Origin of the sequence: Paenibacillus thiaminolyticus (assembly GCF_003591545.1) — a bacterium.
GTDB classification, from domain to species: Bacteria; Bacillota; Bacilli; order Paenibacillales; family Paenibacillaceae; genus Paenibacillus_B; species Paenibacillus_B thiaminolyticus_A.
Genome location: NZ_QYZD01000040.1, coordinates 1 through 48277 on the forward strand (window position 1 = coordinate 1; position 48277 = coordinate 48277).

Below are 48277 nucleotides of genomic sequence, written 5' to 3' on the forward strand. Positions count from 1 at the left end.
TACAAAAATAGGCCAACCAGAAATTCCGGTTGACCTAATAATACGAAAAGCCGCTCTCCAGACGGAGAACAGCCCTTCTTGCTTGCTATACGGTTCAAACTTCCTACCAAACTTTCAGCACTTTCCCGGTCTGAGCATCCACTTCTAGACTAACACCTTGTGCTGATCCACCAACAGGATCACTTGATGCTTCTTCATCATCCTTCATGATCGCTTGATGAGGCTTTATGCTCTTTCATAAGGCTTCATGATCCTTCATAAGGCTTTACGTTCCTTCATGAGGCTTTACGATCCTTCATAAGGCCTCATAATCCTATCCTTCATAAGGCTTATGCTCCTACATGGGGACTTTATGGTCATTTATAATCATTTCTTAATCGCTTCACAATCACTTTATAATCACTTCATAACGCATCTTCCGGGTAGCGGACTCCAGAGCAACATGAAGAGCTCTTCCCTTTCCCTGCTGAAGAGCAAGCGACTTCACGTCTTGTCGCCAATCACTCGTTGGGACCAGATGGCAAGCCTCGGTTAGCATCATAGAGGGTATCATGCGCTTAGTACGCCGCAGTGGGCAGCGATGGCCGACGTGGCCGTCCATCTGCGGGTGAACATTTGCCAGAGTTAGGACACCAAGCCCCGTTTTTTCACACTCGGCACGATTCTATGTACTGGTCCTGATTATCCTTAATGCTATGTTCTGTACAAGAAGCTGCAATTATTCGTCCAAAAAATAGTTCCAAATAAAACAAAAAAAGCCTTATGTCCAAGGCTTCTTCATTAGCTCTGTTATGGTGCGGTAGAGAGGACTCGAACCTCCACGGGCGTACGCCCACTACCCCCTCAAGATAGCGTGTCTGCCATTCCACCACTACCGCACATTGAATTCCTTAACAAGAGGACAACAACAGTTACTATACCATCATTTGAGCCGGATGTAAAGTGGAATTATTATCCATACGAATCCCTTACTTGAACCAGCCCTTCTCCTTGAAGCGCGTAATCGCTTCAATTCGGTTGCTCACATTGAGTTTATCCAGAATAACGGAGATGTAGTTGCGTACGGTCCCCGTCGTAATAAATAACTGTTCGGCGATTTGCTTCGTATTTTTACCGTCAGCGATAAGCACCAGCACTTCCTTTTCCCGCTCGGTCAATGGATTCTCTTCGCCATACGCCTCGTCCACCAGCTCAGAGGCATAGATGCGCCGCCCGGCCATAATGATGCGAATCGAGTCCGCCAGCTCTTCACTGGGACTGTCCTTCAACAAATAGCCGTGCGCCCCTGCCTTCACCGCTCGTTCGAAATATCCGGCTCTGGCGAATGTGGTCAAAATGATGACCTTGCACTCCCAGCCCTTCATCTCTTCGGCCGCATCCAAGCCGCTTTTCCCCGGCATTTCAATGTCCATGATGCAAATATCCGGCTTATGCTGATGAACCAATTGCACGGCTTCCTCCCCGTTGGAGGCCCGCCCGACGACACTCATATCCTCTTCCAGATCAAGCAGGGACGCGAGTGCGCCCAGCAGCATTCGCTGGTCCTCTGCGATTACGATTCGAATCATAGCCCCGCCTCCTATTCTGACTGCTTGCACACGTTCGGCACTGTAATGATGACCGTTGTTCCATTATTAGGTACGATGTCCATACTTCCATTCACGAACTCAAGCCGCTCCTTCATGCCTCGCAGCCCGTTGCCCCGTAGAACCGCTGAATCCGCCGCGAAGCCGATTCCATTATCCTTCACCTTCACGCACAGCTCGGTATCCATTGGCTCCATGATGATCGAACAGGCGGAAGCATGGCTGTGCTTAACGATGTTGGTCACCGCTTCCTTCAGGCACATACTGAGCACATTTTCGTTCAGTAGGGAGGTGTTGGATAGCTTCTGATCGGCTTCCAGGGTGAACTCGATCTCGGCCGCCTTCAAAATCTGTTTGATGCGAAACAGCTCATCCTCTAACCTCGTCCCCCGCATTTGAGTAACCATTTCCCGCACTTCCTTCAAGGCGCTTCTGGCCGTTTGCCGGACATCCTTGAGTTCGAGTTGGGCTTGAGCAGGGTTCTTGCTTATTAATTTATTGGCCAGATCGCTCTTCAAACCTATTAGCGACAGCTTCTGCCCAAGCGTATCGTGGAGATCGCGCGCAATCCGTTGGCGTTCTTCCAGCTTGACCAGCTCGGAGATCCGCTTATTCGCATCCTCCAATTGCCCCTCCAGCTTCTCCCGTTTATTGCGGTTATACGTAGTGACGGGAAGGAGAATTACGCCGATGAGACTGATAAGCACGAACGGAAGCTGTGAGATCAGCACCGGATTTTTCGTGACGAATCCGAAGTTGAGCGTTGCGATCGTACTGACGAGATGAATCGAGTATAGCGTAATAAATCCGATCCGGTGTTGAATATTGCCAATGAAAAACGCTAAAAACAGGGCGAAATAGACATAACCAAACAGCAAAGTCATCGTAATGGAAATCAATATTTGCAAAGAGGTCCAAAAGTACACTTGCCAACCTTTCACAACAAAAGAAAGCACGTAGCAGACGAAAAACATCAAAATCATGACGATGCCAATGACGACTTCGTATGTCGAAGAGGAACGAAATATGAAATAAAACGGGAGGATGTAAAAGACGACCCATACATACGGACTAAGACCCGTGCTTTTGTAAAAAATCTGATACCACTTCTGCATGGCCGTCCTCCCTGAAGTTCGATGTAATTGTATAGTAACACAAATGCTGCTGAAAGCGATTATTTCCCCTGCATGCTTGGGGCGCTTCCCGAACTGCGATCGGCCGCACGGTTGGGCTTGCTAAGCACATGCTTCACATCCTTGAACCCAACAAATGTTTTGTTCTGTTCATCCCACAGCCGGAACCGCAGCGACTTCAGGCTGGTCCCGAGCGTAATCGTCGTCGCCATTTGGAGCGGAGGGGTTGCCTCATGAGCCTTCTCCAGATAATAGTTAGGCACCTTGGGACTCAAATGGTGGACGTGATGGAACCCGATATTTCCGGTTATCCACTGCAACACCTTGGGCAATTTATAATAAGAGCTTCCCTCCACGGCAGCCTTCACATAGCTCCAATCGTCCTCGTGCTCGAAGTAAGATTCCTCGAATTGATGCTGAACATAGAACAGCCAGATGCCGAGCATGCCAGATACGTAGAAAACCGGCCCCTGAATAAGCACAAACGCCTGCCAGCCAATAGCCCAGCACAGAAGCGCATACAGAGCTGCGATGGACACATTGATTACGTAAGTGTTGATGCGCTCCTTCCGTCTCGCCCCTCTGCGGTTAAAGCGGTAGGATATCAGGAAAATAAAAATCGGCCCCAGTCCCAGCATAACGAATGGATTGCGGTAGATGCGGTAGGCAATTCGCTTCGAGAGCGGAGCCGCGGCATATTCATCTACGGTGAGCACCCACATGTCCCCGGTTCCCCGCTTGTCTAGATTGCTGCTTGTCGCATGATGGATCGAATGGCTGTGCTTCCACTGCTGGTAGGGCACAAGTGTCAGGATCCCCGTAATGGTGCCAAGGATATCATTGGCCCTGCGGCTCTTGAAGAACGATTGATGACAGCAGTCATGGAAAATAATAAACGTCCGGATAACAAATCCAGAAGTAATTACGACAAGGGGAAGCGTAAGCCAGTACGAGACAGAAAGACTTGCGTATGCGGCATACCAGAGCAGCAGTAAAGGCCCCAAAGTGTTAACCAACTGCCGAAGGCTGGACTTCGTATCGTTTTTTTCATACGGAGCGACGCTTTTCTTTAGATGGGCTAGCTTGGAATGAATCATACTCATCTTATGTTTTCCTCCTAGGTATAACGCATGGGGAACGTATCCCTTCATTAACGGCAGATTCCTATCTACAGTATAGAAAAGACAACCCGCCGCTTGTAGTCATAAACGTCAACTCAAGAGTATGATAAATGTCATACAAGGAGGATAAATATGTCATCCGCACTGCTTTTTATCGCCAAAAAGAGCCATAGGCCCCGCCTATGACTCTCTCCTTTTTCTACTTACCCCATGGCTTGTCCCTCCACCGCATCGCCCGGAATAATGCTTAGCCGTTCCCAGCCGCGCTTGCTCCACCTGCGCAGCATGACGAGCGCCCTCACCCACTCATCGATGGCGAAGGCCAGCCAGATTCCCGCCAGTCCCAAGCCGAAAACAATCCCGAACAAGCAGGCTAAGGGCACGCTGATTCCCCACATCGATACGAGACCGATCAGCACCGGGAATCTGACGTCCCCCGCCGCGTTCAAGGAGCTGATAAGCACCATGTTACAGGCGCGGGCCGGCTCCAGCAGCACCGACAACAGCATCAGCTGCCGTCCGAGCTGTATAATCTGCGGATCGGAGGTGAACAGTCCGATCAGCGGCCCGGATACGGCGAACAGGAGAAGAGAGACGACCAGCGTCACGCCGGCCCCAAGCTTCAGATGGCGGATGCCGGAATGATAGGCTTCCTTCTTGCGCGCCGCCCCGATGAAGTGGCCCACGATGATTTGCGTGCCTTGGCCGATCGCCATCGAGAAGACGAAGACGAAGGACGTGATGTTCTGCGTATAAATTTTGGTCGTCAATGCCGCCGCCCCCAGTATGGCGACCAAATACGTAATGACGACTTGGGACAAATTATAGGAAACATGCTCCCCGGCGGACGGAATGCCCAGCTTGAAAATAAGGCGAAGATCGGCTCGCCGCATGCGCAGCGGGTGCATCAAGCGGATCGGCTGGCCAAGCCGCCGGCTGCATACCGCCCAGTACGCGATCATCGCGGCAGCCCGGCTGATCCAGGTCGACACGGCCACGCCTTCCACTTCAAATGAAGGCAGGCCGAACGGCTCCATCAGCGCGAAATAGTTGCCCGCGATATGCAGCACGTTGACGCCGAACGAGATAATCATCATCTCCTTCACCATGCCCCGGCACCGCAGCATCGTTCCGAGCGTCATGCTTAGGGCGATAAGGAAGACCGAACTGCCGGTGATGGTCAAGTAAGCCCCGCCTTCCGCCAGCAGCTCGGGAGGCAGCTTGAACAGGAGCAGGAAGGCGTCGGCGCAGGTGCATAAAATGACGCTGAACAGAAGGCCGAAGATGAGATTCAACGTGAGCGCCGTCCTCCCGATATCCCCCGCCTCCCTCAGCTTGCCCGCGCCAAGCCATTGATTCAGAATGACGCTTGTGCCAACCGTGACGAAGCCGAACATGAGGCCGGCCACCGTCAAGATTTGATTGGCGACGCCCACGGCCGCTACGGCGCCGTCGGAATGGCTGCTGAGCATCATCGTATCGGCCATGCCGAGCAGCATCCCGAACAAGGACTCCATGAAGATGGGCCAGGTCAAGGAGAGAATGCCGGTGGGGCGGTTATTCGCGAGACTCATGGCTTACCTTACTCCCGTCGTCCAGCCGGATCCACGTCTGGAACCGGCGCCGCCCTTCTACCAGGCGGATAATCCGGGCTCCCCGCTGGAGACGGCCGTAACCTCCGTATCCGGTCACTCGCCCATACCCGAGGCGGATGCCGTGCACGCTGCCTACATAATCATTATCATGATCATGGCCGGCGAAGGCGCCGATCATATCGCCGCTCTCCAGCATCGCGGCGAACAGCCCGCTGTTCAGGCGGGGGCAGCATTCGGCTTCTTGCCGAATGCCCGCGGCCCGCCCGGATTCCCAGGCCTCCTTGAACTCCGGGACCGGAATGTGGAAGAAGGCCAGGCTAGGCAATGCGCCATGACGATGCCGAAGCCGATTCGACTCCCGGCGGTACCAGTCCACTTGATCCGGGCGGATCCAAGCGTAGCCGCCTACTGACACCGGAGCCATATCGCCGGAGTCGAATAGATACAAGAGAGCGGCTGGCCCCTCCTGGGAGGACGCCTTCACCGCGATGACATAGTTGCCAACCCCGTGGATATCCGCGGGGCCGGCTTCCGCCAACGACATCCGGCAGGACGCAATGCCCTCCAGCAGCTCCTCGCGGGTGGCGCCGCCCTCCGCATCATGATTGCCGAAAATGACGGCGAACGGCACCTCCCTCCGTTCCGCGGCCTCGACAATGCGGCGAAGCGTGGCGACGGGCTCAGCCGTCTCCTTCCCGTACAGCATGTCCCCGGAGTAGACGGCCAGATCGGGCCGCTCTGTCTCGATGATGCACTCGGTCAAGGCCAAGGTGCGGGCGTCCAGCTCCGTCTTCCCGCCTCCAACATGCAGATCGGTGAATTGCGCGATCGTGAACGTGCCGTCCGGACGAAATTGCAGCGGTATGCTCATTCCGCTCCTTCCCCCTTGCTCAGGAATAGCGGCTGCGAGAACGCGCCGAAGCCCCCTTCCAAATAAACAGCCAGACGCACATACTGCTCGTTCCCTGTGCACTCGTACACGATTTGCTTGAATCGGCCTGTCTGCTCGTGAAGCACCCGGCCGTCCTTGCCGATAACCGACGCGTACTTGTACATGCCGTCCAGATGGACGTCGGACAATAAGTCGGCGACAATGGCCGCCCCTTCGACGCGGATCGAATCGAAGCCGTATCCGGTCGAGACATAGAAGCTGCCTTGCCGGATGGCGCTCAGCACCGCCTCCCGGCTGTTCTCGCGGGCATATACCATATTCCACGCCCGCCGTTCCTGGCCGTACGCGTGGAAGTCGTCATTGCCGAAGCCCCATACTTGTCGTCCGGAAGACAACAGCGCGTCCCATTTGTCGAAGGCGATGTCATACTGCGGATGTCCGTCGCCATTAATCACCTCAATGCCAGTGTACTCGGGCAGCCGCAGCATATCGCCGAATTTCCAATATTGGGAGAAATACCGGTTCGGATGAACGAGCACCGATATGCCGCCATTCTCCAGACAGAGGGACGATAGACGCCCGTAATTCTCGATCGTAAATTCATTTGAATAGTGTTCCATCAGCGTCTCCGGAGGCTGCACCAGCAGCATATGCGCCTGCGGGCTGCTCACCTCGATCGCCTCGAACAGCGTCGGGATGGGACTGCCCTCCGCATGCGGCGTAATCTGATCATGATCGGAGATGCCCAGGAAGTCATAATCATGATACATCCGGTATACCGTCGCCAACGGGTGGTGCCCGTCGCTGTTCGTCGTATGGTTGTGGAAGCTCCCCCGCAGCCATACCCCTTCTTGTGCATATGGATTTCGAATATTCATCCTGCCGGCCTCCTGTCTGTCCTAAGCATTGCAGCGGGTGAAGCGATGTATTTCTGCCGGCCACGCCGGCATCGCCGCCCTTCGACCATCGGCCTATCAGTCCGCGAGCCTATCGGTCCGCCGATCCATCGGTCCATCGGCTATTCCTTCATGGAGCCAATCATGACGCCCTTGGCGAAATATTTTTGCAAAAAAGGATAGACAAGCACGATCGGCGTAATGACGATAATAATCGTGGCCATCTTCAGAGACGTACCGGTCACCTGCATCTTGTCCAGCATATCCATTTGCAGCGAGCCCGCCGTATTCATCAGCGTCTCCGTCAATGCCTGCTGCTTCGTGAGCATCTCCTGCAGCACCGTCGACAATGGCTTCAAGTTCGGATCACGCACATAGAAGGTGCCTGTGAACCAGTCATTCCAATGCCCGACCGCATTGAACAGTGAAATGGCCGCAATGACAGGCTTGCTTGTCGGCAGAATGATGCGGAAGAAAATCCCGAGATCGCTGCAGCCGTCAATCCGCGCCGCCTCCTCCAGCCCTTCCGGAACCTGCTGGAAGAAGGAGCGCATAATCATCATGTTCCAGACGCTGTACAGCGCAGGCACAATATATACCCAGATGCTGTTCGTCAGATGAAGCTCCTTCAGCACGATATAGTAAGGAATGAGTCCGCCGCTGAACAGCATCGTGAAGAACACGAAGAAGGTAATCTGCTTCTGCCCCGGCAGGGTCTTGCTCTTGAGCGCGTAGGCGGCCATCGCCGTCAGCAGCACGCTGAGGAAGGTGCCGACGATCGTGCGAAATATCGAGATGAAGAAGCCGTTCACAATGTTGGATTGGCTGAACACTTCCTTGAAATTATCGAGCGTGAATTGGCGCGGCCAAAAATAGATCCCGCCCTTCGCCGCATCCGTCCCCACGTTCAACGCCAGCGCCAGCACGTTCAAGGTCGGCAATATAATGGACAGGCACAGCAATAGGAGCAGAGCGTAATTCAGCCCCGTCAGAAGCCGTCCGAACGCAGCCGTCTTTCTCATCCTCGTTCCTCCCCTTTATCCATGGATGGAGAGCCCCTCCGCTCTGGCGGAAAGGCCCTTTCATCCCTCCTCCGTTCGCTTAGAACAGGAGCTTCGTCTTCGAATCCTTGTCCTTCTCTTCCAGCAGCTTGATGTAATCTTCCAACCCCGCCGTCTTGAGCAGCGCTGCCGCGCTATCGAGAATCGCCTGCGCTTCGGTCATGTCTTTGGCATAGTAGGCGCGGATAAGGCTCTCTTTGTATTTATCGAGCGCCATCGTCAGCTGCGTGCCTTTGTTGAACTCGCCGATGAACGCCAACGCCGCATAGCCGTCCTTAATATTCGCCTGCTGCTTTTTCTCGTCGTAGTGCCAATAGTCCGCCATCTCCAGCGGGCCCTTATTCATGTCCGGCTTGGCGGCTTCGCCATAGCTCGCCTCGCCGAAATCAGCCAGGTCATTCAAATCCGTGCCGCCGAGGTACCAGCCCCAGTCATTGCCTACGCCAGCAAAGCCAAGCTCCTTCGCCTTGACCGGATCCTTGTCGAGCAGATCAAGCACCTCCTGCTTCGGCACCGGGTTGCCCTTCGCGTCGAGCTCATAGTCCCGTCCTTCCAGGCCGTACTTCCACAACAGCTTGCCTTCGCGGCTCGCCAGGAAGTCAGCCAGCTTCACGATATCTTCCGGATTGTCCGTCGTCTTCGGAATCGACCAGGCGCCATAACCGCCCTTATAGGTCAAGTTCATCTGATATGGGCCATTGACCGAATTCAACGGTCCGAGCGGAATATAGCGGTTGTCCTTGTTCTCGATGACATAATTATGCATATCTCCGATGATGGCGAACGAATCGTTGAGCACGCCTTCTTTGGCGCGATTTTCTTCCATTGAATAATATTCGGGATGCATCAGCTTCTCGCGGAGGAGCTTCTGGACGAATTCCACGCGCTTCTTGCCATATTCAGTCTGGCTCTCATGCAGAATGTTGCCGTTCTTGTCCCGATTGAACCCTTCACCATTGAATCCTGTCCATACTAGGTCGTTATACAACACATCGCGATCGATGCCTCCCCATACCGTCGGCCCGATCGGGTACACTTCTTTGCCGTTCTTGTCCTTGAAGTGACCGTCCTTAATCTTCTTGGCCAGCTCATAGAGCTGCTCCGAGGTCGTAATCGTGCGCGGATCGACGCCAAGGGCATCGGCAATATCTTGGCGGATGTAAGGGCCCGATACATATTTGCGCACCTCATAACCGCCCTCGCGCGGAATGTTCAGGTGCATCGTATAGGCGGCGCCGTTGAATTCCGGCCGGAACACCACGCCATACTGCGTATCGAGCGGCAAATAGCCTTCTTCCGTATACTTTTTATAGATCTTCGTATTTTGCAAAAAAGGGGTCAGATCGTGGAACATCTCCTCGCGCGCCGCCTTGTTGATCATCTCCATCTCCGGGCGTCCGCTATGGTTGAGGTAATAGCCGATGAAGTCCGGCAGATCGCCTGCGGCCAGACCCGCCGCGAGCGCCTTCTGCGATCCGTCATGCCCGACGGCCTGCAGCTCCAGCTCAATTCCGGTCATTTCCTTCAGCTTCTTCGCAATCTCCGGATTCATGGCCTCGGTGACGTCGCTGCCCATGAAAATCAGGCCTTTGATCTTGCGATCGGCAATCCAGGTCGATGGCTTGCCGGCGGCAGCGTTATCCGCATCCGTTCCCGCCTCCTGGCTGTTTTTCGTATCGCTTCCCCCGCCGCCGCATGCGGTCAACAGAATGGAAAATACAAGCGTCAATGCCGTCAATTTGGACCAGAGCTGCATTCGATTCACTGTCATGTTGTTCTTCTCTCCTCTGCATTGAATATGTGAACGGCTGCGGGCAGGATCTCCATCCCTGCGGCCTACCACAACGATGATTGGAACCATTTCTTGGCTACCCGGTTCACGGTCAGGACGAGAATCAAGCCGACGACGCCCTGCATCATGCCGATGGCGGTGCCGAAGCCGAATTGGCCGCTCTCAAGCCCCATATAGATGATGTACGTGTCCAAGATTTCCGAGACATTCATATTGCCCGGCGTCTTGAGCAGATAGATCTGATCGAACCCGGCGGACAAAATATTGCCTAACGATAAGATGAACAGGACGATAATCGTCGGCCGGATGCCCGGCAGCGTAATATGCCAGATCTGGTGCCACTTGTTCGCCCCGTCCATCTTGGCCGCTTCATACAGCGAAGGGCTGATGCCCACGATGGCCGCATAATAGATAATCGAGCTCCAGCCGACATCCTTCCATATATAGCTCCAAAACATCGTCGGATAAAACGCCTTCTCCTCCATCAGAAAAAAGGTGCTGCCATCGCCGCCGAACCAGGAGATGATCTGGTTGACGAGCCCGGTATCCGGCGCAAGAATGCGCTGCAGCATGCCGATAACGATGACCCAGGAGAAGAAATGGGGCAAGTACGCGATTCCTTGAAACAGATTGCGCAGCCTCGAGTTCTTCACTTCATTGAACATCAGCGCGAGCACAATCGGGAACGGCATCGCCAGGAAGACCTTCATCGCGCTAATAATGAGCGTATTCCGGATTAACTGGAGGCTCTGCGGATCCTGGAAGAACATTTCGAAATAAGTGAAACCAATCCAGGGACTGCCGAAGATTCCTTTGTTGAATTGATACTCCTTGAACGCGAGCACCAGCCCGGCCATCGGGATATAGGAAAAAATAATGAAGAACGCGATGCAGGGCAGCAGCAGCAAATACAGCTGGTAATGGCGGCTTACCCGCTGCCATAACCGCGAGCGTTCGCCGGTTCCGGACCGATGCCGCCGGCTCCATCCCGCCTTCACCGCAGACGCTTCCTGTGACATCCAACTCCCCCTCCTTTCACATCGATGCACTTACGCTTCATGCCGCTCATCCACCTTCCTCAGCCGGAGCAGCTGTTCTGGCCGCTTCGTCGTTATGCTGTCCACCTTCATCTCCATCAAGCTCCGCATCGCATCAGCGTCATCGACCGTGTAGACCGAGACGATAAGCCCGAGCGCATGCGCGCAGGCGACGAAGTCGGGGCTGCACCGTTCATAGGGCACATTGACACCCCGGTAGCCTTGCCGCTTGGCCCGCTGGCAGACAGAGCGGATGAATGCATCTTCGGCCGCCGTATTTACAGCCGCATTTTGAGCCGCATCTACAGCCCCAGTCGCACCCTTATTCGAAGCCGCATCGGCGCTCTCCGGCACATTCAGCAGCAGCGACATCCCTTCCGTATCGACCTCGATTCCCTCCGTACAGCCCGTAACGAATACGAGCCGTTCCGCTTGGAGCTCCTTCACGAGCCGCAAGGTCGGATTGACGCTCTCCCCGTTTTTGATATCGAGGTTCAGCATCAGGCCGCGGCGCTTCGCCTCTTCCAGCACATCGGCCAGCAGGACCAGCCCATGCTCGCGGTGCGGCGGCCCGAGTCTCGCTCTGGCCGCCATCCGGTTCAGTTCTCTCGCATCGTACAATTCAAGCAGGAGCGAATGATCATGGAGCAGCACGGGCTCGTCCTTGCAGGTGACGCGGATATCCAGCTCGGCGACATCCGCTCCCGTCGCCGCCGCTTCCATCAATGACGCCCACGTATTGGCAGGCGCTTCGCCACAGCCGGTATGGGCGGTGACGAGCAGGCGTGTCTCTCTCGTTGGCATGGGATTCCCCTCTCTCTCATTCACAGCGTGAACAGGCGATCGGCCGATTCGCGCCGGATGCGGTGACTGACTTCAACGCTTGCTGCAGGTTTCTTTTGATTCCTTCTGATGTTGTGATATGTACACTATAAGGATTGAATGTTTTCGTGAGATGAACGGGATATTAACGTTTTTTGAAGCTCGTTCTTATCCGGTGCCCCGCCAGTCCAGTCACTACAGTCGAGGTTCAGCGCGCGGAGCGAGAGTGATATGTGGTTTGTTGTGGCATTTTCCAGCGCAAAAAAAGAACCGGACTCATGTCCGGTTCCCTGTCTCCATACCGCCATCCGCCACGATCCAGGTGATGGCTTTGATCTCCAGCTCCTGCGTCCATGACGCCGGATGCTCCTGATCGCATACGATGACATCGATCTGCTCCAGCGGCGCGATATGGCAGAAGGCCTGAATGCCGAGCTTGCTGTAGTCGGCCAGCACGATGACCTCCTTCGCGTTCGCGGTCACCATCCGGGAGATCACGGAATCATTCATATCATAGTCGCTGATTCCGGTCATCACCGACATCCCGCCCACGGAGATGAACGCTTTGTCTACATAGAAATTGCGCAGCATCTCCTGGCAGAGATGCCCGCTTACCGACTGCTGCTCCGGCGAAATCTCCCCGCCAAGAATGATGACCCGGCCGCTGAACAAGCCCTGCGTCAACGACTCGCGGATCAGACTGGCCACCGTCAACGAGTTGGTGATGACTGTCACCCGCTTTTTGCCCTTCACGGCCCGGGCCAGCTCATGAATCGTCGTGCCCGTATCCATATAGACGGTATTCCCGTCCTGAATCAACTCGGCGGCGCGGCGGCCAATCGCCTGCTTCGCTTCATGGTTGAGGACTTGCCGCTGCTGGTACGGAGGCTCGCCTTCCTCATACTGCACCTTGACCGCCCCGCCGTATACCCGCCGCAGCCGCCCTTCCTCCTCCAGCACCGCCAGATCGCGCCGGATCGTCTCGTTCGAGACATGAAGCCGTTCAGCGAGCGAGACGACCCGCACCTTGCCGACCGCATCGAGCTGCTCGATAATATAACCTTTGCGTTCTTCCGCCAAAAGCGACATCGGCATCGCCCCTCCCCTTTTTCCCATGAAATCGCCTTCCACCTTAAATCATCTGCCTTAAATCATCTGCCTTAAATCATCTATTCCCGCAGCGCGAAGCGCTCTTCGAATGACAGCGGAATGGAGAAGCACTCATAAGGTCCCGTCAATAAGCGGTAATCCGGGTAAGCCAGCTTCTCGCAACCATTCAAGATCGCCAAATGGTCCACCCACGGTGAGAACGTGCGGAACGTGATGCGGTTCGCCCGCTCATCGAATTCCGCCAGCCTTAGCCAGCCGTTGCCGCCGCGATAGCTGTCCTGATAGTTGATGAGCAGTTGGATAACGTCTTGCCCACTCGCATTATGCCGAATCCGATGCGCCGTGCCATCATAATGCCCGTTCACCGTCATAAAAACTTGCGGAAAAGGCCAGACCAGCTCCTCCCAGATGAGCGTCCCGTTCTCAGAATCGCGGGCCGTCCGCCGCCCTGCTTCATCCCGTTCCGCATACAGGATATCATGCGAGACGAGAACGGTCGGCAGCGTCCGGTGCTGCTCCAGCATCTCCTTGCACCAAGCCATATCCTGCCGCAGATGCTTCATATCCGCCATCAGCCAGCCGTAATGGTAGCTCCCCGCTTCGATGATGCCATACGAGCTGTACCCGGAAGGGGAGCAGCCCCGGACATAACGCTTGGGGAGGAACCGTTCCGGCCCGAAATGCCGTAAATAGGTCCCGGCCGCATCATAGTCATGGTTGCCCGCGGTCATCATGTACGGGACATTCGCATCATCCAGGATGGCGACCGCCCGTGACGCCCGCTCCCATTCCTCTTCCGCTTCGCTATGGTCAACGACATCGCCCAGCAAGGCCGTCATGGCGATACGGCCCCGAGCCTGATGCTTCGCCAGCCATTCCGTCTGCGCCTCGAACATCTCGGGATTCAGATAGACCAGCTTCTGCGGATCCGGGACAAAAGCGAATTGATAGTTCTCTGCCCGTTCTAGCGCAGGGAAGGGGTCATTGTTGCCTTCTAGCAGCCGCATCGGCTCGATCTCCACTAACCAATCCTTCCGCTCCAGAGGCTCGCCTGCAATGCGGATCTCCCGAATCGTTCCGGTGAACAGCTTGTCCAGACGACCTCCCCATTCGGATGCGCCGACATTCCAACCCTTGCCTTCGATGGCGGCGATGCCGATGATGCTCCGCGCCGGACTGTTGAAGTCGCAAATGCCGTTCACGTACAGCAGCGTCCGATCTCCATCGTTGACGATGACGACATGGTGCCACTCGTCTTCCTTCAAATAACGCGACCAGCTTGTCCCCGGCATATCCCGGCTCCAGGAATGGCTGACCCATTGAAATTCCATGCAGTTCGACACGGATAAGGTGGCGAGCAATTCATTCTCCCCTTGCCTGCCGATATCCGCTCCGCGCCCCTGCCTTGTGAGCACTCCCATCCAGCTGTGCTTCTCTTCCCGGAAGGGACGGGGAAGATGGACGATGGCTTCGATCGTATAGCCCCGCTCGAAGCGTTCCTGGTTAATGGACGCGTCCCCTGCCGTCCGGAAATAACAGCCGGAGGGAGCGTCATCGTTCCGGAAGACGAGGCCGACGTCTATCCACGACAACGGCAGGCTTGTCTGCGCCTCCGGCTCCTGCGGCATGGAGTCCGGCCCCTGCCTCACCGCAACCGATTCCAGCCGGTTCCCGTTGCCGCTCCGATCAGCGAGCACAAGCGCGCCCGCTTCAATGGAGCCCGACACGACCTGTCCAGGTTCGAACCGCCAATGCGCCAGCACGGACAAGGGCTGGCATCGTTCCGCTAACGGCATCATGCGTTCATGCTGCATCGCAAGTCTCCCTCCGCAGCCGCTTCATCTGTAGCCCGCAGCTTTGCCATCAACCACGCCCCGGCTTCCAGCCATGAATCCACCCGCACGAACCCCTGCTCCCCCGCATTGTGCGGTGCGGAGAAAAGAATGCCCTGACCCTGGAAGCGCCGGAGCTGGTTCACATTGTCGTCGATCATATAATCAGCGCGAATGATGCTCTTGTCCCCGCAGAAGACGAAGTTCATATCCGACAAAAAGCCAAAATGCTCCTGCAGCCACTCGTACTTGGCGCGGAACGAGGCCGGAACCTCCATCGCCGCCGTCGTGATAAAAATCTCATAATGACGGCTGAGCTCGCAGATAACCTCCTGGCTATGTTCCATCACCTTCAACTGCCGGAAGAAATCTTCGCGCCTGAAGTAGCTGTCAATCTCCCGCTTCCGATCAGGCCTCACCTGCGCCAAGGTTCTGCCCTGCAGCTCGGCGGCCGTAACCGTGTCGCCGTAATCCCGGTTGTACCATTCCCGGTGCGTGCCGGCCGTATCGGCCATCACCTCGTCCATATCAATTGCAATGCGTTCCATCGTGATTCCTCCCCTTTCCGTCCTGACTCTTTCAACCACGCAACAATAAAGACAAAACACAATCAAACAAACCGGATACCACAATCATAGAAGGATTATGTTTTCATCCGGTCAAACTATTATAAATGTATTGTAAAAAGTATCATTTTTCCAACAACTTGTTCCTTTATATTGATGCATGGCGATTAAAATCCATTCATCAAGTATGCAGATCATGCATTCGATGCCCTGCCTAGTAAATTAAAAATAAACTGTTTTATACATTTATGCATAAAAAACCTGCATAAAAGCTTGCCGTTCCGGTTTCAAAATGCTTAATTTTTAAGCTTTTTCCCCGAAAACCGCCGAATCCCAACCGCAACTTCCTTCCGAAGCTTCCGTAATATATAGAGCTTCATCCTGATTGTTCCATTACATCCTGAATCCTCCTTCCTATAATTGTGAACGCTTACATTCTCAAGAGAGGAGTATTACCATGGACCGTAATCTGATTGCATTGCTGCGCGTTCCTTACGGCAAGGGAGGCGCAAGGCGGGGAGCGGAGCAAGGACCGGATGCGCTAGTGGAGGCCGGGCTCGTCCGGCATTTGTCGCAGCTGGGCTTGCAGACGACAGACGAAGGGGCCGTCCTTCCTCCCGGCGCGCAAGACAGCGCTCAAGCCTCCGGGACGAAGCTGAAGCATCTGGAGGAAATCGCCGCTCTCAACAGCGATCTGGCCGACCGTGTCGCAGAAGTAGCCGCCAGCGGGCGGTTTCCGCTTATTCTCGGCGGCGATCACAGCATCGCCATCGGCACGATCGCCGGATTGACGAGACATTACCGCAATCTCGGCGTTATCTGGTTCGACGCCCACGGCGATCTGAATACCGAGGACACGAGCCCGAGCGGCAATATTCACGGCATGTCGCTCGCCGTCAATCTTGATCAGGGGCATCCGCTGCTCACCCGGATCAGGCGGGAATCGTCCCGCATCGATCCGTCGAAGGTGATCATTATCGGAGCGAGATCGCTTGATGAAGGCGAGCGTGCGTACATCCGCCAAGCCGGCATTACCTGCTTCACGATGCATGATATCGACCGCAAGGGCATGCCTTATGTGATGGAGCAAGCCTTGCGCATTCTCGGCGACGGAACCGATGGCGTCCATCTCAGCTTCGACATCGACAGCCTCGATCCAGCCGAGGCTCCCGGCACAGGGACGCCTATTCCGGGCGGGGTCAGCTACCGGGAAGCGCATCTGGCACTCGAAATGATGTATGAATCCGGCCTGATCACATCCGCCGAATTCGTGGAGGTCAGCCCGCAGCTGGACAGCCAGAAGCGGACGGTCCGTTTGGCCATCGGACTCATCGGCTCGCTGCTGGGCGAACAGATTTTATAACGGCAGGCGGGAGGCCATCCGAGACCATGCTCAGTTATCGTATTGGTGCGAGTAAAGGAGCAGACCAAGCGGCTTTTCCGCTCAGACCTGATTACATTTTTCCGTATTTTGAAAAAAGGAGGAGACAAGAGTGAATCAATCGATGCGAATTATCGACCAGACGGAGCAATACGGGGCGCGGAACTATCATCCGCTGCCGATCGTCATTTCGAAGGCGGAGGGCGTATGGGTCGAGGATCCCGAAGGGCACCGCTATATGGATATGCTGAGCGCCTATTCCGCCCTGAACCATGGCCATCGTCATCCGGCCATCATCCAAGCGCTCAAGGACCAGGCTGATAAGGTGACGCTCACCTCAAGGGCGTTCCATAATGATCAGCTCGGCCCCTTCTACGAGCGCCTCTCCGACCTGACCCGCAAGGCGATGATCCTGCCGATGAATACGGGCGCCGAGGCGGTGGAGACGGCCATCAAGGCCGTGCGCCGCTGGGGCTACGAGCGCAAGGGCATCCCGGACAACCAGGCCGAGATCATCGTCTGCGACGGCAACTTCCACGGCCGGACGGTCACGATTACGTCCTTCTCGTCGGAAGAGGAGTACAAGTCAGGCTTCGGCCCGTTCACACCCGGGTTCAAGCTCATCCCGTACGGCGATATCGGCGCGCTCGAGCGGGCCATCACGCCGCATACTGCCGCCTTCCTGGTGGAGCCGATTCAAGGCGAAGCCGGCATCATCGTGCCGGAGCCGGGCTTCCTGAAGGCGGCACGCGCGTTGTGCAGCCAGCACAACGTCCTGTTCGTCGCCGACGAAATCCAGACCGGGCTCGGCCGCACCGGCAAAATGTTCGCCTGCGACTGGGAAGAGGTCGTGCCGGATATGTACATCCTCGGCAAGGCGCTCGGCGGCGGCGTCATTCCGGTATCCGCCGTCGCGGCCGATGCCGAGGTGCTCGGCACGTTCACGCCCGGGTCGCACGGCTCCACCTTCGGCGGCAATCCGCTCGGCTGCGCCGTCGCCAACGCCGCGCTGGAGACGCTGGTCCGCGAGCGGCTCGCCGACCGGGCGCGGGAGCTTGGCGATTACTTCATGGACGGACTTGCCAAGCTCCAATCGCCGCGCATCAAGGAATTGCGCGGCCGCGGCCTGCTGATCGGGCTCGAGCTGACCGAGCCCGCCCGCCCTTACTGTGAGCAGCTCCAGAAGGTGGGCCTGCTCGCCAAGGAGACCCACGACCATACGATCCGCTTCGCCCCGCCGCTCGTCATTACGAAGGAAGAGCTGGACTGGGCATTGGAGCGGATTCGGGAAGTGCTGCCGGCGTAAGTCCGCTTCAAGCCAGGCCGCGACCCGATGGAATGATCATCGCCTCGAGACCGAACACAAAAAAAAGGGGCCGTCCCATAAGCAGTATTTAGCTTACAGTGAGACGGCCCCTCCTGATTCTCAAAGCTCGACTTGCCGAAAAGCTGCAAGAATGCAGTTTTTCGGTCTGACGTTTATTCCGTTACATCAATTCCTGTAAAACCGCATCAATTTCAGCCTATGCATATAGATAGATAGAAAGCAAAGATCAGCGGAAATAATGCACTTCTCAGGCTGTTGAGAAAGTCCAAGGGATTTTGTGGCACTTCATTTTTTATGTGGTGGATCTCGTCTCTCCGTAGAAAAAATCGATTTAAAACGCTATGGGTGCCAAGTTTTGAGTAGGAAAATGAACAATCTCCAACCCTTCTTAAAAAACAGGGGTTTTCTAACGGCCTGAAAACTGCACCATTTCCCTAGACACGTCTATCCGGTAGGCGAAATCCGCAAAACGGCACGATTTCTCCAGACACGCCTCTTCGGTAAGCGAAATCTGCAAAGCGGCACGATTTCACGCCTATTCGGTAAACTTGAAATCCTGCGCAAATACAGCAATTCGATATGGACGACTTCCCCAGAAAGGGATTCCTGCAAAACTGCAGGAATTTCACCCGTTTCGCTTCGGCTTGAAGCAAAAGGGCCTAAAATGATGTAGATTTGCAGCAATTCCTCGGGATGTGGACTCATTGAGCCGAAATTCCTGTAAAATAGCAGCAATTCCCTCCACACGTTCAAGCCCCAGGAGGCAACGATGCCTCCAGAAGGCAATGATACTTCCTGATGGCGATGATGCCCCCAGGATCCGACGCGGTCTCTTGGATCCCAAAAATCCGGCCGTCGAGAATTATATGGGGATTTTCGCCACTTTTTTATATAGTGGAGCTCGTCTCTCAGTAGAAAATATTCTGAGTGCCAAGTTTTGATTGTGTAAATGGACATCTCCGCCCATTCGTAAAAAACAGGGGTTTTCCAACGGCCTGACTTCTGCAGCAATTTAATAAAATATCGGCTCAAATAGTGTAAATTCCTGCATTAACGCAGGATTCATTTCCTCATCCATCTTCCGCAACCTTCCGCAGCCTTCCGCAGCCTTCCACCGCTTTTTCCGACGCCGTCTTCCGCCTCTATATTCTCTGCTGTCCTGTCTTGCCCGCATCCTTGTGCACTGAATGGGACAGCCTCGTTTTTCAGTAATTTAATCCTGCTGTGTCAAAATGAGCGGTCCGTCGGCCGTAATCGCGAGCGTATGCTCATACTGCGCGGACAAGCCGCCATCCTTCGTTCTCGCCGTCCAGCCGTCCGGATCGCGCTTGCTCTGCCAGACCCCGGTATTCAGCATCGGCTCGATCGTGATGACCATGCCTTCCTTCAGGCGCATGCCTTTGCCGGCAGGCCCGTAATGGAGCACCTGCGGCTCCTCGTGCATATCCTGCCCGATCCCGTGGCCGACGAATTCACGCACGACCGAGAAGCCTTCGGCCTCGGCCAACGTCTGAATCGCATGGGCGATATCGCCGAGGCGGTTGCCGATGACCGCTTGCTCGATGCCCTTGTACAGCGACTCTTCCGTCGTGTTGAGCAGATGGGCGGCCTCGTCCGAGATGTTGCCCACCGCGTAAGACCAAGCGGAGTCAGCCAGCCAGCCGTTCAGATTCACGACCATATCGATGGTGACGATATCCCCGTCCTTCAGCTCGGTCTCGCTCGGAAACCCGTGGCAGATGACATCGTTGACGGAAGCGCATGTCGCATAAGGATAGCCCATATAGCCTTTTTGCTCCGGTGTTGCGTGATGCTCCTTCAAAAACCGCTCCACAAAGCGATCGATTTCCATCGTCGTGATGCCCGGGCGGATCATTTTCGCAATCTCTTTGTGGCAGGCCGCCAATATTTTGCCCGCTTCGTGCATGTTGGCAATTTGTTCTTTCGTCTTGATAATAATCATATTCAACACCTCTTGGTTCGCTGCCGGGTCAGATTCGGAACGCTCCTTCGCTCCGCCCGGCGCTTGGAAATGGAAACGAGGTTCAAGTTCAATGCGAACTCCCAGTAAAAACAAAAAAAGCCTTGTATGCCAAGACTTCGCTCATTCGTCGTAAAAGTTATGGTGCGGTAGAGAGGACTCGAACCTCCACGGGCGTACGCCCACTACCCCCTCAAGATAGCGTGTCTGCCATTCCACCACTACCGCACGTATGTTGGGAACGATGCTTCCGCATTGCAACCATAAAAAGAAAACTGGTGAGCCATGAAGGACTCGAACCTTCGACACCCTGATTAAAAGTCAGGTGCTCTACCAACTGAGCTAATGGCTCGTGCTGACTGAACACTGCTGTCCGCCATATCATCCATAAAAAAAGATGGTGACCCGTACGGGATTCGAACCCGTGTTACCGCCGTGAAAGGGCGGTGTCTTAACCGCTTGACCAACGGGCCATGCCTTCAAAATTTCATCACCTCGCGGCGACAATTAAGAGTATAACAAACGACATGGCCGTTGACAAGCTTTTTTTTCGGTCTTTTTTCAATGTACTTTTCAGGGTCTTTTCCCGGGGGATTCGTGCAGGCCCGACCATCCGCAGCATCATTCTGCATCGATCTGCAAGAATCTAAAAATTGGGAACCATATCCCCTTCATGTCCACCTTCGCATGGACTTTTTTCGGATTTGTTCACCGGCAGAGTACGATCATCGCGATAGTTCCTATCAGCCGGTATCGTGAATCTAATCTCCTGCCCAACTCGTCCGGCGCGGTTCCCGCAACGCAACTGAACACAATTCAACTTCAGGAAAGCATGGCCGCAGCAGCACGCTTCTCACAGAATATAGGACAAGAACAGAGTCGCCGTCCCGAAATAGACCGTGAGCGAGAAGATATCGTTCAGCGTCGTAATGAGCGGGCCGGACGCTACCGCCGGATCGGCATTCATCCGGTACAGAATAAGCGGAATGACGGTCCCTGCCATCGTTCCGATAATGACCGTCAGGAACAAGGAGCTGCCGACGACAAGTCCGAGCGGAAGGCTGGACTGCCAGAAGCCCGCGACGAGCGCGACCGCGAGGCCGCATACGGTGCCGATGATGAGTCCGACAACCAGCTCGCGTCCGATCAGCTTGTGGATGGAGCCTTTGTCCAGCTTCTCCGAGGCCAGGCCGCGGATGACGACCGCCAGCGATTGCGTGCCTGTATTCCCCGTCATCCCGGCGATCATCGGCATGAAGAAGGTCAAGGCGACAACCTGCTGCAGCGTCTCTTCGAAGCGGCTGATAATGCTGCCCGACACCAAGCCAAGGAACAGCAGCATAATCAGCCAGGGCAGACGCCGCCGCGCCGCCGTGAACGGATTCGTGCGGAAATCGATCGTCTTGTCCGTAGCCGAGTATTTATTGAAATCCTCATGCGCCTCTTCCCGCAGGACGTCGATGACGTCATCGACCGTCACGATCCCGATCAGCCGGTTATTCTCATCCACGACCGGCATCGAGAGGAAGTCATACTGCTCGAACAGGCGGGCGACTTCTTCCTGATCCGTGTCGGCCGTAACCGAGATGACCTTCTCATTCATCAAGGATTGAATCGTCTCCGTCTCCTGGGCCAGCACCAGTTCGCGGTACGCGAGCGTGCCGACAAGACGCTTTTCTTCATTTACAACATAAAAATAATGCACATGCTTCGTCAATTCGGCGAATGCCTTCACCTTCTCGACGGCTTCACGCACCGTATAGCGCTGATAGAACCAGACGTAGCGGTTCGTCATCAGACCGCCGGCCGTCTCCGGCTCATAGGTCAAGAGCTGGCGGACCGTATCGCGCTCTTCCCGCTTCATCAGCGATAACAGGAATTCCTTCGCTTCCACGCTGACGGCCGCCATCGTATCGGCCAAGTCGTCGTTATCCATGCGGTTCAGTACTTCCGCAGCGCGCTCGTGCCCGAGCATCTGAAAAGACTCCAACTGCAGCGCCGGATCCAGCTCGCGCATGATGCCTGTAAGCTGATCGACGTCGAGCACCTCAAGCAAGCGGGAGCGCTGCGTTATCATCGCGTCCCGGTAGACGAGAGCGAGGTCATACGGGTGCCAGTACCGGAAGGCATGCCGGATCGATTCCTCGTCTCCCTCTAGAATCTGAATCGCCTCCGCCATAATATCTTCCGGCTCTCTGCCTCCACTGACCGCTTCGTTCGGGTCATTGGTCTGTTGTCTGCTCACGCCGTCACCTCCTTCATGATGTTCTGCCGGCTTGCTTCCCCCATTGGCCATCCGCCCGCTAAGGCCCATCTCTTCATGATATGATTAACACAATCTTTCGGTACCGACACATCGCACGGCCGTCGGGCAGCCGTGAACTTTACCTATTAAATCTTTCATATTATATGAAAAAAAGCAAGGATTAACCGCATTCCTTCCACTGCGGTCCATCCTTGCCGTTACTGCTACGCATGCCAATCCACTTCCGCCTTATTCGCCGGCCGAATAGGCGGCCAAGCTGCGAATATGCGGCTCTGCCGCCTCCTCTGTGACGCGGAGCCGAATGCGGGATGTCCGCGCCGGCTCGATGCGGTCGATTTTCTTGTGGCCGATGGCGCTTCCCGCTGCAACCGGCTTCCACTCCCCGCCGACCTCCGCTTCAATCGTGTAGGCACGCACCCGTTCCCCGTAGGCAATGTCCTCCATCGACACCACATGATCGATAAGCGCTTCCTCGTCCAGCACCAGCTCAAGCTCAGACCCCATCCCGGAGGCGGAGCCCAGCGGCCGCCCGAACCGGCGGCGGATCGCCGCCCCGAATTCGAGCACGCGCTCCGTGTCGGGATCCGGCAGCAGGCCGCGGATATCCGGAGACACATTCAGCAGCAGCGTCGTCCCATGCCCGACCGAGCGGTAGTACAAATCCATTAAATGATCGAGGGTGTGCAGGCTGTGCTCATCGTTGGGATGCCAGAACCAATGCCGCTTCCGGATCGGCACGTCGCATTCCGCCGGCACCCAGTCCGGCGTCTCTTCCATCCATGTATTCATGTCGCTCGTGAACATGCTGACCCGGGCGCTCTCCGCCGTGTTCCAGCACGGATACGGCGCAACTCCGTCCTCATTCCCGACCCAGCGGATCGTCGGAGCGCCCATATTGAAGATCATCGCATCCGGCTGATGCTGCTTCACGAGGCCGATAATACGCTTCCAATCGTATTCGCGCCCTTCGGAGCCTGCCCCGTCGAACCACACCTCGACGAGAGGCCCGTATCCGGTCAGCAGCTCGGTCAATTGCTCCGCATAAAAATCGTCATATGCAGCCGGATCGGCATAGCAGAGCGCATTGCGATCCCACGGCGACACATATACGCCGAACTTCATCCCTTCTTCCCGGCAGCCGTCCGCGACCTCGCGCACGACATCGCCCTGGCCGTTCTTCCACGGGCTCGATCGGACTGAATATTCGGTCGTCTTGGTCGGCCATAGACAGAAGCCGTCATGATGCTTCGCCGTCAAAATGACATACTTGAAGCCGGCTTCCTTCGCGGTCCGGATCCATTGGCGCGCATCCAGCTCCACCGGGTTGAACAATTCCGGGGAATCCGTCCCGTCTCCCCATTCCTGATCGCAATACGTATTGATGCCGAAGTGAAAAAACATCCCCAACTCCAAGTCCTGCCACGCCATTTGCTGCGGCGTGGGCACCGCCACCCTCTGATTCATCCTGCCGCTGCTCCTCTCTACCGATAGATTGGTTGTCGCTGCTCTCCAGATGACGGGGAGGCTGCCGTCCGGAATCCGCACCGCAGCGCTTCGTTCGGCAGCCTGCCCCTTATTTTTTCAACGCCTTCCTATAAATTTCAAGATATTTCGCTAATTGCAGCCCGTCAAACCCTTTTACATAAGCGTCCCAATCCTTGTCCACATCCTTGCTGCCGGTTATGAATTGGGCCATATTCGATTCGACGTAATCATTGATCGAGGTCTGCAGCTGCGCGGCCAAGGAAGCATCCTCCGCCGCAATGAAGATATCGGACGGGAAAGCGATCTCCGGCTTCGCGAACGGCTCGTATTTCTTGGATTCGGTGCGCAGACGCAGCCCATAGCCGTCTTCCGAATACATATCCTCCGGCACGGCGAAGGAGTCGCGCAGCTCGTTGGTCATTTTCATGATGCCAAGCTCTTGCCATGTTCCGTTCTGCACCTGGGCCACATTCGGCTTCGGCGTCTGCTTGAAGCGCGCCGGCGTTCCGTCCGCCGTCTTCTCGTCCGCCTCGGCCTTGCGGTATCCATCCCCTTCTCTGCCCATGCTGCTGAACAGGGTCGCTTCCTCCGAGTAGAGATAGTCCGCGAACCGGATCGCCGCAATCTGCTGTTCGGCCGTCGCCTTGTTCGTAATCGCGAACTGACCGTTGCCGGCGCCGACGAAATAGCCTGCAAGCTGCACGCCTTCCGGCCCCTTCAGCGGCGGAACCGTGACATAGTCCTTGTGGCGCGGGGTCAGCTCATTCGGCGAATACACATAGCTGATCAGCGCGGTTGCTACCGCTCCCATCACATTGTCCGGCCGGTTGCCAACCTGCTTCACGGCATCCGCGTTTTGGGTGAAGGACGCTTTGTCAATCAGCCCTTCCGCATACAGCTTATGAATGTAGCGCAGCCCTTCCCGCCATGGCTCCTGATTCGGCGAGAACTTCAATTCCCCGTTGTCCAGATACATATAGGTCGTGGCATCATTATAGATGAACGCATTCATCAAATACGCGTCCAGGCCTCCGCCCCACATGTCCTTTTTCCCGGCGGTCGTGAGCGGTATCTCATCCTGCTTGCCATTCCCGTTCGGGTCTTTCTCTTTGAATGCCTTCAAGGTTTCATAGAACTCATCCGTCGTCGTCGGCATCTTCAGCCCGAGCTGATCAAGCCACGTTTGGTTGATCCACATTTTCGAGGCATAGGTGCAGTGATAGCACTCGTTCACTTTAGGTATGGCGTAAATATTGCCGTCCGGCGTCGTTATCGCATCCTTCAAGTAGGGAATGTCCGCCATCGCCTGCTTAATGTTCGGCGCATACTTCTCAATCAGATCGTTCAGCGGAATGAAGACGCTCTGCTGGCCGTACTTCATTTGATCCGCCTTGCTGAAGGAGCCTGCCAGAATCACTTCCGGATAGTCGCCGCTCGCCATCATGAGCTGCTTTTTCTCCTCCAGCGCGCCTTCCGGCACGACATCCCATTTAATCTGGATATTGGTCTTCTCCTCCAGGAACTTCGTGAACTCGTTCGTCTCCAGATTCTCGATCGTCGCCGATTGGGGAGCGAACATTTTCAGCGTCATCGGCTCCTTCGCAATCGGGAATTCCCCGACCGGGCTGAACAGCTCCTCCGCCTTGGCCCCATCGGCCGGATCGGTTGCCGCGGCTCCCTGCTTCGCGCCCCCTCCTCCAGAGCATGCCGCCAGCAGCAGCGAGATGCTCAACAGCATGGCGAGCAAGACAGATCCTTTTCGTCTCATCATTAGACCCTCCTTGAAAATGTCATCTCATATCGAAATGCATGAGGCATGCAGTGTTACCCTTTTAACGATCCGATTAAGACGCCCTTCACAAAATGCTTCTGCACAAATGGATAGATCATCAGCACGGGCGCGCTGGCCACCACGATCAGCGAATATTTGAGCAGTTCGGCGATGCCCTGAAGCTGCAGCATGTCATCAACATTAGCCATCATGGTCGGGTCCACGGAATTGAGAATCAAAATGTTGCGCAGCACGATTTGCAGCGGGAACATGTCAGGCGATTTCAAATAAATGAGCGCCCCGAAATAGGAATTCCAATGCCCGACCGCATACATCAGCGTCATGACAGCCAGAATCGGCTTGGACAGCGGCAGCACGACGCTCGTAATGAAGCGGATATCGCTGCAGCCGTCAATCTCCGCCGCCTCCGACAGCTCCTCCGGGATGGACGACTGGAAGAAGGTGCGGGCGATAATGACCTGGAACACCGCCAAGGCGCCCGGAATGATCATCGCCCAGCGCGTATCAATCAGACCGAGCGACTTCACGACCATATAGTTCGGGATGAGGCCGCCGTCGAACAGCATCGTGAACACGATCAGCATCATGAGCAGATGCCGTCCATAGAACGTCGTTCGCGACAGCGGGTAGGCGATGAGCACCGTCATGACGACATTGACCAACGTGCCGAAGACGGCGTAGAAGATCGAATTCGCATAGCCAATCAATATATTGGAATTCGCGAAGACGGCCTTGTAGCCGGCAAGCGTGAACTCAACGGGAAAGATCCAGACCTGTCCCGAATTCACCGCCTGCGGCGAGCTGAACGAAGCGCTCACAATATGAAGCAGCGGGAATAAAATAATAACCAGGATCAATGTTAAAAACACGTACACGCCAGCGAGGAACAAGCGGTCGGGCAGTGATTCCCGAATCGTCGTGTTGCTCATGAACGAGAGCCCCCTTTACCACAGACTCGACTCGGACAGCCGGCGCGCAATCGCGTTAACCGTCACGATCAAGATCAGATTGATGACTGAGTTGAAGAGCCCGATCGCCGTGGAGAAGCTGAAGTTCGCATTCAGCAGCCCCACCTTGTACACATAGGTCGAAATAATTTCAGACGACTCCAGATTGAGCGGGTTCTGCATCAGATACATTTTCTCGAAGCCGACGCTCATCATGCTGCCGACATTCAATATAAGCAAAATAACCATCACCGGGAAAATGCTCGGCAAATCGATGTTCCATATTTTCTGGAACCGCGTCGCGCCATCGACCTTGGCCGCTTCATACAGCTCCGGGTTGACCCCAGCCAGCGCAGCAATATAAATAATCGCGCCGTAGCCCGTAAATTGCCATACATCGGACCAGACATAAATCGATTTGAACAGCTCCGGCCGTCCCATGAAGTCGATCCCTTCGAACCCGAAGAGCCGCAGGACATTGTTCACCATGCCGACATTCGGCGACAGAGCAACGATAACGATAGACACCATAATGACGGTCGAGATGAAATAGGGCGCATACGTCACCATTTGCACGGTTTTTTTGAACCAGCCGTTGCGAATCTCATTCAGGAGCAGGGCCAACAGGATGGGAGCCGGGAACCCGACCGCCAGTCCGTACAGGCTGACGACAATCGTATTGCGGATGTAATTCCAGAAGTAGGGGGACTCGAGGAACTGCTCAAAATATTTCAGTCCGACCCACGGGCTGTCCCAGATGCCCTGCACGACGTTATATTCTTTGAACGCGATCAGCACGCCGCCCATAGGCACATATTTGAAAATAATGAGGTAGGCGACGGGCAGCAGAACCAGCAGGTAGAACTGCCAATGCTTCTTGATTCGCTTGCCGGTGCCTGGGGCAAACGCGAAGCGCGATGTCAGGCGGCGGGATGCAGATCCGGGCGTGACGTTTGCCATGGGGCATTCCTCCTTTGTGAGCAACATAATAAGATGCATAAATGCAGAATGGTACCGCTTTCAAATTTCCGTGGCCCGTGGCAGGCTCTCGTCTCCGATCGAAGCGCATGAAGCGCATGTCGAAGTGCACGGCGAAGTCATGGCGAAGTGCATGGCCAAGTGCATGGCGCAAAGCGAAGTGATAGCTTCCGGCTTCCGGATTTCGACTTCCAGAACACTGGTCCGAATGCCTCCCGGGTTGAGTCTGATTATAGGCGACGGAATTCCGCCGGCACAATCAACCATTTTCCTGGCGAAGAACCATTTTCTCCCGTCGAGCTTCTCCTTGCGGCAAGCGGTCAATTGACCGTTTTCTCTTCGCTTGATAACTTTCGCCCGCCGCTTCCGGGCGGGATTGTCCCGCGCCTTCAGGTACCCTTAGCAGAACGTACCCGCCTGATCCGGAGCACACGATTTTCGGATTCCCGCACGTGTACCCCGAAAAAAACTGTAAAAGTACATCTTTTTCAGCAGCACTGGGGCGTGGGATAGTGAAACCTGCAAATATACAGGAATTCTCTCCGTTAGCGCTCGGATCGGGACCGTTTCGGGCAAAAAACTGCACTGCTGCAGCTTTCTAGCCCGTTCTCGTTCCGCCAGCGATCAATTCCTGCACTTTTGCAGGTCTCGCACTCCCCAATGATCACCAAAAAGGCGCCGTGCACGCACGTCGCCCTAATTTATTGCGCCACATCCGCCGAAGCGGCGGCGCTATAGCTGCTCCGGTATTCCCCCGGAGAGATGCCTTCCATTCGTTTGAAAACCCGGCTGAAGGAGACGGCCCCTCCATATCCGATCTGCTCCGCTATCGTCTGCACCGGCAGATCGGTCTGCCGCAGCAGCCGCTTCGCTTCTTCCAGCCGCAGCCCGATCAGGACATCGATGAATTTTTCGCCCGTTACTTCCTTGAAGCTTTTGCTCAGCAGCTTCGGCGCGATGTCGAACATCTCGCCCAGCAGATTCAGCGACATTTGCGGATTCGCGAAATGCTCCTGCACATAGGCCTGCACACGGCCGATAAGCTGGGCATTTCGTTCCTGATCAGCGGAGGCCAGGCGCTCCGCAGCCCGCTCCAGCCCGTCCCGCAGCGTCCGCTCCAGCTCCTCCAACGTCAGGCACGCATCCAGACGATCCAGCCAGGCCGCTTCCGGCGCTTCTTCCCCCGCACTCTTCAAGCGGCGTGCCACATCCGGCACCCATTGGCGGCAGGCATGGCGAACCTCCTCCCGGGTCAGACACCCGGCTCGGAGCAGCCCCACCCATTCCGACAGGCGGGCCTCGCGTTCCGCCGCCGTTCCCGTCAGGCTGTGGGCGAGGAAGCGCGCCAACGGCTGCAAATCCGGCGGCTCCCGGCGCAGCTCCTCCTCGATCAAGACCTGATTCGAGCCGCAGGTCATCTTCCGGTTCAAGGCGCGCAGCGCTTGATCCAGCGCATGCGGAATCGCCCGGATCGACGGTGCCGTGCCGCCGATGCCTGCCGTTGCCGTCCACTTCAGATAGCCGTTAATCCACACCAGCATATCCTGCACAATCGCCGTCAGCCGGCGTTCGGCTTCAGCCAGCGGAACCAGCTCCCCATCGCACTCCTCCGGGGGCTGCCACAGCATCGCCAACCGCTCTCCGGTCAGCCAGTCCGACCACAAGGACCAGCCATGCTGAGCGGCGGTCTCCTGGCATGCGGACTTGGCCGCATACTGCAGCAGGAACCGGTCCCGCTTCGAATACTCCTCGACGAAGGCGGCGTAATTGTCGATCTCCAGCACCGCGATGAGACATGGCCGTTCGGACGAGAGCGGCACATCAATATGCTGCGCCGTTCCGAGCGGATGATCCTCATATGTTCCATCCAGCCATTGACGGAACGTGTAATTGCGCAGGAAGAGCGCATCCTTCTTTCCCCGCTCGACAGACTGGTCCCGCTCCGCGAACATGCGATCCAGCGCCGATTCGATGACGGCGAATTCATCCCAGCGGACCGTGTCCGACCGCTTCGATGCCGGGGTCGCGGCAATCTCGTTCACGCGGTTCACCAGCTTCGCGATCGGCTGATAATGCCGATGAGTCACATAGACGATCCAGGCCACCGCAGCGAGCAGAAGCGCCATTCCCCCGATAATCCACACATTGAACCACCGTTCGGCGGACAGCACCGCCTTGTCTTGGCGGAACCCGCTCTCATATACCCAACCGGTATAGGGAGACATGTAATTCGAGACGACCTTGAAGCTTTTAGCAGTAGGGTTATCGGTATCATCAAACAGCAGATCATTCTCATCCTCATCCATGATGCGGATGCTGTTCAATTCGGTTCCGTACCAATCCTTCACCATCGATGTCACCGATGCGGCGGCGACATTGACAACGACCATCCCGCCGCTTCCGTCCAAATTCGGCATGCTGCGCACAAGCGAGATGACGCGCTTCGGTTCCTGGAAGTCGAATTCCTTGAATGGCCGGGCTCCAGTCCAGGGATAATCGGTGCTCTTCAGATTCCGGTGCTTCGCGATGAATTCCCGGTCAAGATACTGCTCCAGGCTCCATTCCTTGCTGCTGCTGAACACTTTGCCGTCCTGGAAGCGAACGAGGTAAATCGAGTCGATAAGCGGGTAGCTGGCACTCATTCGCCGCATCAGCTTCATGATTCCCATATGAAGCGGAACATCGTCATCCGTCGTTACTTGAAAAAAATGGGCAAGTTCCGGAGAGTTCACCACTTCGGAGACCAACGTCTGATCGATGGCTTTCAGCGAGGCATCGGTCGCGCGCAGCGTCTGCAGCAGAAGCGAGGCATTGGTGCGCATGGCGTCATTCCGGCTCTGTTCGCTCAGCGTCTGGAAAAAGACGAAGAACAAGAAGCTGACGACGATGATGAACACGGGCATATACGAGAACAGCAGACGGTAGAACCATCGCTTGGCATTCATCATGTGGCCTCCCTTACTTGAACCGCCATAAAGTAAACGCTTACATTTTGATAACAAAAAAATCCCTTGCGGGACTTATTGTTGAAATCGTAAGTGGCGGAGAGAGAGGGATTCGAACCCTCGCGGCTGTTACACCCTAACGCTTTAGCAAAGCGCCCCCTTCGGCCTCTTGGGTACCTCTCCGTATAAAAATGGCTCCCCGAACAGGACTCGAACCTGTGACAACTCGGTTAACAGCCGAGTGCTCTACCAACTGAGCTATCGGGGAATGACAAGTATTAATGTATCACAGGATAGAACAGATGTCAAGCTGGGGGAGATGAATTTGTTGCCCCTGTCATCTCCCCTCCATGCCTACTCTGCCGTCCCGCTCTCCTTCTCGAAATGCTTGGACAGCTCCACGATAAGCGCGCCCATCCGCTCCTCCTCGGGGATCATGATCCGCTGCACCCCTGCCTCAGTGATGGCAGCTGCCGTTACCTTGCCGACCGCGGCCATCCATGTCCGGTTGGCGAACACCTCCAGGAGCCGCTCGGTCAATCCGTTCCGATTCGCGTAATCGAACAGGAAGCGTGCCTGCGGAGCGCTTGTCATCGCGACGGCATCCACTTCCCCGGCGAGCAGTTCGCCCGTAAGCTGACGCAGCCCATCCTCTGGCGGCGGCGTATGGCGGTAAGGCATCAGCTCCATTGTATCGGCGCCGGCTTGCTTGAAGTACTGCACAAGCGCTGGCGCCGGATCGCCGTGCAGCTGGAGCGAGACGAGCCGCCCGGCCAAGCCGGTCCCGCTGGCGTCCAGCGAGCGCAGCAGGCCAGCTGTCGAGCCGTCATCATCCCGGACGGCAGGCAGGATGCCGATTCGCTTCAGCGCATTCACCGTCTTGTATCCGCGGGCCGCGTGCTTCATCTCCGTCAACTTGCGGAGGAACGCCTCCTCCTTGCCTGCTTCGCGGGCCGCTTCCAGCAGCCTGTCCAAGCCCATGCCCGTCGTCCAGACAGCCAGCGACACCGGCGCCTCCAGCAGCCTGTCGACTTCCGCCTCCAGCCGCTCGAAGCCCTCGAGCATCGTTCCTTGCGTTGGTCTCACCCAAGGCGTCCCGCCCTGCTTGCGCACGAGCGCGGACATTTCTTCCGCCTTGCGAGGCCCCGTGATGACAATCGTCTTCCCTTCCAGCTTAGCCATTATCCTTCCTCCCCGTCTCTGTGCGGACCGGAACGAGCCGGAGCTTGCCGCGGCAGCGCCCGCACACATATTTCGTCACATCCACTCTCCGCTTGCGGAGATAGGTGTGGCGGCACTCGACGCACTCCAGGCGGTAGCGGTAAGGCAGCCTGCGCTTGCCCTCCGCGCCGGGCAAGGAACGGCAGTAGCGCGAGCCTCCCACGGCCTGGAGCAGCTCCTTGAATTCGCGGTCGCGGTGCCGGTAGCCTCTTCCTTCCAAATGAAGATGGTAATGACACAGCTCATGCTTGATGATCCGTTCGACTTCCTCCTCGCCGAAGGCCTCCAGCTGCTTCGGATTGATCTCGATATGATGCGAAGCCAGCAGATAGCGGCCTCCCGTCGACTTCAGCCGCCCGTTATAGCGTGCCTGATGCCGGAAAGGCTTGCCGAAGTCCCGCAAGGACACCGTCTCCACCCATTGCTGCAGTGACTGATTCGTATAGGTCATCTGTATCACCCTGCTTCCCTACTTGAATTTGTACTGGAAGTCCAGTACACTGTCAAGAGTAGAATTGCGGATGAAGAGAGGGATTGCCGGATGGCGAAAATGCGCTATATTCTGTTTCAACTCGGGAGCGACTGGGAATTCGTCGAGATGCCTGCCGAATACGCCTACCAACTGAGTGCGCTGAATCTGCGCTTGCATAAGGAAATCAGTAAGCTGACAGCGGAACGGGTGCCGAAGCTGCCCGTGGCGATCGCGGAATGCGAGCGGCTGGAGCTGCTCCAGGAAGAGGCGGGCGCGGTCAATGGACTCGAATACATGAACCGGCTGGAACAGGCCTTCGCCGGGATTCAAGAGGAGCATTATCCCCTCATCGCGCTGCTGACGGAGATTCGGGCCCTGCAGGCCCAGATGGAGCAATGGTACGAAGCGGAGGCCGAAGCGGCCGGCATCCAGTAAGTGTAATGTCAGCCTAACAAGCCGCCAGCAATGAACCGAATAAGCAACGACCGATCATAACCGGAACGAAGCCCGCCGCTTCGTTCCGGTTTTTTGCGTCGGACCTGCACCAAATGCGACGGCGGCCCATAAGATAGCGTTACAACAAGGAATCTGCGTCCCCGGGCTGAAGGAGGGATACTCATGCCGCAATGGTTATGCAACCAGCTGATGCGGGCCTTTCACAAGAAAGACCGCCGCCAGATTAAGCTGTTGAACGAGTGCTGGTTTTTTTATCGTTCGAAGCAGCGCGTTCATCCGTAAATGCAAGCGCTATTTCCACAAATCCAAGGCGCCTAAGGACATGTCCGGACGGCAGCCGTAACCCCGATCGAATGAAGCCCCACGAGGCGCCCGTCTATGCGACGGACGGCAGCGGGGGCTTATTAGCGTTCGCGTGCAGGCGAACGCGGTATCCTTATTGCAGGTTATCGACGCTGGATCGCTTCATCGTCAAGCCGACGCGGCCCTTTTTCACATCGACGGACAGTACCCATACCGTGACATTGTCCCCTACGGAGACGACATCGAGCGGATGCTTCACATACCGATCGCTCAGCTGCGAGATATGCACGAGACCGTCGTTTTTGATGCCGATATCGACGAAGGCGCCGAAGTCAATCACGTTGCGGACCGTCCCCTTCAGCTCCATGCCCGGCTTCAAGTCTTCAATCTGAAGCACGTCCGTGCGGAATACGACTGGAGGCAGTTCCTCCCGCGGGTCACGGCCCGGACGGAGCAAGCTGTCGATAATATCCTTCAGGGTCGGCACGCCCACTTCCAGCCGTTCCGCATAGCCGTTCACGTCCACCTTCCGCAGACTCTCAGCCAGCTCTGGCGAGCCGATCTTGTCGGGACGGACCCCAAGCTCGGCGAATAGCCGGTCGACTACCAGATACGATTCCGGGTGAATCGGCGTATTGTCCAGCGGATGCGTACCGTCCGGAATGCGAAGGAATCCGACGCATTGCTGGAACGCCTTCGGTCCGAGGCGGGCGACCTTGGACAACTGCTTGCGCTCGGTGAATTTGCCATTCTCCTCGCGATGCTTGACAATATTTTTGGCCAGTGTCGCATTGATGCCCGATACATAGGACAATAGCGACGGGGAAGCCGTATTCACGTCGACCCCGACGTGGTTGACCGCAGACTCCACGACGGCGCCCAGACTCTCCTCCAGACGCTTTTGCGCGACATCGTGCTGGTACTGTCCGACGCCGATCGCCTTCGGATCGATTTTCACTAGCTCGGCGAGCGGATCCTGAATCCGGCGGGCAATCGAGACGGCGCTCCGCTCCGCTACATCGAGGCTCGGGAACTCCTCGGCCGCCAGCTTCGAAGCCGAATAGACGCTCGCCCCCGCCTCGCTGACAATCGCGTAATGAAGCTTCAAGTCCGGACGGGATTGAATCCAGTCGGCCACGAACTGCTCGGTCTCGCGCGAAGCCGTGCCGTTGCCGATGACGACCAGTCCGACGCGGTAAGAATCCGCGAGCCGGTTGAACGTCTTAACGGCTTCCGCCGTCTTATGATGCGGGGCGGTCGGATACGTGACGGCCACCTCCAGCAGCTTGCCCGTGTCGTCGACCACCGCCAGCTTGCAGCCGGTCCGGAAGGCAGGGTCGACGCCAAGCACGGTTTGCCCCCGCACCGGCGGCTGCAGCAGCAGGCTGCGCAGATTTTGGGCGAAAACTTGAATAGCCTGTTCCTCCGCCTTCTCCGTCAGTTCCCCGCGCACTTCCCGCTCAATCGAAGGCGCGATCAGGCGCTTATAGGCATCCTCGATCGTCGCTTGCAGCAGATCGTTCACGACCGAAGCGCCCCGGATCGTGCGCTTGCTCATATACGCTACGATCTTGTCCACGGGAATATCGAGAGCAACCTTCAGGATGTCCTCTCTCTCCCCCCGGTTAATCGCCAGAATCCGGTGGGACGGCAGCCGCTTGACCGGCTCCGAATATTCATAGTACATCTCATAGACCGATTCCTGCTCTTTATCCTTCGCTTCGGTGCGAATGACGCCCTGATCCATCGTATACCGGCGTACCCAAGCGCGTATATCCGGATCGTCACCCAGCATCTCCGCGATAATATCCTGGGCGCCCTGCAGCGCATCCTCCGCGGCCGGAACGCCCTTCTCTTCATTTACATACGCGGACGCCTCCTGCAGCGGATCGCCCTGCTTCGGCAAGGAGAGAATCCACTGGGCCAACGGCTCGAGCCCGCGTTCCTTCGCCACGCTGGCGCGCGTCTTGCGCTTCTGCCGGTATGGGCGGTACAGATCCTCCACTTCCTGCAGCTTCGCGGCATGGACAATCGACTCCAGCAGCGGCTCTGTCAGCTTGCCCTGCTCGTTGATGAGCCGGAGCACCTCGCCCTTCCGTTCCTCCAGGCCCCGCAAATAACCGAGCCGCTCCTCCAGCGTCCGAAGCTGCGTCTCATCCAGCTCGCCGGTCATCTCCTTGCGGTACCGGGCAATGAAAGGAATCGTGTTCCCTTCGTCCAACAGCTCGATCGTCCGTTGGACTTGTCCGCGTCCGAGAGACAATTCCGAGGTAAGCTGATGAAGGAGACGTTCCGGTTCGCTTGTCTTCATCTGTTCAATTGCCGCGTCTAATGCTTGGACTTCCATCGTTTCGTCACGTACGGTCATGTATGACTTCCTTTCCATACCTGTTCTGCAACCCTTTACAACCTACTCATTATTGTCGCAAAAACAAGCCGCAAAATCCACACTCTTCTTCATTGCGCCCTTTATGCCTGTATGAAGGAAGACGATCCGATGCGTTGGAGAACTCCGCGCTGGGCGTGATTCGACTTTTCGCAGTTCCTGGCAGCCCTCGGCGGCTCGCGTCGAATTGAGGGGAATAGGAAGCCTTCCCGGCAGAGTCAGGGCTTTTCGGACTAGGCGCTTTTTCGGATAGGCGCTATGACGTTAGGAGCATTTTAGGCGAATCATGCTCCACCTGATTGTCAAGATTATTGCGCTTATGTACAATTTAGTACACAATTAGAGCACTATAATGAACAGCATGCATCATATACGATATGAAAGGAGGCCCGTAATGTCTCGCGGACAACGGTGTGTTGTCCCGCCGCTACCGCGCACGAGAACATAAAGGCAACATCGCCCACTATGAAGAACCGGCTATGCAAAAACAAGGTTTATTATGGCAGTGAACCTATCGGCAATCCTTTTCACCAAACTTATTAGAGATAAGGAGTGTTCGAATGTTGAACAATAAGCTATCCGGTATCAGCGCAATCTGCTCAATGGCTCTCGCTTTATCCCTGCTGCAGCCTGCCCTCCAAATCCATGCCGAGCCTGCCTCATCTGCACAGCAGTTCTCTTCTTCCATAATTGCAACTGCCCCATCCTACTCCCAGCATGATCTCGATATGCTCAGCCGCGATCTCGCCGGCATTCCTCTGGACGGCAATTCCTATAACAGCGGCGCGGCCGCATTCGGGGAGCATGCCTTCGCCGTTGCTGCCGATCCGCGCTCAACCTCGCTTATGGCCGCGGCCCGTTACGGCCAAGGCCGCATCGCCGCAATTGGCGGGGAGGCATACTTCAAGCTTACCGAGCCCGATACGAGCCGCAATGCGATCGTCGCCCGCAACATATTGAACTGGCTTACGGAAGATTTACCGCTGAACTATGAACAAGCCCGTGCGGGACAAGGCCGTATTGCCATCATTACGAAGACTTCCGATTTCGCTGCACGTCCGGATCTGCCTATCGATATTACCCATGTCGACCGATGGACGGCCACAGATGCACACGGCAAGACTCTGCTTAATCACGATGCCTTTCCGGTTGCCTTTATCGACTATACCTATGTGGAGGAAGAGGAAGTGCAGCCGCTGCTGGACTACATACAGGAAGGCGGCCGCCTCGTCTTCAGCGCCAAGGGCTGGGTATTCGAGCAGTATCCATCCGTCTCGAAGGGCACCAATCAAGCCACTGCATGACAAGCTCGTCGGCACGGCGCCGAACCGAAGCTTGCCTCATCGAAGCATCTCCCTGCCTTACCGCTATGTAGGAGACATCCAGATCAGCGCCGGCTTCATGCATGCCGGATACCCGATCATGTTCTTCAATGATCCGTCCGCCATCGATGCGGTTACCGTGGATGGCATCACAACCCTGGACGGATGGGGCTGGTGGCATGAGACGGGCCATGAATATCAGCAAAATGCCTGGACCTGGGGCAAGGTGACGGAAGTAACCGCCAACATTTTCTCCCTGTACATTCAGGATCACTTCGGCAATCCGTCGCGCCTGCTGCAGAAGCGGTCCGACGGCATAACCATCTATGACACAGCCTTCAAATATATCGAGACGACAAATGCGGACAAAAACTTCAATGATGACAATCAGGCAGATGTGTGGACGCGTCTTGTCATGTTCCGCCAGCTTCAGCTCGCTTACGGCTGGGATCTGTACACGAAGCTGAACCACGACGCTCGCGAGATGCCTGCCGATCTGCTGCCGAAGACTGATCAAGAAAGAATCGATTTGTTCGTGACGAAGGCATCGCAGCTGAGCGAAAACAACTTGATGGAGTTTTTCGACAAATGGGGCCTAAAATATTCCGCTTCCGCCAAGAGCAAGGTGGAGGCTATGAAATTGCCGAAGCCGGAAACCCCGATCTGGACATTGAAGGACAAGGAAAAATGATTAGCAGCATAAGCAGGCAGATATCCGCATACGCACAATAGCGGCAAGGGGATGGCGCGTTGCCGCCGTTCCCTTCTTTTATGTTCAGGTACTCGCTTGGGGATACCTTTCAGACTCCTTTAGTCCAATATCCCTACCGCTCAGAATGGAAGTCCTTGAGAGCTTGTTCGTATTTGGGTTGTTCGCTTGTTCGTATTTGGATCCCACCTCGTTTTGAATCCTTGTGATTATTCTCCCTGTCGAACAGGTAAAATATCCTCCAACGTCCCTTATGAGGAATCTCCCCTCCGCTCAGGATCCCTTATTTTCTGAGGTGTTGGGATGCGGATATCAGTTAAAGTGAAACAAATGGCTGCAACAGCTGACCCTTAACTGCTCTGAGCCACGGGATATTGAACATAAGAGGGACAAATGACTCATATAGTTGACCTTGGCCACCCTGAGGCACGGGGATAGTGAATGTAAGAGGGACAAATGAGTCGCTTAGCTTGCCTTAACTGCTCTGAATAAGCGAGTATGCAAAAGAAATGTGCTGCCTCTAGAGGGATCCATGGGGATATTGAACATAGGAGGCACAAATGACTCGTTTAGCTTGCCTTAACTGCTCTGAGTCACGGGGATATTGAACATAAGAGGCACAAATGACTCGTTTAGCTGGCCTTGGCTGCTCTGAGCCACGGGGATATTGAACATAAGAGGCACATATATACCGCCAGCCCATTCAAGCAGGCAGCAAAAAAAGGCAGGGGCCCGCCCCCGCCCAAAGATACAGGTATTTCAAACGCGGTAACAAAAAAACGAGGCAGGCCTCGTTCAGTCGGTCGTAATCGGTTTTAAAAATCAATCAATCCGAGGCTGATAAGCAGCCCGTCATCGACCTTGTGCATCGTCTCTTCATCTAAGTGCGTTATTTTGTCGGTGAGCCGTTGTTTGTCGATGGTGCGGATCTGTTCCAGCAAAATGACGGAGTCGCGGTCGAAGCCATGCGTCTTCGCGTCAATTTCAACATGGGTCGGCAATTTGGCCTTCTGAATCTGCGCCGTAATTGCCGCCACGATGACGGTTGGGCTGAACCGGTTCCCGATATCATTCTGAATGACGAGAACGGGACGCACCCCTCCCTGCTCTGAACCTACGACGGGCGATAAATCCGCAAAAAAAACGTCGCCGCGCTTTACAATCAATGTCTACACCCCGCTAACCAGGCGGTCGAGCGTGCCATCCGCTTCGACTTCTGCGTAAAAAGCCTCGGATGCCATCGTCAAGTTAATTTTGGCCATTTCCATATAGCCGCGCTGCATCGATTCACGGATGTGACGCTTCTTGCGCTCTTGCAAATACAACTTCATCGCTTGGCGAATGAACTCGCTTCGATTCGATTTTTCCATAGCAACGATACCGTCCACTTCTTGCAATAGTTGGTCGGGCAAGCTGATCATAATTCGTTTGGTGTTCTGAATATTAGCCACCTGTCCTCGCACCCCCAAAGCCTTTGCTGCCTAGTACCCATTATGTCGATTCTGTAGAAAAATTATACAACAGCATATATATGCTACATCCATATCGAGTATGTTGCAGACCTTCTGCCTACAGACAATCCCTGATACATATTCTCTCTTCAACGTGAAAATCCTGCCGAAAATGTAAAAATGATTTCGGTAAAAGGTGCCATTTCCCTAAATTCCGTCAATTTATGGCAGATTCGGCGTATGCCCCGTCTTACAGCAACGGGTTAATCACTTTGACGGGCTTCCCGCTCTCGATATAGAGGCGCGGCATACGATGGGCAACCATGCAGACGACTTCATAATGGATCGTCCCGAGATGCTCGGCAATCTCCTCCGCCGTAATGCGCTCTTCTCCCTGCTCGCCAAGGAGCACCACTTCTTCTCCCGGTTCCGGCAAGGGCCCATCATGACCGAGCGGCTCCAGCGAGACCATGCATTGATCCATACAGATGCGCCCCAGCACCGGGACGCGCTGACCGCGGATCAGCATATGCGCTTTCCCGCTTAGCATGCGGGAATACCCATCCGCATATCCGACGGGAATGGTCGCAATGCACTCCTCTGCGCTCGTATAGTAATGCATGCCGTAGCTGATTGCCTCGCCGGAGGCAACCTTCTTCGCATGGACGATGGCCGTCTTGAGGCTAAGCACTGGCCGCAATTGAATTCGCTGCCGGTTCACATCGGCTGAAGGGTATAACCCGTAGGCGCTAATGCCCACCCTTACCATATCATATGCGGATTCAGGCAATTCCATGGCCGCCGCGCTGTTGCTCGCATGTATCAACGGAACGGTCAGTTCCTGTCTTCTTAGCTCATCGATGACGGCCTGGAACCGCTCCTGCTGCAGGCGGCTGTATGCTTGATCCTTTTCATCCGCACCCGCGAAATGGGTAAACATCCCTTCGACAAGCACACCCGGTATCGCCTGCAAGCGGCGCACGCAGCCGGCCGTATCCTCCGGCGTACGAAGACCCAGTCGTCCCATCCCGGTATCCGTCTTGACATGCACCTTGAGCAGGCGCCCGCCGTACCGGGCCGACAGCCCAGGTGCCTCTTCCTCCAGCTTGCGGATACACTCCTCGGTAAATACCGTCACGGAGATATCATGCTCAAAGGCGGCTTCAATCCCGGCAGACGGCGTATAGCCCAGTACCAGTATCGGCATCTGTACGCCGGCCCGGCGCAATTGCACGGCTTCATCCAGGAACGCCACGTTCACATAATCCGCTCCGAACCGTTCCGCGGCACGCGCGATCTCCACGGCGCCATGTCCGTAAGCGTTCGCCTTCACACAGACGCTCAGCTTCGTGGCAGACGGAAGCGCGGCACGAAAAGCTTCCATATTGTGATGTAGCGCATCCAGCGAAATCTCCGCTCGCGTCGGACGGTAATACGCCTCCATGGTCAGTCACCTTCTTCATGTCTGTTCATCCCGTTCCATGTAACAAACCTATGTTAATGCCCATGGCGGAGACTGTCAACCAAAGAGAGATGGAAATAACCAACCATTACTGAGGAAAATTCCGCTAGTCGCGGTCGGTCGTTTGCCTGAGATGCAATGATTCGCGCGGCGCACCGATCACGAGAAGGTCCGCATCCGTGGAGTGCCACGGATTACGGACCGGAGAACTGTGCTGCAGCCGTTATTTCCCAGGCTGATCCACGAGCGATTGTGCAATTTTCACCATTTCTTGCTCCGGCAGGTCGTTGCTGAGCATCCGATACTTGACTCCCTCATAGGTCCAAGTCAGCGTCTTCTGTTCCTCGCCGGTCATTTGTCCATAGGTGAAGCCCAGATCCACCGCCTTCGACCCGCCGACCTGAAGCCCGACTTCCATATCCTTCGGCCGGGATTCGATCAGCGTGAACGAATATGTGCCCGTATACCGCATCATTACCGGATGATCTCCGTTGTTCGGAAGCTCCTTCTCATCGAGCTTCGCCACGCCTTCCGGCAGATAGGACGGTTCAATCAAACCGAACGGCCCCATATCCTCTTCCACGTTCGCGCTCTCAGACTGCTGCTCTGCCGCATCTGTGCCTTCAGCTCCGTCCGCAGGGGCGAGCGTCTCCTGCGATGGTGGCTGTCCGTTCTCTTCCAGTTCGCCGTTCGGGATCATCGCATGAGTCATGCCTGTCATATTGCGCTGCATGTCGAAGGAATCTTTATCGAATTTTTTGCCGAATTCGAATTGATTGAACTTCATCTCGACGACAACCTGCGCCTCCGAGTCGGTGACCTGCACCTGCTTCGGCGTGTAATCGCTCTTGTGCAGCCAGATCTTCTGGCGGACGAGCGAGTCGGTCTGATAATCGGCTGCCACATCGAATACATAGCTGTCGCCATCCTCGGTGAACTGGCGGCCCTCATCCGAGAGAATGCTGCGGACCAAGGTCTGATAGAGGTATACCTGTCCTTGATTCTCCGGCCATTCGCTCTGGAAGCGAAATATCTTCTTGAGACTCGGCGTCAGCACGAACACGCCCTCTTCATTGCGAAGAACGATCTGCTTGATGTCCTTCTTCTCGTTCGTCAGCTCAATCCGATAATAGGTCGGATCCAGATACCACACCTCCACGCGATACTGCAGCGGCTGAGTACCGGAATGCAGCGTCATCGTGCCGATGCCGGCATAACTTTCCAACTTGCTCATTACTTGATCCAGGTCATGGACCACATCGGTCGCGTCCTTCTTCCCGCATCCGGCAACTAGGATCGCCACACTCATCACGATGGCCAACATCCACGTGAGTCGACGCATGTAATCATCCCCTCTGACATGAGTATTCTTCGATTCGGTGTACTCCGCATCACTGATAACATGTCTATGAGGCAACTTGGCCGATTATGCGGACTAGTTTGACGAGCATTCGCCGGCCTTCGATCGCAATGTCTCAACAAAAAAAGCTCTCCGAAGAGAGCTTTTAACGCGAGAAATCCGGCTTATTATTTCACATACATCCCATCGACGTATGCGGTCTTCCCATTGATGGCAATTTGAATCCAGCCGTCTTTTTTACCCGTCACTTCAAGAATGGTTCCTTTCTTGACTACGGCTACAATTTTGCTGTTCGGGGACGCTTGGTTGCGCACGTTTAAGTAGTAGGCTGTAACCGTTACCTGGGAAGCTGGCTTCGCCGGTGTGACCGACTGTACCGGTTTGCCTGTGTCCGGTTTACTGGTGTTCGGTTTGCTGGTGTTCGGTTTGCCGGTGTCCGTCTTGTCAGATTCAGGCTTCGCCGCTTTGTCCGGCTGGGCCGGCACCTCCGTTGTAGGCGTTGTGTTCTGTTGGGCCGCTTGATACGCAGCGTTTAATCGGGAATAGAGTTCACCTTTGTTCTTGGCCCCGGCAACCAATTTCACGTCCACATTGGCTTTCTCGGCAAGCGCCTTAGCTTCATCCGCCGATACGTCATCCAAAATGTTAATGGAAGCCACATTCGTATATTTGCCGTCTTCCGTCGCCGGAACCTTCAGAATGCCCGCATTGACTAGCTCGATGACATCTTTGCGCTCTGGGGCGTCCGTCTCGACGCCGACAATCTTCCAGCGATTTTGCGCCTTTTGCTCCAGCACGCCATTCTTCTCTTCCTTAATATATTTGATCGCCAGGTTGCGGATCGTGCCGCCCATTTCACCGAACGCGCTGTTGTCCTTGGAAGACCAGAGCTGCTCGAACGTTCTTCCTTCCAGAGCCCCGCCCTGGGCTACAAGCGCATCCATTCGATACGCATTCATTCCGAGCACCAGCGAATCGGTTGCCTGAATCGGGGAATCATCCATACGGCGTAAGTTAGTAATCCGCTGGCCATAAGGCTTGCTCAGATCGATATCATATTTGATGTTCCCGAAAAAATCATTGGTGCTGTACTTGGAGGAGCGGCGCTTCAGATCAAAGCTAACCGTCACATCTCCCGGACGAGTGGAGTTAAAATACCCTACAGCCCACTCCATATAATCTTTCAGATCTTGGCCTGTTACTTGATAATTCGTTACTTCGCCAAAGGTAAATTGATAGTTATAGGCGATATCCTTCTTCTTGATGTCGCCGACATCTAGCCGCGCCTTATCGTTATCAATCTGAAAAGCGACGACATCCGCTTGACTGTAATGATGCATAATATCCGCAAAGAAATCCGACAGCAGCGTTTGTTGGATCTGAACCTGTGGAATGCCCTCGATTTCGTTGGTCGGAACCAGGTTCTCGCCAACGAGCCGGCCGACAACGGTATTGGCATCTTGACGCGCAAATTCATGGAATGGCTTCAGGATCTCCTCAAGCCCCGGATCGGAGGCAAGAACGTTGCCGTCCGCGTCTATGACCGGGATCGTATTGGCATCCTTGGACGTCAGCACCATCTTCCCGTCTTCTTGGCTAAAATGCAAATCAATGCGGGAAAGATGCGTTCCATATCTATTCGGTTCTGTAATCAATACCCCATTTACTTCTTCTTTGTTGACCAGTGCATGCATATGCCCGGCAAAGATCGCTGCAAGCTCCGGGTTCCCGTTGGCAATATCCCGCACGCCGGAATGAGGGATGTTGTTCTCATTGTCCAGCCCCATGTGCATAACCCCGATCATGACATCCACTTGTCCTGTTAATTCTTCAATGACTTTCTTGGTTTCTTCCACCGGATCGGTAAAGACCAAGCCTTTCACATGATCCGTTCCCTTTTCGAAGTCGGGGATCAACGGTGTCGTCATGCCGATTAAACCGATTTTGACGCCTTCCTTCTCTATAATCGTATAGGCAGGAAGAAAGCGTTCCCCATTGTCCTTGTATACATTGCCCGCTAATCTTACGCCTTCAAATTGGCTGCTCACCTTGTCCAATACATCCAGCCCGAAGTTGAACTCATGATTGCCATACGTCCATGCATCATAGCCCATCGCATTCATCGCCACCATCATCGGCGATTGAGGCTCGCTATTGAACAGCTCCGCAGAGTTGTCTTGAATCATGTCCCCGACGTCCACCAAGATCGTATTCGGATTCTCCTGACGAATCTGCTTAATGGCGGTGAATAACTGCGTCAGGCTTCCGCTCGGGTTGGGCGCATCCGAGGCATAATCCCAAGGCATAGAACGCCCATGGATATCCGAAGTCCCTAACAAGGTAATATGTACATCTTTCTTAGCCAAGCCTTCATTGGCAACGCTTTCAGAAGCGGCCGCGGAAGTGACGACAAGACTTGTTACCATCGTAACCGCCATCAACGCGCTCAGCCATTTTTTCCAACTGGATCTGTTCTGTTTCATCATGCTGCTCCCCTCATATCAATTCATCATCGTTGACGAGCGCCGCTCTCCCTTCGGCTGCGAAGCCAGACTAGCACACGGTTGTCAACACTTTCAATAAAATACTATACTCCTTCTTGCCGCATCATAGCTATGAATGGATTAACATGCATTTCGTGAAATCCGCCCATTTTCGAGATGCCTAAAGATGCAATGTGTCGCGCAGTTATTCTTCCAGCTTGCCATATGAGAACGGTTGCTTGCGGCGAGGTGAAAGAAGGGCCGCGAATTAAGGCGGGACTTCACGGATACACTACTCGAAAAAGGAAGGCAGGTGCTCCCAGTGATAGATCCATCGGATCACGAGATCGAACATAACCATACCGATGTGTCAACGGTGCAATCGCAGCGCAATGACTTGACAGCGGAGGAGTTCCCGGAAGGGCCGTACGGCGCGAGCATCGAATCGGAATCGCTTGGCAAAAGCACGGCATGGCGCAAGGGGCAGCATGGCCCGCGCCCGTACGGCAATGAAAATCTGAAATTGCATCAAGGGTTGAAACGGAACTATCCCGATGAAGACCTGATGACAGAGGACTCGCAACGGGAACGGATTGAAGACGAATAGTCCCGCCGGGTAAACGGTACCGCATTATCCTTTTATCGATCCGGCCAGCAAGCCGCGAATGAAATACCTCCCCAGGAAAATATAGACGAGCAGCGTCGGCAAGGCCGCGAGCAGCGCCCCGGCCATCTGGACGTTCCACTGCACAATCTGGCTGCCGGACAAATTTTGCAGCGCGACCATAATCGGCTGCTGCTTCTGTGTTGTCATCGTCACTGCGAACAGAAATTCATTCCAGATGTTCGTGAATTGCCAGATGCCGACGACGATGAAGCCCGTTACGGAGAGCGGCACGATCATGTTCTTGTAGATGCTGAAGAAGCCGCAGCCGTCGATTTTGGCCGCTTCCAGCATTTCATTCGGTATCGCCACGTAGAAATTCCGGAACATGAGCGTGCAGACCGGCAAGCCATATACGACATGAATGAGGATGAGCCCCGGAATCGAATTATACAGTTGGATGCGCTGCATGAACTGAATCAATGGAATCAAGATACTCTGATAGGGGATGAACATCCCAAACAGCATCAGCGAGAACAGCGCGTTCGAGCCTTTGAACTGCCACTTGGACAACACATAGCCGTTCATCGACCCGAACAGGGCCGATATTAAGGTGGCGGGAACCGCGAGCAGGAAGCTGTTGCTCAAATGCGGATACAGCTTGGATACAGCTTCGCGGTACCCGGACCAATCGAGGCTCTTCGGCAGCGCCCACATCCGCTCCAGCGTGATCTCATCCAGACCTTTGAAGCTCGTGACAAGAAGCACATACACCGGCACGAGAAAGAGCAAGGCCAAGCACGTCAAACCGGCGTATAGCGCTATCCGTTGCACCCGCTGTTTCGTCATCTATGCCTCCTCCTTCCTCATGCTTGACAGAAGATACGGGACGATTAGCAGCGAGATAAGCACGAGCATAACCATCGAGATCGCGGCGCCCTGCGCGTAATGATTGCCCCGGAACGTCGTCTCGAACATGTAGACTCCGGGCATATCCGTGACGAACATCGCTCCCGGACCGGTCATCGCGTAGATAAGATCGAATATTTTCAATGAAATATGAGTCAGCATAATGATGAGACTGACCGTAATCGGGCGCAGCTGCGGCAGCAGAATACGCCGGAATATCGTCCATTCGCCGGCTCCGTCCACCCGGGCCGCTTCCTTCTATTCCTCGGGGATGCCGCGCAATCCGGCAAGATACATGGCCATCGCGAAGCCCGACAGCTGCCAGACGGTGGCGATGACCACCGCAATCAGAGCGACGGGAAGCCCGAGCTCAATCTGCCCGAAGCGGAAGCCCGGGATAATGTCGGTGCTGACATACCATTTGGGCACATCCGTCAGCCCGATGGCCTTCAGGATCAAGTTCACCCCTGTCGACGGGTTCAGGATCCACTGCCAGACGACGCCGGTAACGATGAAGGACAGCGCCATCGGGAAAATAAAAACGTTGCGGAACAGCGACTCGGCGCGAATCTTCCGATCGACCAGTACGGCCAACAGCAGGCCGAAGCTGATCGTCACGGCAATGAATAGCAGCGTGAACACGAAGGTATTGCGCAAATCCGATTGGAACCGGAAATCTTGAAATAGAAACAGATAGTTCTTCCAGCCGGCATAGTCCAAATTGCGGGCCAGCGTGTTCCAATTGGTGAAGGACACATATCCGCTCCACCCGATAAAGACGTACACAAATATCGCAATCGCGACAAAAGAGGGCAGCACCATCAATATCGGCACGATGTTGCCCCTTCTCCGCCGCCGCGCCTTCCGCTCAGGCGGAACAGCTCGGCGCAGCGTCTCTCCTCCTATGCCTGCGGCATTCATATCCATCCCTCCTGAACACGGCAGCCGGCAGCGGAATCCCGCCGCCGGCCCCGCTTCCAATGTCGTTCAGAGCCGACCGAGGACCGCCCCGGTCAGCCGCCTACTTGGCGATGCCGCTGGATAGCTGAGCGTCGCGAAGCGAGCGGGCCGCTTGCTCTACGTCCCCGTTCGTCACGAAGATGGTCATCACTTGATTGACCTGAGTCACGAAGCCTTCGGGAGCCGCGGAGCCATGCGCCAGACTCGGCACGAGACTGCTTTTCTTGAAATCTTCAATTGTAGCTTGACCATAAGCGTCGTATTTGCTCGCATCCGCATCGATGCGCGCCGGAATCGATCCTTTGAGCGGATTGAACACATCCTGTCCTTCGACAGAGCCGAGCACCTTCAGCCATTCCTTCACCGAATCGGCGTCCTTGACGTTCTGAGGCAGGCCGAACGTATCCGTAATGACCATAAAGCTGTCCCCTGAATTCGGAGTCGCAATCCAGCCGAAATCGACATTTGCCTGCATTTTCAACTCGGTCGTAAAGTAGCCTTTGGCCCAGTCGCCCATAATGTTCATCGCCGCCTGGCCGTTAGCGACGAGTTGCGCAGCGTCCTGCCAGTTGCGCGCCGCATGATCGTCGTTACTATAGCTGAACATGTGCTTCGTCTTCTCCAGCGCGTCCTTCACTCTCGCATCGTCGAACGCGATCTCACCCGTGTACAGCTTTTTGAAGTCTTCCGGGCCGAGCACGCCAAGAAGCACCGCTTCGAATACCATCGTGGCGGTCCAAGGCTCCTTGTCTCCAAGCGACAGCGGAGTGATGCCTTTCTCCCTCAGCGCTTCGGCCGCTTGGAAGAAGTCGTCGAAGGTAGCCGGAGGAGTCAATCCATTATCGTCAAAGACCTTCTTATTGTAGAAAATGACATTGCCGCGATGGATATTGACGGGGACAGAGTAGATCGTCCCGCCCTCGCTCACCATCTCGATTAAATCTTGCGGGAACTTATCCATCCAGCCTTCGCTCTCGAACAGATCATTCAAGCCCTCCATCTTGCCGGCCGCGACCCAGCCCGTGTTCAGCTCGGCCCCGCCATGCACCTGGAAGGTTCCCGGCGGATCTCCGCCCTGCATCCGGCTGGCGAGCACCGCCTTGGCGTTCGTGCCCGCGCCTCCGGCCACGGCGGCATTGATGACTTCGATATCCGGATGCTTCTCGTTGAAAAGCTTCATCAGGCCTAATAGCCCTGCCTCTTCCCCCGCTCCCGTCCACCAGCTGAAAATCTCAACCGACTTCTTCTCGCCGGAAGACGGCTTGTCTGCATCTGTCCGTTGTCCTTCCTCCTGCCCGGCCGCCTCCGGCGGCTTCGCATCCGAACCGGAGCCGCAGGCTGCCAGGAACAGGCTCATCATACAGATTAGAGACAGCATCACCAGCATGTTTTTCCTCATGTCATATCCCCCTTTACGCTTGGAGTTTCGATTGCGGATTTCATTATCTCTACCATGCAATCGCTTACATTCAAAGTAACACAACTCTCTCCCCTGCCGGGGCGCGAAGACCTGCACTCCTTTGTCATTCAACTGGATTGATTTAAGGAGGGAAAAAAATACGGAGGCGATAGCTGATGAACTAGAGCGTGTCTTCAAACCTAATTTAACCATAACAAAATAGAAGCCAACGATA

The 48277-nt window shown here is 55.4% G+C and carries 38 protein-coding genes, 6 tRNA genes and 1 pseudogene; 8 read left to right on the forward strand and 37 right to left on the reverse strand.

Going from position 1 to position 48277, the window contains the following annotated elements; translation table 11 throughout:
* Window positions 1-792: 792 nt before the first annotated feature.
* The 14 genes from DQX05_RS26230 to DQX05_RS26295 all read right to left on the reverse strand — a co-directional run bounded on the left by DQX05_RS26230 (window position 793) and on the right by DQX05_RS26295 (window position 15425).
* Window positions 793-878 (reverse strand) — tRNA-Leu (locus DQX05_RS26230).
* A 90-nt stretch (window positions 879-968) separates the two neighbouring features.
* Window positions 969-1568 carry a response regulator transcription factor gene (locus tag DQX05_RS26235; protein WP_119796261.1) on the reverse strand — a complete coding sequence of 200 codons (600 nt, stop codon included), beginning with the start codon at window positions 1566-1568 and terminating at the stop codon, window positions 969-971.
* A gap of 11 nt (window positions 1569-1579) precedes the next feature.
* Entirely contained in the window at window positions 1580-2701 is a 1122-nt protein-coding gene (locus DQX05_RS26240; RefSeq protein ID WP_119796262.1) for a sensor histidine kinase, read from the reverse strand.
* A gap of 59 nt (window positions 2702-2760) precedes the next feature.
* On the reverse strand, window positions 2761-3816 hold the full coding sequence (gene desA / locus DQX05_RS26245; RefSeq protein WP_119796291.1) for a Delta(5) desaturase DesA: 1056 nt from the start codon (window positions 3814-3816) through the stop codon (window positions 2761-2763).
* A 227-nt stretch (window positions 3817-4043) separates the two neighbouring features.
* Window positions 4044-5414, reverse strand: a complete 1371-nt coding sequence (locus tag DQX05_RS26250; protein ID WP_119796263.1) for an MATE family efflux transporter — start codon at window positions 5412-5414, stop codon at window positions 4044-4046.
* Entirely contained in the window at window positions 5398-6306 is a 909-nt protein-coding gene (locus tag DQX05_RS26255) for a metallophosphoesterase family protein (RefSeq protein ID WP_119796264.1), read from the reverse strand. The genes DQX05_RS26250 and DQX05_RS26255 overlap by 17 nt, the downstream gene beginning before the upstream one ends.
* Window positions 6303-7205, reverse strand: coding sequence for a CehA/McbA family metallohydrolase (locus tag DQX05_RS26260; protein ID WP_119796265.1), 903 nt, complete (start codon window positions 7203-7205; stop codon window positions 6303-6305). The genes DQX05_RS26255 and DQX05_RS26260 overlap by 4 nt, the downstream gene beginning before the upstream one ends.
* Before the next feature lie 140 nt (window positions 7206-7345).
* Window positions 7346-8245: a carbohydrate ABC transporter permease gene (locus DQX05_RS26265; protein WP_119796266.1), complete on the reverse strand. Its 900-nt coding sequence runs from the start codon at window positions 8243-8245 to the stop codon at window positions 7346-7348.
* A gap of 79 nt (window positions 8246-8324) precedes the next feature.
* Window positions 8325-10055, reverse strand: a complete 1731-nt coding sequence (locus DQX05_RS26270; RefSeq protein ID WP_119796267.1) for an extracellular solute-binding protein — start codon at window positions 10053-10055, stop codon at window positions 8325-8327.
* Between the two features lie 65 nt (window positions 10056-10120).
* Entirely contained in the window at window positions 10121-11095 is a 975-nt protein-coding gene (locus DQX05_RS26275) for an ABC transporter permease (protein ID WP_119796268.1), read from the reverse strand.
* A gap of 30 nt (window positions 11096-11125) precedes the next feature.
* Window positions 11126-11917 carry a glycerophosphodiester phosphodiesterase gene (locus DQX05_RS26280; RefSeq protein WP_119796269.1) on the reverse strand — a complete coding sequence of 264 codons (792 nt, stop codon included), beginning with the start codon at window positions 11915-11917 and terminating at the stop codon, window positions 11126-11128.
* Window positions 11918-12211: 294 nt separating this feature from the next.
* Complete coding sequence (locus DQX05_RS26285) at window positions 12212-13024, reverse strand: DeoR/GlpR family DNA-binding transcription regulator (protein ID WP_119796270.1); 813 nt, start codon at window positions 13022-13024, stop codon at window positions 12212-12214.
* An 80-nt stretch (window positions 13025-13104) separates the two neighbouring features.
* A complete protein-coding gene (locus DQX05_RS26290; protein WP_119796271.1) occupies window positions 13105-14859 on the reverse strand; it encodes a LamG-like jellyroll fold domain-containing protein in 1755 nt (584 codons plus the stop codon).
* Window positions 14841-15425, reverse strand: coding sequence for a 5' nucleotidase, NT5C type (locus DQX05_RS26295; protein ID WP_119796272.1), 585 nt, complete (start codon window positions 15423-15425; stop codon window positions 14841-14843). Before DQX05_RS26295 ends, DQX05_RS26290 begins: the two co-directional genes overlap by 19 nt.
* 475 nt (window positions 15426-15900) lie before the next feature.
* On the opposite strand from DQX05_RS26295, the gene rocF reads away from it, so the two are divergent.
* Both rocF and DQX05_RS26305 read left to right on the forward strand, forming a co-directional pair.
* Window positions 15901-16806, forward strand: a complete 906-nt coding sequence (gene rocF / locus DQX05_RS26300) for an arginase (protein WP_119796273.1) — start codon at window positions 15901-15903, stop codon at window positions 16804-16806.
* A 142-nt stretch (window positions 16807-16948) separates the two neighbouring features.
* Complete coding sequence (locus tag DQX05_RS26305) at window positions 16949-18130, forward strand: ornithine--oxo-acid transaminase (protein ID WP_397336094.1); 1182 nt, start codon at window positions 16949-16951, stop codon at window positions 18128-18130.
* A gap of 1234 nt (window positions 18131-19364) precedes the next feature.
* Here the strand turns inward: DQX05_RS26305 and map are convergent.
* The 9 genes from map to DQX05_RS26350 form a co-directional block, all read right to left on the reverse strand.
* Window positions 19365-20114 (reverse strand): type I methionyl aminopeptidase, encoded by a 750-nt coding sequence (gene map / locus DQX05_RS26310; RefSeq protein ID WP_119796275.1) that lies wholly within the window; start codon window positions 20112-20114, stop codon window positions 19365-19367.
* A 160-nt stretch (window positions 20115-20274) separates the two neighbouring features.
* Window positions 20275-20360: transfer RNA gene (locus DQX05_RS26315), tRNA-Leu, on the reverse strand.
* 48 nt (window positions 20361-20408) lie between these two features.
* Window positions 20409-20484 (reverse strand) — tRNA-Lys (locus tag DQX05_RS26320).
* A 46-nt stretch (window positions 20485-20530) separates the two neighbouring features.
* Window positions 20531-20605 (reverse strand) — tRNA-Glu (locus DQX05_RS26325).
* A gap of 380 nt (window positions 20606-20985) precedes the next feature.
* On the reverse strand, window positions 20986-22377 hold the full coding sequence (mgtE, locus tag DQX05_RS26330; RefSeq protein WP_119796276.1) for a magnesium transporter: 1392 nt from the start codon (window positions 22375-22377) through the stop codon (window positions 20986-20988).
* 249 nt (window positions 22378-22626) lie between these two features.
* Window positions 22627-23862 carry an alpha-L-fucosidase gene (locus tag DQX05_RS26335; RefSeq protein WP_119796277.1) on the reverse strand — a complete coding sequence of 412 codons (1236 nt, stop codon included), beginning with the start codon at window positions 23860-23862 and terminating at the stop codon, window positions 22627-22629.
* A 109-nt stretch (window positions 23863-23971) separates the two neighbouring features.
* A complete protein-coding gene (locus DQX05_RS26340) occupies window positions 23972-25651 on the reverse strand; it encodes an ABC transporter substrate-binding protein (protein WP_119796278.1) in 1680 nt (559 codons plus the stop codon).
* Between the two features lie 56 nt (window positions 25652-25707).
* Window positions 25708-26604, reverse strand: a complete 897-nt coding sequence (locus tag DQX05_RS26345; protein ID WP_119796279.1) for a carbohydrate ABC transporter permease — start codon at window positions 26602-26604, stop codon at window positions 25708-25710.
* A gap of 15 nt (window positions 26605-26619) precedes the next feature.
* Window positions 26620-27582, reverse strand: coding sequence for an ABC transporter permease (locus DQX05_RS26350; RefSeq protein ID WP_006680052.1), 963 nt, complete (start codon window positions 27580-27582; stop codon window positions 26620-26622).
* A gap of 16 nt (window positions 27583-27598) precedes the next feature.
* Between DQX05_RS26350 and DQX05_RS26355 the strand changes: the two genes are divergently transcribed.
* A complete protein-coding gene (locus tag DQX05_RS26355) occupies window positions 27599-27928 on the forward strand; it encodes a hypothetical protein (protein WP_147385232.1) in 330 nt (109 codons plus the stop codon).
* Between the two features lie 373 nt (window positions 27929-28301).
* Here DQX05_RS26355 and DQX05_RS26360 read toward each other — a convergent pair whose 3' ends face one another.
* The 5 genes from DQX05_RS26360 to DQX05_RS26380 form a co-directional block, all read right to left on the reverse strand.
* The gene (locus DQX05_RS26360; RefSeq protein ID WP_119796281.1) at window positions 28302-30545 is read right to left on the reverse strand and encodes a helix-turn-helix domain-containing protein; all 2244 of its coding nucleotides are present in this window, start codon (window positions 30543-30545) and stop codon (window positions 28302-28304) included.
* Between the two features lie 94 nt (window positions 30546-30639).
* A tRNA-Ser gene (locus tag DQX05_RS26365) sits at window positions 30640-30728 on the reverse strand.
* Window positions 30729-30737: 9 nt separating this feature from the next.
* A tRNA-Asn gene (locus DQX05_RS26370) sits at window positions 30738-30813 on the reverse strand.
* Window positions 30814-30899: 86 nt separating this feature from the next.
* Window positions 30900-31727 carry a uroporphyrinogen-III synthase gene (locus tag DQX05_RS26375; RefSeq protein WP_119796282.1) on the reverse strand — a complete coding sequence of 276 codons (828 nt, stop codon included), beginning with the start codon at window positions 31725-31727 and terminating at the stop codon, window positions 30900-30902.
* On the reverse strand, window positions 31720-32217 hold the full coding sequence (locus tag DQX05_RS26380) for a SprT family protein (RefSeq protein WP_119796283.1): 498 nt from the start codon (window positions 32215-32217) through the stop codon (window positions 31720-31722). Before DQX05_RS26380 ends, DQX05_RS26375 begins: the two co-directional genes overlap by 8 nt.
* A 90-nt stretch (window positions 32218-32307) precedes the next feature.
* Between DQX05_RS26380 and DQX05_RS26385 the strand changes: the two genes are divergently transcribed.
* Together DQX05_RS26385 and cmpA are read left to right on the forward strand one after the other, a co-directional pair.
* Window positions 32308-32673: a hydrolase/acyltransferase gene (locus tag DQX05_RS26385; protein ID WP_119796284.1), complete on the forward strand. Its 366-nt coding sequence runs from the start codon at window positions 32308-32310 to the stop codon at window positions 32671-32673.
* Between the two features lie 183 nt (window positions 32674-32856).
* Window positions 32857-32976 carry a cortex morphogenetic protein CmpA gene (gene cmpA, locus DQX05_RS26390; RefSeq protein ID WP_006677697.1) on the forward strand — a complete coding sequence of 40 codons (120 nt, stop codon included), beginning with the start codon at window positions 32857-32859 and terminating at the stop codon, window positions 32974-32976.
* Window positions 32977-33130: 154 nt separating this feature from the next.
* Here cmpA and DQX05_RS26395 read toward each other — a convergent pair whose 3' ends face one another.
* On the reverse strand, window positions 33131-35365 hold the full coding sequence (locus tag DQX05_RS26395; RefSeq protein ID WP_119796285.1) for a Tex family protein: 2235 nt from the start codon (window positions 35363-35365) through the stop codon (window positions 33131-33133).
* A gap of 578 nt (window positions 35366-35943) precedes the next feature.
* Between DQX05_RS26395 and DQX05_RS32580 the strand changes: the two genes are divergently transcribed.
* Window positions 35944-36687, forward strand: coding sequence for a hypothetical protein (locus DQX05_RS32580; RefSeq protein ID WP_259392243.1), 744 nt, complete (start codon window positions 35944-35946; stop codon window positions 36685-36687).
* 31 nt (window positions 36688-36718) lie between these two features.
* Window positions 36719-37396 carry a M60 family metallopeptidase gene (locus DQX05_RS32585; protein WP_259392244.1) on the forward strand — a complete coding sequence of 226 codons (678 nt, stop codon included), beginning with the start codon at window positions 36719-36721 and terminating at the stop codon, window positions 37394-37396.
* 833 nt (window positions 37397-38229) lie between these two features.
* Here DQX05_RS32585 and DQX05_RS26405 read toward each other — a convergent pair.
* The 5 genes from DQX05_RS26405 to DQX05_RS26425 all read right to left on the reverse strand — a co-directional run bounded on the left by DQX05_RS26405 (window position 38230) and on the right by DQX05_RS26425 (window position 44173).
* The gene (locus DQX05_RS26405) at window positions 38230-38580 is read right to left on the reverse strand and encodes a type II toxin-antitoxin system PemK/MazF family toxin (RefSeq protein WP_006677694.1); all 351 of its coding nucleotides are present in this window, start codon (window positions 38578-38580) and stop codon (window positions 38230-38232) included.
* Between the two features lie 3 nt (window positions 38581-38583).
* Window positions 38584-38865, reverse strand: coding sequence for a CopG family ribbon-helix-helix protein (locus tag DQX05_RS26410; protein ID WP_040731899.1), 282 nt, complete (start codon window positions 38863-38865; stop codon window positions 38584-38586).
* 250 nt (window positions 38866-39115) lie between these two features.
* Window positions 39116-40309 carry an alanine racemase gene (alr, locus tag DQX05_RS26415; protein WP_119796286.1) on the reverse strand — a complete coding sequence of 398 codons (1194 nt, stop codon included), beginning with the start codon at window positions 40307-40309 and terminating at the stop codon, window positions 39116-39118.
* Between the two features lie 241 nt (window positions 40310-40550).
* Complete coding sequence (locus DQX05_RS26420; protein WP_119796287.1) at window positions 40551-41669, reverse strand: outer membrane lipoprotein-sorting protein; 1119 nt, start codon at window positions 41667-41669, stop codon at window positions 40551-40553.
* Between the two features lie 185 nt (window positions 41670-41854).
* Window positions 41855-44173: a 5'-nucleotidase C-terminal domain-containing protein gene (locus DQX05_RS26425; RefSeq protein ID WP_119796288.1), complete on the reverse strand. Its 2319-nt coding sequence runs from the start codon at window positions 44171-44173 to the stop codon at window positions 41855-41857.
* 322 nt (window positions 44174-44495) lie between these two features.
* Here DQX05_RS26425 and DQX05_RS26430 point away from each other — a divergent pair, with 322 nt between their 5' ends.
* Window positions 44496-44777: a hypothetical protein gene (locus DQX05_RS26430; RefSeq protein WP_119796292.1), complete on the forward strand. Its 282-nt coding sequence runs from the start codon at window positions 44496-44498 to the stop codon at window positions 44775-44777.
* 24 nt (window positions 44778-44801) lie between these two features.
* Here the strand turns inward: DQX05_RS26430 and DQX05_RS26435 are convergent, their stop codons facing one another.
* The 3 genes and pseudogenes from DQX05_RS26435 to DQX05_RS26445 all read right to left on the reverse strand — a co-directional run bounded on the left by DQX05_RS26435 (window position 44802) and on the right by DQX05_RS26445 (window position 48042).
* Window positions 44802-45623, reverse strand: a complete 822-nt coding sequence (locus DQX05_RS26435; RefSeq protein WP_119796289.1) for a carbohydrate ABC transporter permease — start codon at window positions 45621-45623, stop codon at window positions 44802-44804.
* A pseudogene (locus DQX05_RS26440) lies at window positions 45624-46604 on the reverse strand (carbohydrate ABC transporter permease). It lies immediately after the preceding gene.
* A 100-nt stretch (window positions 46605-46704) separates the two neighbouring features.
* Window positions 46705-48042 carry an ABC transporter substrate-binding protein gene (locus DQX05_RS26445; RefSeq protein WP_119796290.1) on the reverse strand — a complete coding sequence of 446 codons (1338 nt, stop codon included), beginning with the start codon at window positions 48040-48042 and terminating at the stop codon, window positions 46705-46707.
* Window positions 48043-48277: the final 235 nt, after the last annotated feature.

Coding starts and splice junctions, on each gene's coding strand:
- DQX05_RS26305 (WP_397336094.1), top strand. CDS start 16,949: ATGCGAATTATCGACCAGACGGAGCAATACGGGGCGCGGAACTATCAT.
- DQX05_RS26380 (WP_119796283.1), bottom strand. CDS start 32,217: ATGACCTATACGAATCAGTCACTGCAGCAATGGGTGGAGACGGTGTCC.
- DQX05_RS26425 (WP_119796288.1), bottom strand. CDS start 44,173: ATGATGAAACAGAACAGATCCAGTTGGAAAAAATGGCTGAGCGCGTTG.
- DQX05_RS26250 (WP_119796263.1), bottom strand. CDS start 5,414: ATGAGTCTCGCGAATAACCGCCCCACCGGCATTCTCTCCTTGACCTGG.
- alr (WP_119796286.1), bottom strand. CDS start 40,309: ATGGAGGCGTATTACCGTCCGACGCGAGCGGAGATTTCGCTGGATGCG.
- DQX05_RS26340 (WP_119796278.1), bottom strand. CDS start 25,651: ATGAGACGAAAAGGATCTGTCTTGCTCGCCATGCTGTTGAGCATCTCG.
- DQX05_RS26295 (WP_119796272.1), bottom strand. CDS start 15,425: ATGGAACGCATTGCAATTGATATGGACGAGGTGATGGCCGATACGGCC.
- DQX05_RS26395 (WP_119796285.1), bottom strand. CDS start 35,365: ATGACCGTACGTGACGAAACGATGGAAGTCCAAGCATTAGACGCGGCA.
- DQX05_RS26375 (WP_119796282.1), bottom strand. CDS start 31,727: ATGGCTAAGCTGGAAGGGAAGACGATTGTCATCACGGGGCCTCGCAAG.
- DQX05_RS26420 (WP_119796287.1), bottom strand. CDS start 41,669: ATGCGTCGACTCACGTGGATGTTGGCCATCGTGATGAGTGTGGCGATC.
- rocF (WP_119796273.1), top strand. CDS start 15,901: ATGGACCGTAATCTGATTGCATTGCTGCGCGTTCCTTACGGCAAGGGA.
- DQX05_RS26260 (WP_119796265.1), bottom strand. CDS start 7,205: ATGAATATTCGAAATCCATATGCACAAGAAGGGGTATGGCTGCGGGGG.
- DQX05_RS26275 (WP_119796268.1), bottom strand. CDS start 11,095: ATGTCACAGGAAGCGTCTGCGGTGAAGGCGGGATGGAGCCGGCGGCAT.
- DQX05_RS26235 (WP_119796261.1), bottom strand. CDS start 1,568: ATGATTCGAATCGTAATCGCAGAGGACCAGCGAATGCTGCTGGGCGCA.
- DQX05_RS26280 (WP_119796269.1), bottom strand. CDS start 11,917: ATGCCAACGAGAGAGACACGCCTGCTCGTCACCGCCCATACCGGCTGT.
- DQX05_RS26385 (WP_119796284.1), top strand. CDS start 32,308: ATGGCGAAAATGCGCTATATTCTGTTTCAACTCGGGAGCGACTGGGAA.
- DQX05_RS26290 (WP_119796271.1), bottom strand. CDS start 14,859: ATGCAGCATGAACGCATGATGCCGTTAGCGGAACGATGCCAGCCCTTG.
- DQX05_RS26285 (WP_119796270.1), bottom strand. CDS start 13,024: ATGTCGCTTTTGGCGGAAGAACGCAAAGGTTATATTATCGAGCAGCTC.
- DQX05_RS26435 (WP_119796289.1), bottom strand. CDS start 45,623: ATGACGAAACAGCGGGTGCAACGGATAGCGCTATACGCCGGTTTGACG.
- DQX05_RS26255 (WP_119796264.1), bottom strand. CDS start 6,306: ATGAGCATACCGCTGCAATTTCGTCCGGACGGCACGTTCACGATCGCG.
- cmpA (WP_006677697.1), top strand. CDS start 32,857: ATGCCGCAATGGTTATGCAACCAGCTGATGCGGGCCTTTCACAAGAAA.
- DQX05_RS26240 (WP_119796262.1), bottom strand. CDS start 2,701: ATGCAGAAGTGGTATCAGATTTTTTACAAAAGCACGGGTCTTAGTCCG.
- DQX05_RS26270 (WP_119796267.1), bottom strand. CDS start 10,055: ATGACAGTGAATCGAATGCAGCTCTGGTCCAAATTGACGGCATTGACG.
- DQX05_RS26335 (WP_119796277.1), bottom strand. CDS start 23,862: ATGAATCAGAGGGTGGCGGTGCCCACGCCGCAGCAAATGGCGTGGCAG.
- DQX05_RS26445 (WP_119796290.1), bottom strand. CDS start 48,042: ATGAGGAAAAACATGCTGGTGATGCTGTCTCTAATCTGTATGATGAGC.
- DQX05_RS26345 (WP_119796279.1), bottom strand. CDS start 26,604: ATGAGCAACACGACGATTCGGGAATCACTGCCCGACCGCTTGTTCCTC.
- DQX05_RS26265 (WP_119796266.1), bottom strand. CDS start 8,245: ATGAGAAAGACGGCTGCGTTCGGACGGCTTCTGACGGGGCTGAATTAC.
- map (WP_119796275.1), bottom strand. CDS start 20,114: ATGATTATTATCAAGACGAAAGAACAAATTGCCAACATGCACGAAGCG.
- DQX05_RS26350 (WP_006680052.1), bottom strand. CDS start 27,582: ATGGCAAACGTCACGCCCGGATCTGCATCCCGCCGCCTGACATCGCGC.
- DQX05_RS32580 (WP_259392243.1), top strand. CDS start 35,944: ATGTTGAACAATAAGCTATCCGGTATCAGCGCAATCTGCTCAATGGCT.
- DQX05_RS26360 (WP_119796281.1), bottom strand. CDS start 30,545: ATGAATGCCAAGCGATGGTTCTACCGTCTGCTGTTCTCGTATATGCCC.
- desA (WP_119796291.1), bottom strand. CDS start 3,816: ATGATTCATTCCAAGCTAGCCCATCTAAAGAAAAGCGTCGCTCCGTAT.